Origin of the sequence: Ruegeria sp. SCP10 (assembly GCF_040329495.1) — a bacterium.
In the GTDB taxonomy this organism is placed as follows: Bacteria; Pseudomonadota; Alphaproteobacteria; order Rhodobacterales; family Rhodobacteraceae; genus Ruegeria.
Genome location: NZ_JBDZYF010000001.1, coordinates 845,678 through 902,097 on the forward strand (window position 1 = coordinate 845,678; position 56,420 = coordinate 902,097).

Annotated in this window: 58 protein-coding genes and 1 tRNA gene (2 of these 59 running past the window's edge); 31 read left to right on the plus strand and 28 right to left on the minus strand. The window is 55.8% G+C overall.

The genetic code is table 11. The features are described from left to right. Both rpoH and ABLN87_RS04295 read right to left on the minus strand, forming a co-directional pair. A protein-coding gene (rpoH, locus tag ABLN87_RS04290; RefSeq protein ID WP_353007844.1) for an RNA polymerase sigma factor RpoH crosses the window boundary here: on the minus strand, positions 1–340 show its 5' portion. 557 nt of this gene lie to the left of the window's left edge; only the first 340 of its 897 coding nucleotides appear in the window; its start codon is at positions 338–340; its stop codon lies beyond the left edge, outside the window. 146 nt (positions 341–486) lie between these two features. Further along, positions 487–1,521: an RluA family pseudouridine synthase gene (locus ABLN87_RS04295; RefSeq protein WP_353007845.1), complete on the minus strand. Its 1,035-nt coding sequence runs from the start codon at positions 1,519–1,521 to the stop codon at positions 487–489. Here ABLN87_RS04295 and ABLN87_RS04300 point away from each other — a divergent pair. Then, on the plus strand, positions 1,520–1,825 hold the full coding sequence (locus tag ABLN87_RS04300; RefSeq protein WP_353007846.1) for a DUF6476 family protein: 306 nt from the start codon (positions 1,520–1,522) through the stop codon (positions 1,823–1,825). The genes ABLN87_RS04295 and ABLN87_RS04300 overlap by 2 nt on opposite strands. Positions 1,826–1,836: 11 nt before the next feature. Here ABLN87_RS04300 and ABLN87_RS04305 read toward each other — a convergent pair whose 3' ends face one another. From ABLN87_RS04305 to ABLN87_RS04320, 4 genes are all read right to left on the minus strand, one after another. After that, positions 1,837–3,741, minus strand: a complete 1,905-nt coding sequence (locus ABLN87_RS04305; protein ID WP_353007847.1) for an ATP-grasp fold amidoligase family protein — start codon at positions 3,739–3,741, stop codon at positions 1,837–1,839. A gap of 25 nt (positions 3,742–3,766) precedes the next feature. Next, the gene (locus ABLN87_RS04310; RefSeq protein WP_353007849.1) at positions 3,767–4,822 is read right to left on the minus strand and encodes a glycosyltransferase family 2 protein; all 1,056 of its coding nucleotides are present in this window, start codon (positions 4,820–4,822) and stop codon (positions 3,767–3,769) included. A gap of 31 nt (positions 4,823–4,853) precedes the next feature. Next, positions 4,854–5,516, minus strand: a complete 663-nt coding sequence (locus tag ABLN87_RS04315) for a class I SAM-dependent methyltransferase (RefSeq protein WP_353007850.1) — start codon at positions 5,514–5,516, stop codon at positions 4,854–4,856. Positions 5,517–5,612: 96 nt separating this feature from the next. Beyond that, positions 5,613–7,496 (minus strand): glycosyltransferase family 2 protein, encoded by a 1,884-nt coding sequence (locus ABLN87_RS04320; RefSeq protein ID WP_353007852.1) that lies wholly within the window; start codon positions 7,494–7,496, stop codon positions 5,613–5,615. A 353-nt stretch (positions 7,497–7,849) separates the two neighbouring features. Between ABLN87_RS04320 and ABLN87_RS04325 the strand changes: the two genes are divergently transcribed. The 15 genes from ABLN87_RS04325 (at position 7,850) to ABLN87_RS04395 (ending at position 19,450) form a co-directional block, all read left to right on the plus strand. Then, on the plus strand, positions 7,850–8,959 hold the full coding sequence (locus ABLN87_RS04325) for a glycosyltransferase (protein ID WP_353007853.1): 1,110 nt from the start codon (positions 7,850–7,852) through the stop codon (positions 8,957–8,959). After that, on the plus strand, positions 8,946–9,728 hold the full coding sequence (locus tag ABLN87_RS04330) for an FkbM family methyltransferase (RefSeq protein ID WP_353007855.1): 783 nt from the start codon (positions 8,946–8,948) through the stop codon (positions 9,726–9,728). Before ABLN87_RS04325 ends, ABLN87_RS04330 begins: the two co-directional genes overlap by 14 nt. Positions 9,729–9,839: 111 nt before the next feature. Beyond that, complete coding sequence (locus tag ABLN87_RS04335; protein WP_353007857.1) at positions 9,840–10,640, plus strand: hypothetical protein; 801 nt, start codon at positions 9,840–9,842, stop codon at positions 10,638–10,640. Between the two features lie 172 nt (positions 10,641–10,812). Further along, positions 10,813–11,577, plus strand: coding sequence for a hypothetical protein (locus ABLN87_RS04340; protein ID WP_353007858.1), 765 nt, complete (start codon positions 10,813–10,815; stop codon positions 11,575–11,577). 349 nt (positions 11,578–11,926) lie between these two features. Then, positions 11,927–13,105, plus strand: a complete 1,179-nt coding sequence (locus tag ABLN87_RS04345) for a tyrosine-type recombinase/integrase (RefSeq protein ID WP_353007860.1) — start codon at positions 11,927–11,929, stop codon at positions 13,103–13,105. After that, a complete protein-coding gene (locus ABLN87_RS04350; protein WP_353007861.1) occupies positions 13,102–13,728 on the plus strand; it encodes a hypothetical protein in 627 nt (208 codons plus the stop codon). Before ABLN87_RS04345 ends, ABLN87_RS04350 begins: the two co-directional genes overlap by 4 nt. Before the next feature lie 83 nt (positions 13,729–13,811). Continuing rightward, positions 13,812–14,003: a helix-turn-helix transcriptional regulator gene (locus ABLN87_RS04355; RefSeq protein ID WP_353007863.1), complete on the plus strand. Its 192-nt coding sequence runs from the start codon at positions 13,812–13,814 to the stop codon at positions 14,001–14,003. An 89-nt stretch (positions 14,004–14,092) separates the two neighbouring features. Beyond that, positions 14,093–14,434: a hypothetical protein gene (locus tag ABLN87_RS04360; RefSeq protein ID WP_353007864.1), complete on the plus strand. Its 342-nt coding sequence runs from the start codon at positions 14,093–14,095 to the stop codon at positions 14,432–14,434. A 103-nt stretch (positions 14,435–14,537) separates the two neighbouring features. Next, complete coding sequence (locus ABLN87_RS04365) at positions 14,538–15,065, plus strand: hypothetical protein (protein ID WP_353007865.1); 528 nt, start codon at positions 14,538–14,540, stop codon at positions 15,063–15,065. A 177-nt stretch (positions 15,066–15,242) separates the two neighbouring features. Next, positions 15,243–15,662, plus strand: a complete 420-nt coding sequence (locus ABLN87_RS04370) for a hypothetical protein (RefSeq protein ID WP_353007867.1) — start codon at positions 15,243–15,245, stop codon at positions 15,660–15,662. Further along, complete coding sequence (locus ABLN87_RS04375) at positions 15,649–15,924, plus strand: hypothetical protein (RefSeq protein WP_353007869.1); 276 nt, start codon at positions 15,649–15,651, stop codon at positions 15,922–15,924. Before ABLN87_RS04370 ends, ABLN87_RS04375 begins: the two co-directional genes overlap by 14 nt. A gap of 346 nt (positions 15,925–16,270) precedes the next feature. Continuing rightward, entirely contained in the window at positions 16,271–17,248 is a 978-nt protein-coding gene (locus ABLN87_RS04380; protein ID WP_353007870.1) for a cell envelope integrity protein TolA, read from the plus strand. A 290-nt stretch (positions 17,249–17,538) separates the two neighbouring features. After that, positions 17,539–18,633, plus strand: a complete 1,095-nt coding sequence (locus ABLN87_RS04385) for a hypothetical protein (protein WP_353007871.1) — start codon at positions 17,539–17,541, stop codon at positions 18,631–18,633. After that, complete coding sequence (locus tag ABLN87_RS04390) at positions 18,626–18,967, plus strand: STAS-like domain-containing protein (protein WP_353007872.1); 342 nt, start codon at positions 18,626–18,628, stop codon at positions 18,965–18,967. Before ABLN87_RS04385 ends, ABLN87_RS04390 begins: the two co-directional genes overlap by 8 nt. Before the next feature lie 3 nt (positions 18,968–18,970). Beyond that, positions 18,971–19,450, plus strand: a complete 480-nt coding sequence (locus ABLN87_RS04395; RefSeq protein ID WP_353007873.1) for a hypothetical protein — start codon at positions 18,971–18,973, stop codon at positions 19,448–19,450. A gap of 164 nt (positions 19,451–19,614) precedes the next feature. Here the strand turns inward: ABLN87_RS04395 and ABLN87_RS04400 are convergent. After that, positions 19,615–19,701 (minus strand) — tRNA-Leu (locus ABLN87_RS04400). Between the two features lie 141 nt (positions 19,702–19,842). Between ABLN87_RS04400 and ABLN87_RS04405 the strand changes: the two genes are divergently transcribed. Continuing rightward, positions 19,843–20,502 (plus strand): DsbA family oxidoreductase, encoded by a 660-nt coding sequence (locus ABLN87_RS04405; RefSeq protein WP_353007875.1) that lies wholly within the window; start codon positions 19,843–19,845, stop codon positions 20,500–20,502. A 39-nt stretch (positions 20,503–20,541) separates the two neighbouring features. After that, positions 20,542–21,198: a lipoyl(octanoyl) transferase LipB gene (gene lipB / locus ABLN87_RS04410; RefSeq protein ID WP_353007877.1), complete on the plus strand. Its 657-nt coding sequence runs from the start codon at positions 20,542–20,544 to the stop codon at positions 21,196–21,198. Between the two features lie 481 nt (positions 21,199–21,679). Here lipB and ABLN87_RS04415 read toward each other — a convergent pair whose 3' ends face one another. Both ABLN87_RS04415 and ABLN87_RS04420 read right to left on the minus strand, forming a co-directional pair. After that, a complete protein-coding gene (locus ABLN87_RS04415; RefSeq protein ID WP_353007879.1) occupies positions 21,680–22,099 on the minus strand; it encodes an HIT family protein in 420 nt (139 codons plus the stop codon). Positions 22,100–22,182: 83 nt separating this feature from the next. Further along, on the minus strand, positions 22,183–22,938 hold the full coding sequence (locus tag ABLN87_RS04420; protein WP_353007881.1) for a hypothetical protein: 756 nt from the start codon (positions 22,936–22,938) through the stop codon (positions 22,183–22,185). A gap of 190 nt (positions 22,939–23,128) precedes the next feature. Here ABLN87_RS04420 and ctaD point away from each other — a divergent pair, with 190 nt between their 5' ends. Next, complete coding sequence (gene ctaD, locus ABLN87_RS04425; RefSeq protein ID WP_353007882.1) at positions 23,129–24,787, plus strand: cytochrome c oxidase subunit I; 1,659 nt, start codon at positions 23,129–23,131, stop codon at positions 24,785–24,787. Positions 24,788–24,906: 119 nt separating this feature from the next. Here the strand turns inward: ctaD and ABLN87_RS04430 are convergent, their stop codons facing one another. Beyond that, positions 24,907–26,058, minus strand: coding sequence for a peptidase S41 (locus ABLN87_RS04430; RefSeq protein WP_353007884.1), 1,152 nt, complete (start codon positions 26,056–26,058; stop codon positions 24,907–24,909). Between the two features lie 224 nt (positions 26,059–26,282). Between ABLN87_RS04430 and ABLN87_RS04435 the strand changes: the two genes are divergently transcribed. Both ABLN87_RS04435 and ABLN87_RS04440 read left to right on the plus strand, forming a co-directional pair. Further along, a complete protein-coding gene (locus ABLN87_RS04435; protein WP_170532651.1) occupies positions 26,283–26,882 on the plus strand; it encodes a 2-hydroxychromene-2-carboxylate isomerase in 600 nt (199 codons plus the stop codon). Positions 26,883–26,925: 43 nt separating this feature from the next. Next, positions 26,926–27,417 (plus strand): DUF2244 domain-containing protein, encoded by a 492-nt coding sequence (locus ABLN87_RS04440; protein ID WP_353007886.1) that lies wholly within the window; start codon positions 26,926–26,928, stop codon positions 27,415–27,417. A gap of 24 nt (positions 27,418–27,441) precedes the next feature. Here the strand turns inward: ABLN87_RS04440 and ABLN87_RS04445 are convergent, their stop codons facing one another. After that, positions 27,442–27,927, minus strand: a complete 486-nt coding sequence (locus ABLN87_RS04445; RefSeq protein ID WP_170532647.1) for a GatB/YqeY domain-containing protein — start codon at positions 27,925–27,927, stop codon at positions 27,442–27,444. A gap of 183 nt (positions 27,928–28,110) precedes the next feature. On the opposite strand from ABLN87_RS04445, the gene carA reads away from it, so the two are divergent. Further along, a complete protein-coding gene (carA, locus tag ABLN87_RS04450; RefSeq protein WP_353007887.1) occupies positions 28,111–29,277 on the plus strand; it encodes a glutamine-hydrolyzing carbamoyl-phosphate synthase small subunit in 1,167 nt (388 codons plus the stop codon). An 81-nt stretch (positions 29,278–29,358) separates the two neighbouring features. Further along, entirely contained in the window at positions 29,359–31,239 is a 1,881-nt protein-coding gene (locus tag ABLN87_RS04455) for a glycosyltransferase (protein WP_353007888.1), read from the plus strand. A gap of 3 nt (positions 31,240–31,242) precedes the next feature. On the opposite strand, the gene ABLN87_RS04460 is transcribed toward ABLN87_RS04455, so the two are convergent. Further along, on the minus strand, positions 31,243–31,890 hold the full coding sequence (locus ABLN87_RS04460; protein WP_170532641.1) for a GntR family transcriptional regulator: 648 nt from the start codon (positions 31,888–31,890) through the stop codon (positions 31,243–31,245). Positions 31,891–31,989: 99 nt separating this feature from the next. Between ABLN87_RS04460 and ABLN87_RS04465 the strand changes: the two genes are divergently transcribed. From ABLN87_RS04465 to ABLN87_RS04475, 3 genes are all read left to right on the plus strand, one after another. Next, on the plus strand, positions 31,990–32,634 hold the full coding sequence (locus ABLN87_RS04465) for a pyrimidine 5'-nucleotidase (protein ID WP_353007889.1): 645 nt from the start codon (positions 31,990–31,992) through the stop codon (positions 32,632–32,634). A gap of 86 nt (positions 32,635–32,720) precedes the next feature. Beyond that, a complete protein-coding gene (locus ABLN87_RS04470) occupies positions 32,721–32,969 on the plus strand; it encodes a hypothetical protein (protein ID WP_353007890.1) in 249 nt (82 codons plus the stop codon). A 73-nt stretch (positions 32,970–33,042) separates the two neighbouring features. Further along, positions 33,043–34,239, plus strand: a complete 1,197-nt coding sequence (locus ABLN87_RS04475; RefSeq protein WP_353007891.1) for a UbiH/UbiF family hydroxylase — start codon at positions 33,043–33,045, stop codon at positions 34,237–34,239. 12 nt (positions 34,240–34,251) lie between these two features. Here ABLN87_RS04475 and ABLN87_RS04480 read toward each other — a convergent pair whose 3' ends face one another. Further along, entirely contained in the window at positions 34,252–35,379 is a 1,128-nt protein-coding gene (locus ABLN87_RS04480) for an aminotransferase class V-fold PLP-dependent enzyme (RefSeq protein WP_353007893.1), read from the minus strand. A 234-nt stretch (positions 35,380–35,613) separates the two neighbouring features. Between ABLN87_RS04480 and ABLN87_RS04485 the strand changes: the two genes are divergently transcribed. After that, positions 35,614–36,315, plus strand: a complete 702-nt coding sequence (locus tag ABLN87_RS04485) for a GntR family transcriptional regulator (protein ID WP_353007894.1) — start codon at positions 35,614–35,616, stop codon at positions 36,313–36,315. 6 nt (positions 36,316–36,321) lie between these two features. Here ABLN87_RS04485 and ABLN87_RS04490 read toward each other — a convergent pair whose 3' ends face one another. Together ABLN87_RS04490 and ABLN87_RS04495 are read right to left on the minus strand one after the other, a co-directional pair. Then, positions 36,322–36,780 (minus strand): Lrp/AsnC family transcriptional regulator, encoded by a 459-nt coding sequence (locus ABLN87_RS04490; RefSeq protein WP_170532632.1) that lies wholly within the window; start codon positions 36,778–36,780, stop codon positions 36,322–36,324. Beyond that, the gene (locus ABLN87_RS04495) at positions 36,777–37,232 is read right to left on the minus strand and encodes an Lrp/AsnC family transcriptional regulator (protein ID WP_170532630.1); all 456 of its coding nucleotides are present in this window, start codon (positions 37,230–37,232) and stop codon (positions 36,777–36,779) included. The genes ABLN87_RS04490 and ABLN87_RS04495 overlap by 4 nt, the downstream gene beginning before the upstream one ends. Before the next feature lie 131 nt (positions 37,233–37,363). Between ABLN87_RS04495 and ilvC the strand changes: the two genes are divergently transcribed. Then, positions 37,364–38,386, plus strand: coding sequence for a ketol-acid reductoisomerase (ilvC, locus tag ABLN87_RS04500; RefSeq protein WP_170689671.1), 1,023 nt, complete (start codon positions 37,364–37,366; stop codon positions 38,384–38,386). A gap of 45 nt (positions 38,387–38,431) precedes the next feature. On the opposite strand, the gene ABLN87_RS04505 is transcribed toward ilvC, so the two are convergent. Continuing rightward, a complete protein-coding gene (locus tag ABLN87_RS04505) occupies positions 38,432–38,887 on the minus strand; it encodes an SRPBCC domain-containing protein (protein WP_353007896.1) in 456 nt (151 codons plus the stop codon). Continuing rightward, positions 38,884–39,195 (minus strand): ArsR/SmtB family transcription factor, encoded by a 312-nt coding sequence (locus tag ABLN87_RS04510; protein ID WP_353007898.1) that lies wholly within the window; start codon positions 39,193–39,195, stop codon positions 38,884–38,886. The genes ABLN87_RS04505 and ABLN87_RS04510 overlap by 4 nt, the downstream gene beginning before the upstream one ends. Positions 39,196–39,274: 79 nt before the next feature. Between ABLN87_RS04510 and ABLN87_RS04515 the strand changes: the two genes are divergently transcribed. Further along, complete coding sequence (locus tag ABLN87_RS04515; RefSeq protein ID WP_353007899.1) at positions 39,275–40,177, plus strand: DMT family transporter; 903 nt, start codon at positions 39,275–39,277, stop codon at positions 40,175–40,177. Here the strand turns inward: ABLN87_RS04515 and glmM are convergent. The 9 genes from glmM to ABLN87_RS04560 all read right to left on the minus strand — a co-directional run bounded on the left by glmM (position 40,174) and on the right by ABLN87_RS04560 (position 52,563). Continuing rightward, positions 40,174–41,517: a phosphoglucosamine mutase gene (gene glmM, locus ABLN87_RS04520; RefSeq protein ID WP_353007901.1), complete on the minus strand. Its 1,344-nt coding sequence runs from the start codon at positions 41,515–41,517 to the stop codon at positions 40,174–40,176. The genes ABLN87_RS04515 and glmM overlap by 4 nt on opposite strands. Before the next feature lie 33 nt (positions 41,518–41,550). Then, positions 41,551–42,549, minus strand: coding sequence for a dihydropteroate synthase (gene folP / locus ABLN87_RS04525; RefSeq protein ID WP_353007902.1), 999 nt, complete (start codon positions 42,547–42,549; stop codon positions 41,551–41,553). Continuing rightward, positions 42,546–43,466 carry a dihydroneopterin aldolase gene (locus ABLN87_RS04530; protein WP_353007903.1) on the minus strand — a complete coding sequence of 307 codons (921 nt, stop codon included), beginning with the start codon at positions 43,464–43,466 and terminating at the stop codon, positions 42,546–42,548. Before ABLN87_RS04530 ends, folP begins: the two co-directional genes overlap by 4 nt. A gap of 101 nt (positions 43,467–43,567) precedes the next feature. Then, positions 43,568–44,938, minus strand: a complete 1,371-nt coding sequence (locus tag ABLN87_RS04535) for a multicopper oxidase family protein (RefSeq protein WP_353007904.1) — start codon at positions 44,936–44,938, stop codon at positions 43,568–43,570. Positions 44,939–45,011: 73 nt separating this feature from the next. After that, positions 45,012–45,653 carry a cell wall hydrolase gene (locus tag ABLN87_RS04540; RefSeq protein WP_353007905.1) on the minus strand — a complete coding sequence of 214 codons (642 nt, stop codon included), beginning with the start codon at positions 45,651–45,653 and terminating at the stop codon, positions 45,012–45,014. 186 nt (positions 45,654–45,839) lie between these two features. After that, on the minus strand, positions 45,840–48,380 hold the full coding sequence (locus ABLN87_RS04545; RefSeq protein WP_353007907.1) for a putative PEP-binding protein: 2,541 nt from the start codon (positions 48,378–48,380) through the stop codon (positions 45,840–45,842). A 64-nt stretch (positions 48,381–48,444) separates the two neighbouring features. Beyond that, entirely contained in the window at positions 48,445–50,811 is a 2,367-nt protein-coding gene (glyS, locus tag ABLN87_RS04550; RefSeq protein WP_353007908.1) for a glycine--tRNA ligase subunit beta, read from the minus strand. A gap of 9 nt (positions 50,812–50,820) precedes the next feature. Beyond that, complete coding sequence (gene gltS, locus ABLN87_RS04555) at positions 50,821–52,032, minus strand: sodium/glutamate symporter (RefSeq protein WP_353007909.1); 1,212 nt, start codon at positions 52,030–52,032, stop codon at positions 50,821–50,823. A gap of 9 nt (positions 52,033–52,041) precedes the next feature. Then, positions 52,042–52,563 carry a DUF6446 family protein gene (locus ABLN87_RS04560; protein WP_353007910.1) on the minus strand — a complete coding sequence of 174 codons (522 nt, stop codon included), beginning with the start codon at positions 52,561–52,563 and terminating at the stop codon, positions 52,042–52,044. Between the two features lie 75 nt (positions 52,564–52,638). On the opposite strand from ABLN87_RS04560, the gene ABLN87_RS04565 reads away from it, so the two are divergent. Next, on the plus strand, positions 52,639–53,271 hold the full coding sequence (locus tag ABLN87_RS04565) for a MarC family protein (RefSeq protein ID WP_353007911.1): 633 nt from the start codon (positions 52,639–52,641) through the stop codon (positions 53,269–53,271). 8 nt (positions 53,272–53,279) lie between these two features. On the opposite strand, the gene ABLN87_RS04570 is transcribed toward ABLN87_RS04565, so the two are convergent. Beyond that, positions 53,280–54,209 (minus strand): glycine--tRNA ligase subunit alpha, encoded by a 930-nt coding sequence (locus ABLN87_RS04570; protein ID WP_353007912.1) that lies wholly within the window; start codon positions 54,207–54,209, stop codon positions 53,280–53,282. A 207-nt stretch (positions 54,210–54,416) separates the two neighbouring features. Here ABLN87_RS04570 and ABLN87_RS04575 point away from each other — a divergent pair, with 207 nt between their 5' ends. Beyond that, positions 54,417–56,156, plus strand: a complete 1,740-nt coding sequence (locus tag ABLN87_RS04575) for a serine protease (RefSeq protein ID WP_353007913.1) — start codon at positions 54,417–54,419, stop codon at positions 56,154–56,156. Positions 56,157–56,211: 55 nt separating this feature from the next. On the opposite strand, the gene ABLN87_RS04580 is transcribed toward ABLN87_RS04575, so the two are convergent. Next, positions 56,212–56,420, minus strand: partial view of a 5-guanidino-2-oxopentanoate decarboxylase gene (locus ABLN87_RS04580; RefSeq protein WP_353007914.1) — the final stretch only. Its footprint extends 1,366 nt past the window's final position; the window shows 209 of its 1,575 coding nt (coding positions 1,367–1,575); its start codon lies off the right edge, out of view — the gene reads right to left on this strand; its stop codon occupies positions 56,212–56,214.

The window sequence follows — 56,420 nt, forward strand, 5'->3', positions numbered from 1 at the left end:
GGATCGAAGCGCGAATCCACCACATCGCATAGGTCGCCAGCCGGAATCCTTTTTCGGGATCGAACTTTTTCACGGCCTGCATCAGGCCCACATTTGCTTCGGAAATCACTTCGGCCTGCGGCAGACCATAGCCGCGATAACCCATAGCGATCTTGGCCGCCAGACGCAGATGCGACGTGACCATTTTATGTGCGGCTTCAGTATCTTGCTCTTCCACCCAACGCTTGGCGAGCATGTATTCTTCTTCCGGCTCCAGCAGGGGAAATTTGCGGATTTCCTGCATATAGCGGTTCAGGCCGCCCTCGGGCGTCGGTGCGGGGAGATTTGCGTAATTTGCCATATATGATGTCCCTCCGACAAATGTTTACTTCTTTAACATAGGAGATAGGTAAGGAACCCACCCCTTTCAAGAGGTACCGTTAACAGTTTGGAATTAAGCTTTGGTAAAGGAAAGATAAGAAAGCCTTACTCACAACAGTTTGCGGATTATGTCAGTGGAGCGCGCAGAGTGTCGATCAGGGTTTGCATATCTTCTGGCAACTCGGCCTCAAACCGCAGGTTTTCGCCGGTTACCGGATGTTCAAAGCCCAAAACAGCTGCATGGAGCGCTTGTCTTGGAAAGGCGCGCACGGCCTCGGCAGTCTTGGCACTGAAGGCTTTCGCCGCAAGTTTGCGCTTGCCGCCATAGACCGGGTCGCCAACCAGCCCGTGCCCGGCATGTGCCATATGCACCCTGATCTGATGCGTGCGCCCGGTTTCCAGCCAGCATTCGATCAACGCCAGCCCCGCCGCGTTGCCAAAGCTTTCGACGACTCGTGCACGGGTGACGGCATGACGCCCGCCATGGAACAGCACGGCCTGCCTTTGTCGATCCGTCCTGTGCCGCGCAAGTTGCGTGGTCAGACGCATGATGTTGCCCGGTTCGAAACTAACACCCTTCACCCCACGCAAACGCGGATCGTTGGCATCGGGCACCCCGTAGCAGATGGCGCGGTAATAGCGTTCGACACTATGCGCCTCGAATTGGGCGGCCAACCCGTGATGCGCGGAATCTGATTTAGCTACGACCAGCAAGCCGCTGGTTTCTTTATCTATTCTGTGAACGATACCAGGGCGCTTGACGCCACCAACACCTGAAAGATCGTCGCCGCAATGATGCAGCAGCGCATTCACCAGCGTGCCATTGGGTGAACCCGGTGCCGGGTGAACCACCATGCCCGCCGGTTTGTTGATCACGATCAGGTCGGGGTCTTCAAAGACAACCTCCAGCGGAATATCCTCGGGGCCGATATGGCTGTCTTCGGCTTCGGCGACCCTGATGGTCACCGCAGCCCCCTCGGGCACTTTGTATTTCGGATCGAGGATGACGGTACCGTCAATTGACACAGCACCTTCTTCGATCAGTCGCGCCAGACGCGTGCGCGACAGGTTCTCATCGGCTGGCACATCCCGCGAAAGCGCCTTATCAAGACGAGGCGGCGGATCGGCCGCGATTTGAAACTCTATCTGGCGGGTGCCCATGACTGTTCCTTCCGACCCCCAAGACCAACCGCAAGAGACGCCGCAATTGAGATTGCTGCGGCGCATGGTCATGCTACTGACCGCGGTGATGATTGGCGGGGTTCTAGTGACATTCGCACTGATTGTCATCCGCCTATCGGACCGCACGCCCACCCTGCCCGATCAGGTCGAGTTGCCCGATGGGGCACGCGCACAGGCGGTGACGATTGGCAGCAACTGGTATGCCGTGGTGACCGACGACAACCGCATTCTGATCTTCGACAAGACGACCGGCAACCTGCGGCAAGAGATATCCCTAGACTAAACCAGTGTTGTTTAGTTCGGGAACAGTCGCGTGCCCGTCCACGCATCGCCCAACTGAGTGTCCAGCTCTGGCGTGCGCATCTGGCGTTTCCCGCCAAACGGACAGAGCGTGATTTCACCAAGGTAAATCTTGTCGCCAATCGCATAAAGATCGACCCGTGCGAACTCGACCCGCTGGCCAATCGCTTCGGCGATCCGCACCATGTCGTCATACCGTTCTGGCTTCGGCTCGGTATCTTCGCTGGTCTTGAAGTACAGCTCTTTGGGAATAAAGCTGAAATCCCGGTCGTGGATCATCTGCACATGCCCGCGTGAACGGTCCCGGTCCACCTGAACCAGCTGAACCCGCCCGGCGACAACCCAGAATTTCCAGTCGATGATATCTTCACCTTCAGCGGCGAGGTCTTCTTCTATAAAATACCGCGTGTCGATGGTTGAATACCACCATTCGGCCGCCCAGTAGCCATGCGGAACCGGGCTCTTGCTCCAAATTTCAAGGTTCCGGTTCGCGTGGCGCAATACCTCTCCGGTTAGAGGCCATGTTAGTCGAAGATTTTTTCCCTGAGCATTATTGCACTTAAGCCAATAACTTCCCGCACTAAGGTCAAGTTCGGACAGGATCGGATCAGATGAGACCCAATATCTCTGAACCGGCGTCAGCAAAGCTCTTGCCTCATCAGGCACAAACTCCTCTACGGTCAGCTTGTCAGCCGCACTGACAACAGGAAACTCGGCAAAAAGCTTCATAACCAACAGCTTCTCAGTCAACGTGGCAGGCGCTGACAGGTCAGGCAAGTAGCGATGATTTTTGGCAAACCGAAACAGCGACAGCATCAAAGCATTCAGTCGCGCGGGGTCGCTATTGTAGTGATCCCAACCGCGCAGATGGCCAGGGCGCGGTTTTTCGTGCACTTGGTAGAGACCTTGATCTTTTATTCTGTCCAACTCGCGTTGAGCAAACCTTAGGTAGTCTCGGCGGTCCGACAAAAGTGCAACGGGCATCTTTCCTTCAGTTGCCGCACTAATTTGTTCGTCGGTCACGCGCAGATCAGGAAGCATATCTGGGAACTGAATAGCCTTAGGAGCGCCCCTGCCCTTAATTGGTAAAGGCGCATCAGCGGGCCGAATACCCAATCCACGCAGGCGCCGATCCAAGAAAGAATGCCGCTTTATGCCTTTGGCAATCCACCACCGCATGCGGCGCCCCCAAAGATGCACGGCCAGTGTTTCATCTTTGATGTAGGTGTTGCGAAATTCTCGGACAGAAATGTCATTTGCTTGCCCCGTCTGACGAAACGGCAAAGGGTAAAAGACCGGTGGCGGGCTGGCGTGCTCTATCTCTCCGTGATGCCTGAGAAACCAGGTCATGACGTCAGGCCCGTAAACGCTGTGATCTTGATCCGATGCGTGTGGCAGTTCCCCAGCCTGTTTCATCTTTTCAAGCCGCTGTCTCTCCTCGCCTTCAACCCAAGGCCGGATGGGAAATGAATCCAAACTGTATTCGGTGTAGGCTTTCAAAGCAGGACTGTCTGACGGCAAACGCATCACAGCGTTGCAAATTGTGGTTTTGTTGAAAAAACCAAAGATGTGATCCGCTTTTGGTATCGGTGCCAATGCGATCACATCCGTATCGCACCAGAGGAAATCGGTTTTCTTCATCAACTGAAGTCTGAAGATATCAGACTGAGGCACCGGTGTATTGAACGTATTGCTCATGATGAACTGTTTGGGCTCGTGAATCTCATTCGCCGATACCAGTTCAATGCCTTCAGGGACGTTTTCGACCTCGCCATAGTGGAACAGAACTACTTTGTGTCCATTCGCAACGAAAGACAGCAGACACATCTGCTCAAGAAAGCTCAGCGAGCCTTCTAACCAGAGCATTCCAATCGTCGGGAGCTTGGGGTCGACAACCATTGCGTTGATACTCCGGGGTCTTAGGTCACATTTCCGGTTGATTTTGGCTGGATGAGCGCGGCACATCTTGGCTGGTGACGCGATCGCGCACACCGCGATCCTGCTTCACAAAGCTTGCGGCGGGTTTCTCCACAAGTCGTTGATATAGCTGCTCATACTCTGGGATCTGCATCAGGTTCGAGATCAGCTCTTTATGCCAGCGGAACGCCTTACGATGCAAACGCTGAAGGGTTTCGTCTGATTTGAACTGCTCCAATATCTCGGCCGTTTCGTCCTGATAACGCAGGATAGTTTCGTCCTTGGAGCCGCCTCGGTTCCAGCGATCCCAATAGTCAGTTCCAAGTGTTTGAGACGAATGATTTGCCCGTCCACGGCTACGCTTGGCCAGATACGCCTGCGTCGAGCGTACGGCATAGTGGTTGATCTGTGCAATCTCAAACCCAAATGGCGGCGAAACATGGTTGCCGAAAGGTGCGGGCTCTCTGGCATGCCCACCCGCCACGGACCGGAAGACGCTGGACTGGAATTCGGGTTTAGGATGTGGGTTGTGTAAACCGAAACGATTATAAAACTCGCCTTGCCGGAAAATCGACTTCACGAAACGCCGCCCGGCTCCGCCCTGCTCAAAATCCAGTTCGCCGTCATCGAATTGAGCCGTAATCGGTGCATCACGCAACACATGTCGACTATTGTTTGAGAATATCTTCCAGGGGACCGAGATCACATCCACGTCGGGCGTCGCCTCGATCAGATCGTCAACCTTGCGGTTGCCAACGTGAATATTCAGAAACTCGTCCGCGTCGCAAACATAAATCCACTTTGCGTCTTTCACGATCGGCAATCGACGCGCCTGCCTGAGGGCTGATCGGTGAATTCCTCCGGCCCCGACCCGGTTGCGTCGAAATTCGACATGCCCAAGCTCTTGCAACCGTCGCAGGATACGGTTTGTCCCGTCCGAACAATCGTTGGTGTAGACGATGATGTTGTCAAAGCCGAGCACCTTATGATGGGCCACCCATTCAAGGATGTAAGGCCCTTCATTTTTCATGGCCGAGATGACGATTTTCTCAGGGTTTTGCATCTGATGCGCTCGGTCTCAATACGTGGCCAGATCAGTCCTTACTATCGACCTGAGGTTCGATTTTCTCGATCGCAATTTGCGCACCCGCAATGGCTCTGATGCGCAGATGCCTTGGATACTGACCCAGGAATTCGTTCACGGCGCGTATGACCCCATCCCCCCACCAGCCGCGGCGATGGTAGTCGTCGAATGCCATGATGCCGCCAATCTTCATCTTGGGAAACAGCGCAGCCAGATCCGCCGAAACACCTTCGTAAGAATGATCCCCGTCGACATAGGCAAAGGATATGCTTTCATCATCGAACAGGTTCAGAGCCGGGACTGAGAAGTCGCGTATAATGCCAACCTTTCCGTCTTCGATCTCTTTCTCAAAAGATTTTTTGACCTTCTGAAAGATGGCCTCCATCTTTTCGTCTTCGGTCCGGCCGACAAAGGCAGTTGTGTGCGACTCTTCCCCGATATGTTTCCAGGGGTCGATCAGGAACAACTGACTGGGTTCCAGCAGCTTCAGTATGGTCGGAGAAAACTCCCCCTGCCAGACACCGATCTCAACCGCGACCCCACCTTTGGGCAAGCGGGACAGAAAGGTCCGCCGGATGGCCTCTTTCGAGTTCTTGCGCTTGGTCGCCTTGTCCGCCTTGGGTTTAGGCTGGCTTCCCGGCGCTACGCCAATCACCTTTGGTTCTTCTGACATCTCGACCTCACTTCGCAGACGGGTTTCAGCCTTGCACAGAACCCGTTTTTGTTCGTTGAGCCATCGTTATCACGCCAGCCGGTTAAGAACCAGAAGCTAAGTCTCTTCTGCGTTAAGTGGTGGTAACTTGTCGATCCCAAGCCACGGTGGTTGCAGGCTGGTTATCCTGTATCGGCTGGCATTCTGCCCCAGAAATGTGTTGATCGCCGCATTCATCCCGCCATATGAACCACCCCCGCGACGGCGATAGGTGGTGAAGGCGATGCTGCCCCCAGGAGCCAGCACACGGTCAATCCTGCGCAGCAAACCATTCATAACCCGCTCGGATCGGACGCCTCTGATTACTGCCACTCCTACGGATTCAACCGGAAACAGCTTGAGCATCAAGGGCGGCATCGCCCGATAGACGCGCAATCGACCAGACAGAATGGGTTCGCGAAAATACTCCAGAAATGCATAGAACGCGCGATCCAACGCCTGCAGTTCGGGGTTTTGCGTTGTATCGGCACAGGCGAAACCGTTCCACGTCAGCCCCCATGGCGCCAGTATCGAAAGTTTGGAGACAGATGGCAGCGCCAATATTTCCTCGACAATTTCGGTTTCAACCTGCCCGATCAGGACCCAGGATTTCTTGCCACTGATTGATTTGAGAAAACTGCGTCGCTGCTTGGCGGTCCTTTCAATCTCGGGCGAAACAGCCGGGAGATGGCTTGTATCCTTTGGATCAAAGGGCACGGAAACCTGCGTTGGTTCAGTGATCTGTGCATGCAATGTAGCTGCTTGTTCATGCACGAAAGGCGTGTCCAATGCGTCCAGCCGCACGAACCAGGGATAGTTGTTCGGCTTGGAATTCTGGGCAACCGCCATCTGCCCTATGCGGTTCCACTTGGCGACCTGTGCAAAGGTAACATTTGGGTCTCTGTAGGTCTCGGGATCGAAGGAAATGTTGGCCTCTTCAATCACCCCCAGATCCAAGGCTTTTACATTTTGCCCGCCTTTAAAGCTTCTGTATTTTTTGACAAAAACACTCGCAGCCTCGGTTTCACGAATGGCGGCGATCCGGTTCTTGTGAAACGCAACAGATTGCTTGTGTAGTGTATTCAAAACATCGTCCGAACGCAGTTTATCATGGGTTACACGCAGGCGCGCTACCTTGGACAGGATCGACGTTTCTTCGACTTCATTATAGCAATGCAGATGCCAGTAAGCCTGTCCGGTGGTCTCCATCTTTGGGTGAAAGGCCGTTGTATTCACATCGCCGCGGACACGCTTCATCAAATAGCTTTCGATGGATCGCACAGCATAGTGGTTCATGCGAAACAAGCTGCGACCAAACCCTGCTCCGGTCGCAGAAAAGGCCCACCCTCTGCGACGCATCGCTGGCGGCAAGGGATCCCCATCCCCATCAATCCAGGCGAAACTCTCTGCTTTATTCGCTACCGGCCCACGCGGACGGTGTGTGTTTAGAGAATGATAAGACCCATTGTTTCGGATCAGGGACTTAAACGCACGCAGGTTCTGCGGCAGAACCGCGCCCAAATCGCAAGCTTTGGTGAATTGTTCGATCACAAAACGATCTTCGAAATCGACAACCCCGTTGTGCCCAAACAACTGCCATAGCGCTGCAAACCCGTCGGCATTGGGCTGAGCCTGGAACAAGTCATCGAGAGTTCCGTCACCGATGCGAATGTCAAAAAACTCATCCACATCGCAGACCATGATCCACTCGGCTTCTTTGTACCAGGGATGCTTCATCGCGTTTGTGTAGGCAGAGGCCTGCGGGCCGTGTTCCCAAGGCCCCGGATTATCGATATGAGCCAGAAACCCAAGCTCTTCGCAGCGTTTGAGGATGGCATCGGTTCCATCCGAACAATCGTTCGAATTGACAATGAAATGCGTGAACCCGATCGAAAGATAATAGGCGATCCACTCAAGAATAAACGGCCCTTCGTCTTTCATCGTGGATACGACAAGTCTCATCTATTCTCACCCTTGGACCGCGTTCAGAGCTTCAAGACCGCAAGTAAAACCATGGCTTAGGTGGCCTGCGCAACAGTCTTGGCTGTTCAGCTTTGTTACGGGTCCATATTGTGCTTTGCAAGCGCACGCACGTGATCGCATAGACACGATAGGTCAACAAATCCGCCCCGCCCCTCAAGATGCAACTTGCCACTTGGTCCGTGCATCGTGCACCACCAACAAAGGCACTAAGCAGGCTGCTTGTTGGCCGTATGGATGTCGCAGGCCGCGCGTCAGAAGCGGTTCCACAAGACAGGCGGGCGCAGCAGATACATTGCACTGCGTTGAAACGCCTGAAACAAGAGGTCGAGCACATGCCAACGATTTTTTCCAACGCACCGCTGGGAAACAATCCGTATCAGCGCATGATCTACAGCAGCTTCACTGACTATGACGTCCGGGTTGTTCGGTTAAATGCCTTCTACACAGATGGATTACCCCCGATGCAGGCCGGTGATATCTACTGGATTCATTGGGAAACCGTCGAGTTTGGCAGCAGGAATGACATTCCCGCTGAGGAGCGTTTTGCCAAGATCGAAGCCGGTCTTGCCTCGCTTCGGGACAAGGGTGTGAAAATCATCTGGACGGTTCACAACTTCCACCCGCATAACTCTGGCAGGGATATGGACGCGATCCACAAAGGTCGCGCCGTACTGGTGCGTCAGGCAGACAGAATTCACCTGCACACACCCCACGCGGTCACCTTGATGGCTCAGACTTATCGCATCCCACAGCATATGATCCTGCGCGTCGCCCATCCTAGTTACCTAGGGGTTTATGAGCCCGCCGAAAACACGTTGGCTCGGCGCGACACCCTGCCGCCCGCAGAACACCGCCGTTTCGTGCATATCGGAAAAGTACAGGAAAACCGCGGCGGTCGGTTTATGTGGCAGGCTCTGAAAGCACTCAATATCCGCGAGCAAGCCTGGGAATTGGACATCGCAGGCGCTGTCATCGCAGGCGAGCGTCGGGGACAGCAGCCGATCAGAGCGATGCCCAATGTCCGGTTTCATGACCGGTATCTGCCGGATGAGGAACTGCGCGATATACTCGCCCATAGTCATGTGTGCGTTGCGCCCTTTAGCCGTATTCTCACATCGGGTTCGGTCAATCTGGCGCTGACCTTCGGCCTTCCAGTCATTGGGCCAAATGTCGAGGCACTTAGGGACCATCTGCCCGAAGCCGCACACCAGGCATTGTACACCGATGGCAAGGTCCGGGGTATGATGTTCCAGATGCGAAAACTTATTGATATGGACACAGAAGAACTGTTGGCACTGCGCGCGGCCTGCATGGATCATGCCGTTTCAATTCGACCAGAAGTTCAAAGCCAGGCTTTGCGCGAGGCAGTGTTACAAGACACGCCCGCTGCTGTCACACAATCCCGCTCTGCCCCCGAGGGTGTCAAACATGCCGAAGATTGATGCATTCTCTTTTCGCCGACTGCTGCGATCCGTTGGCCTGAAAGTCGTCGACTTCGAAAGCGGTGAGTTTGTTGGCCCGCGCCCGGTCATGCGCCGGCTCAACTCTGCTGGCCTTTCTGTCATTCAAGGCGGTGTAACATCGGCAAACCTTGGGAGTTTTGAATTCCAGGTCGACACAATCCTTGACGTCGGCGTCGATGCCGGTACGCCCTTCTTGTACGAAGCATTTCCCGACAAAAAGTTCGTCCTTTTCGATCCCATCGAAGAAACAGCCCAACGGGTCGCATCTTGGCGCGGTCGTATCGACTATGACCTTCATATTGTCGCGCTGGACGCGGATGAAGGTGAGGTCGAACTGATCATTCCCACAACGGATCGCAAACGACGGTCATTGGCGACGGTTGCGGGTTTTTCAGCGGAATATGAAAACCGTATCGTGAACACAGAAAAGCGCATTGTCCCAAAACAGCGCCTCGACAGCTATACCACTAACATCCCCGGCCGATTTGGTTTGAAAATCGATACCGAAGGCAATGAGCTGGCCGTGATCCGAGGGGCTAGGGAAACCCTGAAACGCACGGAGTTCGTTCTTGCAGAGGTTTCGGTGAAACGGCGTTTCAAAGATGGCTACCGCTTCAGCGAGTTTGTCGCCGAGATGGGCAAACACGGCTTTGAACTGATCGAGGCCCCGCGCCCGGTAGACAGGGACGCTCCTGATTGCGATCTGCTGTTCGTGCCGTGGGACTCAAAATGGTTCGATCTGACGTAACTGTTAGGCCTCTATGTTGCTGTATTGCTGAGCATATGTTGGTTGACGCGCAAGTCTGATAATCACTAGTCACATCTGAACCCAATCTCGCCATAAGTAAGGATTATAACTTTGGATTTTGAAGTCGCCAGCTTTTGGTCCGGTTCCGCTTTGTCATGTGTGGAGAGAGTATGCATCCAGTCTTTTCTGGACCACGGGTACACCTTTCACCTGTATGTTCTTGACTTGAACCTCGATGTGCCCACCGGCGTTATTCTACATGACGCCAGAGAGATATATTCAGACGAAAACACGGAAAACCTGGCAGGTGGCCGCCGGCGCATGGCAGTCTATTCAGACATCTTCCGTATCTACATGCTAAAAGAGACCGACTACGTTTGGGTCGACCTAGATATCTATTGTGTTAACCCGCTAGATATCAAATCCGACTATCTGTTCGGGGTCGTAAGAAGAAAAAGCGCGATAAACAATTGCGTTTTGCGCCTTCCCAAAAACTCTCTGGCCTTGAAACTGGTTTTGAACTTCTTGGAGTCCGAAGTTCCGATCCCTTTCTGGTTGGGGCGTGACCATTTGGATAAACTGGTGAGCAAATATGAAGCAGGAGAAACGATAACTTTGTACGACCTGCCCTGGACGACGACCGGACCCAGTGTCACACGCTGGGCACTAAGCGTCACCGGTGAAATCAACCGTGGTCAGCATTGGCATCTGTACTGGCCCAGAAGAGGCTTCCTGGATCCGACCCGTGAAATTGAAGACTACGAACCTGATTGGGCTCGGTTCCATCACTTCTTAGGTGAAACTCGAAGCAACATCCGCTCTCAGTTTGGAGGTATTCCGCCCAAAGGAAGCTACATCGATTTTGTTTGTCAGAGGCACGGGGTAAATCCTGAAAAATACCCAGTCGTTTAGGCGGTCGAAACAGATGCCTGTAGAATTGTCGGACAAACGAAAACGCTTCTGCACAGGTTCTTGCTTCGGCTGAATTCTTAGACAATCAAATTAGCCATGGGTGAATGACTGATTTGAGCCTTTGAAACTTAACGCAGACCTTTCCGTTTGGGTGAACACAGAAGGTAGAAGAATGCACTTTCCAAAGAGGCGTTTTCGACACGTCAAAAGTGTCGTACGAAAATTCCGCAGCGAGTTTTCACAATATGTGTTGGAACAGAGCCGTTCGCAGGTTTTATGTGGACCTCTGGCGGGGTTTCGCTTCGCCGAGAACGCTTTCTGGGGTCAGCATTCTGATACAGCCACGAAGATCTTTGGCCTGTACGAGCAGCAAAACCTGGAAATCTTGAGCCGGTCAAAGAAGCGAGTTCTGGTGGATATCGGAGCCGCAGACGGCTTTTGGGGCGTCGGCCTTGTAGCTGTCGGTAAGTTCGAAAAGAGCGCTTGCTTTGAAATCTCGGAAAAGGGTCGTGAGGTAATCCTGGAAACAGCCAAACACAATGAGGTTGAAGAGCGGGTTAGCATTTTTGGCAATGCCCTAGACAATGCAGTTGACAAAATCTCGACCGTGTCCCCCCGTCCTGACGACATTTTCTTTTTGATTGACATCGAAGGCGTTGAATTCGACCTCTTAACTGAGGAATTTCTACACCACTTTCGCAGGTCAGAATTTCTGGTCGAGCTTCATCCACAAATGGTTGAAGATGGAGATGCAAAGCTAAAGGCAATAGAAGAGTTCTGCGGTCCATATTTTGCTATCGAATATATCGATGGTAGCATCCGAGATACCTCAGAAATGGACAAAATCATAAAACTCGGTGACGATTTCAAATGGGCGCTACTGTCAGAAGGCCGCGGGTTTCCAATGCAATGGCTGCACTTGATGCCTCGGAATTAGGTTGTGATATCGACGACCTGAGACGCGCAAAATGGTTAGGGTCTGCCTCGCACACGAAACTTACGACTCTGGGCTTTTGGCGGGCATCACCCAAAAGAACGCACTAGTCAGCGAAAAGTTACCTATCAGTTACTCTCCAAAAACAAAAGGTTACGCTGAAAGGAAGTAACCCTTTGTTTTTACTGGTGCGGTCGAGATGCATTGAAGACTTGAACACGCATATTTCTGACCGTTTCAGGTTGCCTCAAAAATTCCACTAAACCACTGCAAAACATAAAAATATGGTTTCCATTCGCTTCAGGATGGTTCACTGTGTCTCACAGTAAAAGGTGGACCATAGGGTGGACCAATGCCAGCACTCAACAAGCTATCATCATTGCAGGTAAAGAATGCCCAACCCGGCAAATACTCGGACGGCGGAGGCCTCTGGTTGCACAAAAAAGATGGTGATGGTGGCAAGTGGTTCCTTCGGGTTCATGTACACGGGCGTCGTAGAGAGATGGGTTTGGGGGCTTTGTCCGCCGTCTCACTGAAAGAAGCCCGCGAGGAGGCTGAAAAATGGAGAGCCGTCGCCCGTCAGGGAAAAGACCCAATCAAAGAACGCGAACGGATACGTAGGGAAGCCGCCAAGGCTGACCACACACTAACGGTAGTTGCAAAAGAAGCCTTCGCCGCACGTCAGGCCGAACTAAAAGGTGACGGCAAGGCCGGGCGTTGGTTCTCGCCACTGGAATTACATGTCCTTCCCAAACTTGGGAATGTGCCGATTGAAGAGATTGATCAACAGGACATCAAAAACACCCTCGCCCCTATCTGGCATTCGAAGGGTGAGACCGCAAAGAAGGCTATGGACCGGCTAGGCATCGTCTTCCGGCATGGTGCCGCGATGGGATTAGATGTGGACCTGCAAGCCACCATGAAGGCGAAAGCCCTGCTCGGAAAATCCCGTCAGGTTAGAAAGCACATTCCTGCTATGCCTTGGATTGATGTACCCGTATTTTATGAAAGCCTTGATGATGGATCGGTCACACATCTCGCATTTCGGCTGCTAATCCTTACTGCGGTACGGTCCAAGCCGCTTCGGTTTATTCATCTGGACGAACTGCGCGGCGACACATGGGTTGTCCCAGCAGACAAGATGAAGACCGGCAAAGAATTCCATGTGCCCCTGTCCAGTGAAGCCCAGCGCATCATTGAACAAGCCTCGGCTTTCGAAAAAGACGGCTACCTGTTTCCCAATGTTCGTAAGGGTGTCATCTCCGATGCCACTATGTCCCGGCTGATGGAAAGAAAGGAACTGGCGGCACGTCCCCATGGGTTCCGGTCCAGTTTCCGGACATGGTGCGCGGAAGCTACCGGTACACCCCGAGAAGTGGCTGAGATGGCACTTGCCCACGAAACTGGTAGCAAGGTCGAACGCACCTACCGGCGGACTGATTTCCTTGAACAGCGGCGTGTTCTTATGGAGCGCTGGGCAAGACATGTGACCGGGCAGAATGCGGAGATAGTGGAGTTGGTGGCGAAATGACAGACGATCTCAGACCCAATACACCTATTGCCAACATTGCGTTCGAAGAACACGACGCGATGAGCACCACAACCATCATCACGATCAGCGGGCTGGATGAAACCGGTGAAATCCCGCCGGAAATTCTGGCCAAGGTGGTGGCTGCGTCACTAAACGCAGCACCTCATTCGCTGGCCACGGCACGGCGGAGGCTGCGCCATCGCAAAGAGAAGGGCGAACCAACACAATCGCAGGAAAAAATTCTTGCCGATGCTGACGATGCTATCGCTGAAATTGACGGGTTTCTTCAATCCTTGCCGCCAGAACAACTACCACAATTCTCGAAAGTTCTAGACCAATGTATATTGGTCGGCAGTTTGTTAACCGCCGACTTTTTTCGCAACGAACACTTGATTGATTTGACACGGGAACGTGCACAACAACGAAGCAGGTCGAACGGTGGAAAGCAAAAGGCAGGAAAGTTTAAACCAGATACCCCTGAGATTGTTCAACAAATGCGAGAGCTAATCAACAAAGGGAAGACAAACAGAAATGCCGCCGAAATCGTCTTCAAGCGCGGGCTTGGTACATCTAGAGGCGCAAACGAAAAAACTTACGAGCGCTGGGCTAACAAATTTGACTAAGAACGTGTGACAAACCTCTGCATCTGTCACACTTGACCTGTCATCTCTCGAACAGACAGAAACAAATGGAGTTTGAGAGAAGAATGCAGACACAAAAACGATACAACACCCTCAGACAACTCACGGCAACTTATCCGCTCAGCGGTCCTACCATTTACCGGATGATCAAAAAGGGTATTTTTCCGCCCCCCGTGAAGATCGGCAGCCGTTCCTATTGGATTGCGGATGAGGTTGAAGCCGCGATGCAGGCATTGGCGGATGCTCGTGAAGGCTAATTTTTAACGGGTTTGGAAACGCATTGCAGTCGTTGCGTACCCACCCTGCCTTTCGCACCAATGATCAAACACTAATCTGAGATTTTTCAATGAAAGAAAAAGCCAATCCCGTGGCTCACCACGGGACACCCTACACTCGTGCCGAAAAGACCTCCAAACGGCCCGACAATCGTGAATGCTCCGATACTTACTCGGAAATTGTATGCGCTACTGACAAATACCGCGTGGTTGTCTGCAAGGATACTATCCAGTGGATTATCCAGCGCCGGAGACCGGCAAAACAGCCCGCTGGACGAGCGTGGAACGCTATAGGTTACTGCGCGACCCGCCACGCCCTTTTGCGCCTGTGGCGCAAGCACATGGGTTCTGTTCCGACTGAACTTGCTGCCCTGCCGGATAACCTCATCTTCCATGCAAAAGGGGTGAGTTGAGAAATGGCTAAGCTTAGCACACCGACCACCCAGCCAATATTGGTGCAACCAGTTGCACGTCCGGACAACAGGATAGGTTGGCCTCAAAATCGGGGGGTGGCGAATGGGACGTGACACCAAAAACGAAACCCGTGAAACGCAGTTCGCAAAATGGGTGAAATGGGAGACAGAGCTTCCAGCTTGGAAAGCACTCAGCGGTAACGCGAAGGCCGCATACATGCATTTCAAAATTCGCTGCCGGACCGAAGGGAAAAGGCTGAAGTACAACAACAATGGAAAGGTAGCTCTGTCGTCGCGAACTCTTGCGGCTGAGATGGGCTGTAATCCTCGTACGGCAATGACGGCGATGGCTGCATTGCAGGCCAAAGGGTGGATCGTCTGCATGAAGCGCGGTCACTTAGGTGTTCATGGGCAAGCTGCCGCACCTGAGTGGCGGCTGACCATGTTGGCGACTGAAACCAATGGAAAGTCACGCTTGCCAACTTATGAGCCGAAGTATTGGGAACACGGCCACGACTATCCCATTCGTGAATACAAGAGCAGTCAGAAAAGCGGCCCTTCACGCGGAGATGCATCCCGGTTTCGTGCCAAAGATAACCATGGCCCAACGATTGTCCGGCTTAAGCGTTGAAGGAAAGCAAAATCCCTATGCAGAAACTGCATCAATCTTGCTGCAAAGCTTGCATCAATCACGGTCGATTTGGCTTCGAGTTGTTGCAGACTTTGCAGCCGAACACGTCCGAAAATTAGGCCTGCCTGCTGCAATTTCTGCATCACATCTAATCACCATATACCGAAAGGAAGAACCATGACCGACCACGCAGACAATCCCGATGACTGGATGGCGAACTACACCCAGCGCTCCACACCTGACCCACTGGTTGAAAGTGACGATGTTGAAACAGGGTGGGCCTTTTTGAAGGATGCGCTGTACGAAGAGGCACCGGCAGGTCAAGAGATAGAACGTAAGTTGAAGCGCTTGCGAGAAGAGCGCGATGACCGCCAACTTAAACGTATGGTGGAAATGGATGCTGTGCGGCTTTCGGCGGCGTCTGCTGAACAGAAAGAACAGCGGATTCGTGAAATTCGTCGAGATGCAACGGAGGACAAGGACCTCTTCCTCGAACTACGTGAGCCCTTAGAACGCGAAAAAGAGCGTCTTTACGCAAGTTTGAAAGCGAACTACTTCAACAGCCGTGGCAAGGGTTCTGATAATGGTCCTGACTGAGTTTCTCTTCGCTGCGGCCTATTGTGCAATCGGTAGCATCCTCTGGCGATTGATTGCTCTGCCCCGGTCATCTGCCCCTCACATCACTCGATTGGATGCGGCCACGCAAATCGAATTGGAGATGATGCGCTGGGAAGAACGTGAAACGACTGAAGAAATGCTGCTGGTAAAGGGAACATTCATTCTGTTTTGGCCTGTTGCCTTGGCTCTCGGAGCCGCTAAGGCGTTCTGGGAAAGCTACGGTGCAACTGGTTGCAGCTAACGTTGAACTTCGCGCCGGGCGTTGCAACTAGTTGCAGCGCCCACGTTTTAACCAATCTTAACTTCCCGGAAATCGTCTTAGCTAAACATCCAACAAAATATGGGGTTCTACTTGCGCCTGTAGACACACATCACGCCTGTTCGGTCGCAATTTATAGTTGAAAGCCAAACTTGTGCCTCAATTGAATTTTAGGCACCACTTGCCAGAGGCGATGTGGCTCAAAGTGACACTAATGGACGTCAAGTTATTGTTTGATAATGCATTCAATCCCGAAACTTGAAACTGAGTGTGGCCGAGATCAATCGCTTCCTCCCCTTTGTATTTTTAGGCTTTCGCAGGAGAAAACGTGCAAAATTTGAATTCCAGTTTGGTCGCCAACGGTAACGAAAACCAAACCGAGACCGCCACCCCATCGGCGGGAAAGAAAAGGTCAGTCACAAGTTCTTTTGTGTCATGGTTAAAGCTAGTCGCAGTTTCTATAATTTTGGCACCGATAGCGGCAGCAATTATTGCCGTCATTTCAACTTTCAGCGCGCTTGTCAGTTACGCTCTGGCGGCGCTTTTTTCCGCCTCAATGTTCTTTGTGATCGTGCGCCCGCTCCGGGGCACTCTCCTTGCTTCAAGAACAGCTAACATCATCTACCTTGTTCATGCGCTTGTTTCCTTCGTCTTGATTGCTCAATTTTCTGAACGCAATCAATTGCGGCAGGCTCTGCTGGAGGAGGTCGCACAATCAACCGAAGTTACAGATGCCAAAATCGAAGAATGGCTTGTAAGGGCAGTTGAAATCGATGGAGGACAGGAAAGTGATACCTATCAAGCAGTTTTTCGGGTGACCCGGCCTGACGAATATCTAGACGATCTGCTCGAACGATCTGGTTTGTCTGAGTTCTACCTCAAAGAGGTCTCGGCTCTTGCTCCTGAAAAGTGGTTTGCCGAAAAGGAGCGTTTTGACAAGGCGCAGGCTGAAAAAGAAGCAGCACGACAAAGAGCGCTCGAAGTTGAAGCCCAAGCTAAGGAAGCGGAGAAGCAAAGAGAGGCCGCTGCCAAGCAAGCAACGGAAGCGGAAGAGCGCCGTAAAGGGTTCCATTGCCTTAGTTCTTGGGATGGCAGTCACCGTGAGTTGAAGAAAGCCGTTAAAGCAGCATTGCGAAATCCTGATAGCTTTGAGCACATCCAAACCCTAATCACGCCGCGTACCGCTAATGGGCAGCACCGCGTGACAATGGAATACCGAGCTCAGAATGGGTTTGGGGGAATGAACGTGGAGTACCAAGTCGCAATGATATCAGGTGATACATGCGGGATTGTCAGCTTTCACTAGCACGTAACCCGAGATCGAATAATAACTTGACTGTGGAGGGCGTTGCAACTGGTTGCAGCGCCTTCGTTTAACCAAGCTTGACTGGGCCGAAGCTCTTTTTTTTGCCTATAACCCAACAAAACATGGCAAGCAGCCTCTCCCTGTAGAAGTTATGTATGTCGGCTCCGCATCAGAAACATCAATGCTGGCAAATGTTCTTTCCGGCTATCACGATTGAAGTCCGAGCGGTCTGGTCACTCAATGGTAGATACAGTACTGCTTTTTTGAATTTGGAATCATTAGTTGCCTAAATGAAAAAGACTTCGAGCCAGCAGAAGGCACGTAACGTTCGGCTTGGCGTAAAACGATTTGCTAAACGCCTTCGACGCAGCGGCTTCAAGTATGCCCCAGATGAACGAAAAACCATTGTTTTCCCTGAAACATTTAGTTTCTCGGGCAACTATGAGGAGACTGTCGCAGCACTTGATGAACTCAAGATCACCGGGCACCGGTTCTCTATCAAGCAAAAGCATGTGCGTTTGGATTTGAGAGACGTTAAGGAGATTTCTATTGCTGCAATTTTGGTTCTGGCCTCAGAAATTGATCGAATACTGACCCTTTCGGCAGGCACCGATAGCATACGGTTCTCCGCCTTCCGTCTCGGTGATTGGCGGGCAGCTATTGTCGCACGCCTTGATGACCTCGGCTTCTTTCGGTTGCTCGATGTTAACATCGGCGTGAAATGGCCCGAAGAGATGTTTGGCGACGGGTTTTCTGTTGTCCAGATGATTGGATGCAGCAAATTTTTGCCCGAAAGGGTGGATCGGCTCACGTCGCAACTTTTGCAAGTAGCCGATTTTTTCGAGCAAAAGCCCCTCGTTTATGAGGCGGTAGTCGAAGCCATTCACAACACTGGTCAACATGCCTATCCTGAAAACGGCGAGTTCAAATACACTCCCCTTGTGGGTTCTTGGTGGGTCACTGCTGGGTTTACCCCTGCTGACCACGAAATTCGCGTAGTCGCGTTCGATCAGGGCGTCGGCATCCCAAACACACTTCCGAGGTGGGGCCTTTTTGAACAAGTTGTGACCATGTTGTCCGATTTGAGTTCGGAGGTGTCAGAATTGCTTAAAGAGGACGCGCGCATGATTGCAGCAGCCCTAGCGGTATCCAGAACTTCAAAAAGTAAGATCATGGGGCGCGGTCAGGGCTTGTCAGATGTGGTTGCACCTATTGACGAGTTGGGTGTAGGGCGCGTGAGGATATTGAGTGGCGGCGGTGGTATACTATATAAAAACGAGGGAGACATAGAGTTGTTATCCCTTGGTAAACACATCGGTGGCACACTGATTGAGTGGTGTATACCGGTTGGCAATGATCAAGTTAGCGAGAGCCAAAATGCATGATGTTGTGAAAATCGTGTCGGACTTTCACCCGTATCCAGCGGGACGATATCCTGATGACGGGGAAGGAAACGGCACAACATTTCGCGAAGAGTTCTTGGTCCCTGCTATCAAAGACGGCAAACATATTGTGGTCGATTTAGATGGTGCGCCGGGATATCCTTCGTCGTTTTTGGAAGAAGCATTCGGCGGTCTTGTTCGCGAAGACTTCAAACCAGAATTGATTCGAAAACTTCTTGAACTTAGGGCGTCCCAACCCGGTTACGACCGGTATATCCGCCGAATTTGGGAACATATTGATCGCGCTTACAAGCTAAAACTGGCCAGCGGACACTAAAAATTGCTTAACTTTCTGTCGACGGTCGCTGCCTCGGCAGTAGGGTTCGTTATCGCAAAATTTGCCACAGCTTGGTTCGATGCCCACGTCTCCAAGGCTAGCTACTTGGAGGCCGAACGGAACCAAGATAGTGAGATCGTCCGCGAAACAATCGCGGACATCTCACTAAAGGCAATGGACTATTGGTCTCGGGATCATCAACCCACAGACCAAATTGAGGAAGCCAAAATTACGGCAGGTATACGTCGAGTTGCGATACTAATTGACGAACTTTTCGAACACGATAGAGCGCTTCACGGGGCATGTAGCATAGAACTAGACCGTTTCGAAGATAAGGTCACTGTCGGAGATTTTGGCTCCGCCAAACGAAAAGCTGAGAGCCAAAGAACTCAAGACATCTTACTCGCGGCTGAAACTGTATCTTCAAAGGTCAAGCAATCTCGGCGCAAACTCAAGCCCAAATGGTTTGGTAACGGAGCCTAAATTCTTCCGCCTCAGATCGGTTCAAGTTTCATTTGTTCATAAAATGGAACAACACCTGCATATTTTATCGCCTTAAACGCACGCCCAAAGGTGGACCAAAAGGTGGTCCGTGAACAGGATAAAACTGTCAAGTTGTTTATTTTATTGGACTTATAGAGATATAATGGTGCGGTCGAGAAGACTCGAACTTCCACGGGTGTTACCCCACAGCGACCTCAACGCTGCGCGTCTACCAATTCCGCCACGACCGCACTGCCAGTGACTTGGTAGAGGGGCGTATAGACGCAGATGGGGGCGATGTGAAGAGGCAAAACAGCGTCGGTTTAAATTCCATCTGAACCGTCATATCTGTTGGGTCATGTGAAACAAAAACAGACTGACTGGACCTTATCATGAGCACCTCTGACCCACGGCCCGTCCTTCAGGTGGATATCGTCTCGGATGTTGTCTGCCCCTGGTGTATTGTCGGATTTCGGCAGCTCGATCTGGCTTTGCAACAGCAACAGGTTTTGGCCCGTCTCAGGTGGCATCCTTTTGAATTGAATCGGACCATGCCTCCGGAAGGTCAGAACCTACGCGCGCATATTGCGGAAAAATATGGCTCGACGGATGAACAGAGCCAACAAGCCCGCGACAGGTTGACCGCTTTGGGGTCGGAGCTTGGATTTACTTTTAGTTTCAATGACGAAAGCCGCATTGTTAATACGTTCGCAGCGCATCAGCTATTGGATTGGGCCGAAACACAAGGGCGGCAGCACCCGCTGAAACTGGCCTTGTTCGAAGTGTATTTCACCCAACAAAAGGATGTCTCGGATACCGCTGTACTGATCGAGGCTGTTTCTGCAGCGGGGCTCAACCTCGATGATGCCCTTGCGGCGCTTGAATCTGGGGCCCATGCCGCTTCGGTGCGCGAGAAACAGCAGTTCTGGACCAGCCGTGGTATTTCGAGTGTTCCATCCATGGTATTCGGGGGCAAATACCTGCTGACCGGGGCGCAGGGCACCGAGACCTACGCGCAGGTATTGCAGCGCTGCCTGGCCGAGGCGGCCTAACCCCTTCCCCCTACCCCGCATGCGCGATATGAGGCCGGCATGGAATGGAAAGTCACCGATGGTTTGACCCGGTATGAAGATGCCGTTGCCTTTATGGAGGCGCGCGTGGCTGCGATTGCGGCGGGCGATGCAGAGGAATGCGTCTGGCTGCTGGAACATCCCCCGCTTTATACTGCCGGAACCTCGGCCAAAATCGCGGACCTGAAGGACCCAGACCGCTTCCCCGTGTACGAAAGCAAGCGTGGCGGGGAATATACCTATCACGGCCCGGGGCAGCGCGTGGCTTATGTAATGCTGAACTTGAACACACGTGGCCGGGATGTGCGCCAGTTTGTGAAACAGCTGGAAACCTGGGTGATCGCGGCTCTGAGTGAGTTCAACGTTCATGGCGAAATCCGGGACGGCCGAGTTGGCGTTTGGGTCCAGCGAGACGATAAGCCGCTGACCATCACGGGCCAGCCCGCCGAAGACAAAATCGCCGCTATTGGTCTGCGCCTGCGCAAATGGGTTAGCTTTCACGGCATCTCGATCAATGTCGAACCGGAACTGGATCATTTCACCGGGATCGTACCCTGCGGCATCACCGAACACGGGGTCACTTCGCTGGTTGATTTGGGCTTGCCCGTGACGATGGCGGATGTGGATGCAGCGCTGCAGAAGACCTTCTACAAGGTTTTCGAAAGCCCAGCTAAGTAGTCACTTCGAGTGATTCGAATCGCAATTTGATAGCTTGCAGACACAATCCCATGAGCTCAGATCGCTCTGTTTCCCAATTTTCTAGGTCTTGCATAATTTTGCAACGATATTAACTCTCATTTTAACCAACGTTCACTTCTGTGAATACAATGCCAACGTTTACGAGTAGCATGGAACAGCCAATCTAGAGTGAGTGGTATGTTAAACCGGTGATCTAGGGCTTGCCCTGTGAAATCCGATCAGTGTTTGGTTACGAGTCTGCCGTTCCGACCCCAAATCGGAACGGCAATTCTCTTTCTAAGCATTCGACTGTCTGGATCACCCTTTCAGAACCAAACCATCCCTATTGGAAGATCATGGCGCTATCGTTCGTCGCGGCAGGCTAAGCATCGTATGCAAAGGCTTTGAGCGCTCAAAAGTTGGCGTTTGCACTAAACTCTAAATCATACCCGCCTTAGACAGCACGTTTCCGTCGCCTCACTCAGTTCAGCGCCTTCCTGATCTTTTCCGCATGCTCGGCAATCAGATCAAAATCCCCCATATTGCCCGGCGGGCGCATTGAAATACCTTCGTGTCGGGGAAGAACATGGAAATGAAGGTGAAATACCTCTTGCCCACCGGCTGCTTCGTTGAACTGCTGGATGGTGACCCCGTCGGCCTCAAACGCATGTTTCACCGCGTGGGACAGCTTCTGCACCGTCGCCATCACTGCAGATAGTTGTTCGGGCGTAGCATCCAGCATGTTTCGGCACGGGCTTTTGGGGATGACAAGCAAATGGCCGTCTGATCGCGGCATGATATCCATAAAGGCCAGCGTGTCTTCATCCTCGTAAACACGGGTCGACGGGATTTCGCCGCGCAGGATCTTGGCGAAGATGTTGTCGGGGTCATAGCTAGGCATATGCAGGCTCCGGTTGGATGCTGGTTTCCTACCTGCGTTTGTGCGAGGCCCCATCGATGCGGTCAAGCCGCAAAAAACGGGTGTTACAGTGACAAGGGCGTCGCCAACCAGTCCTGATACATCCTGTCCCGGTGCGCCAACAAACCAGATGACAAGACTTCCCTCGTTTCATCCGAGACATGCGCAAACACAGCTCGGGTGCTGGGCCGCATGGCACAGAGCACATCTGGCAAGGGTGAAAACAGGGCCATAAAGGCAGCGCAGTAGATATCTGCGGCGGTCAGACGATTGCTGAACAGAAAATCTCCCCCGGTTTCAAGCCGAGCGCTGACGTTTTTTAGGATCGTATTTGCACGCCCTTCGGCCAAAGCGCCTGCCTCTGGGTCATACCCGTATTTTGCGCCCAGATAGGCGGCGATTTTGGGGTGAAATCCACCATCGTGCCCCTCAAGCCCCGCATGGATCTGCTGCAACCGCCTGTGCCAGCCCAGCCCGTCGGGGGCCGCCAGTAAGTTTATGAACTCCATGATCTCAGAGGCTGCCGCCTCAGGAACCAAATCTGGGTCAGGCGCGATGCGCTGAGCCAGCGAAACGATCTGAGACGCGTCCGAAACCGGGTTTTCGTCTTCCCAGAATACAACCGGCGCGCTGTCAGATCGGGCCCAATCCATCTGCGCGCGGTCCTGTTGATCCAGATAAACGGGCATCCAGGGTATGTTCTTGACGTGGAGTAATCCTTTGGCCGCCTCGCTCCAGGGGCTGGGCACGCCGCCGACCACGATCATACGCAGCCCTGACGCCGCTTTTGCCTGATCTGTCGTCGCGTATTTCAGCATCATTCAGAGTCCCTCCAGCAAAGACATGTGTGCCCTTTTGCCGAGCGCTGCAAGCGCTACCCGCGACAATTAATCTTGATCCATATCAAACTCGACCATTGAAGGTGCCCTCTTCGCATTCTAAAACCAGCAGGAATCCCGCGCGTTGGAGAGGTCCGACTGCGCGGTGCAGTTGCAACAGGAGGCACCTATAATGGCAGACGCAGCCATTCATGGTCACGATCATGAAGACCAGCGCAGTTTCTTTGTGCGTTGGTTCATGTCGACCAACCACAAAGACATCGGGATTCTCTACCTGATCTTCTCGGCTCTGGCCGGTCTGATCTCGGTGGCGATGACCGTTTACATGCGGCTTGAACTGATGCACCCCGGTGTGCAGTACATGTGCCTCGAAGGGTTCATGGCCGATCCGTGTACCCCCAACGGGCACCTGTGGAACGTCATGATCACCTATCACGGTGTTCTGATGATGTTCTTCGTTGTCATCCCAGCCCTCTTTGGTGGATTTGGCAACTATTTCATGCCCTTGCAGATCGGCGCGCCGGATATGGCGTTCCCGCGGATGAACAACCTGTCCTTCTGGCTGTACGTCGCTGGTACCTCGCTGGGTATCGCTTCGCTGCTGAGCCCGGGCGGGAATGACCAGCTTGGCTCGGGCGTGGGTTGGGTTCTGTATCCGCCGCTGTCGACGACCGAAGGCGGCATGTCCATGGACCTTGCGATTTTCGCCGTGCACGTATCGGGCGCCTCCTCGATCCTCGGCGCGATCAACATGATCACCACCTTCCTGAACATGCGTGCCCCAGGCATGACCCTGTTCAAGGTGCCGCTGTTCAGCTGGTCGATCTTCATCACCTCGTGGCTGATTCTTCTGTCGCTGCCGGTTCTGGCGGGCGCGATCACCATGCTGCTGATGGACCGCAACTTTGGCTTCACCTTCTTTGATCCTGCCGGTGGCGGTGATCCGATCCTGTATCAGCACATCCTGTGGTTCTTCGGCCACCCGGAAGTGTATATCGTGATCCTACCCGGTTTTGGCATCATCAGCCACGTGATCGCCACCTTCTCGCGCAAGCCAATCTTCGGTTACCTGCCGATGGTCTGGGCGATTATCGCGATTGGTGTTCTGGGCTTTGTCGTGTGGGCGCACCACATGTACACCGTTGGCATGTCGCTGCGTCAGCAGGCGTACTTCATGCTGGCCACGATGGTCATCGCGGTTCCGACCGGTGTTAAGGTCTTCTCGTGGATTGCGACGATGTGGGGCGGCTCCATCGAGTTCAAGACGCCGATGCTGTTTGCCTTCGGCTTCCTGTTCCTGTTCACCGTAGGTGGTGTGACCGGTGTGGTTCTGTCGCAGGCCGGTATCGACCGTGCCTATCACGACACCTACTACGTTGTGGCGCACTTCCACTATGTGATGAGCCTGGGTGCCGTCTTTGCGATCTTCGCGGGTGTGTATTTCTACTTCTCGAAGATGACGGGTCGTCAGTACTCGGAGTTCTGGGGCAAGGTTCATTTCTGGCTGTTCTTCATCGGCGCCAACCTGACCTTCTTCCCGCAGCACTTCCTGGGCCGTCAGGGCATGCCGCGCCGCTATATCGACTATCCCGAAGCGTTCGCGCAGTGGAACTATGTCTCGTCGATTGGCGCGTTCATCTCGTTTGCCTCATTCATCCTGTTCTTCGGCATCGTGTTCTACGCCCTGTTCCGTGGCGCGAAAGAGACACTTCCGAACCCGTGGAACGAATACGCAGACACGCTGGAATGGACCCTGCCCACCCCGCCGCCTGAACATACGTTCGAGCAGCTGCCAAAGCAGGAAGACTGGGATAAGGGCCACGCGCACTGATCCGGTCAGAAACCACAGAAAACCCCGCCCGAACCGGCGGGTTTTTTTCTTTGTGCAGCAAGCGCCTAAATGCGGTAGTTGCCTGAGAAATCATATCCGCTGAGACAGCGCATATGGGGTCAGATGTTCATTCCTCTGAGGATGTCGCGATAGACGCCATCTGCGGGGTCCGCATTCAGCGCCCCGGCGACCCAGGACCTGTCCAGCTTTAGTGTTCCAACCGGTACGATTTGCTTGGCGATTTCGGCTGGTGTCGTTTCATCGATCCGACCGGTGGCCCAATCGTGATATGCGGTCGAGTATCGAACACTTGCCCCGCTTGCGGGCAGATCGAGCAAACCTCCTTCTGCATAGAACGTGAGCCCATCGCCCATTTCCTCACCTATGATTTGGCATCTGGCTCCTAAACGGAATTTGGTGATCGCCACAAACACGATCGCTGCAGAAAACGTAAACTTATCGACGAGCAATCCGACGTTTCGATCTGTTGCACCCTCCGATATCGCATCGATAAGAGGCATTGTTTTAAGAAAATCGCCGCCGGTATTTCCTCTGACATCAATAAGAAGAGGTGTGCTCGCGCGCGACCTTACGTGTTCGGCGGCCGAACATATCGCATCAGGCAGCTTCTTTTCACTCAGGTCAAAGAAACTCGGAAACGCAAGCAAGAGCCCGTCTTCGAGAAAATCTCGAACGTTCAGAAACTCCGTTGGGACCCATGCCGCATCGGATTTTCCGTGTTCGTTTCTTGGACACCAGATTGATCCTGAAACCGTGTCGTCGGTGTGCATTCTCAGATAGGTTGTTTGTCCCACATCCGTCCTGAGTTTGTATTCGATCAAACCGACCTCTTTACAAACACCCAAGCGTTTCAAGGCGTGCGGCCATGCGAATAGCATCGGGCCAACTACACGTTCACGCTGACGTGTTCCCGCCAAATAGTCGGCAGCGCGCGCCTCGATGTCTTTCACGCAGACACCGTTCACAGCGATCAATTGCGCACCCTGTGCGGCACCAAGGCCTGGCGCACTTCCCACCAGGTTCACTTGGCTACCGATGGCAACGAACCGCAAGGGCAACACTGAAATTGCATTGTTCGGAATCAGTCGGGTATGCCCATTCCCCGGAAGGGCGAGCAAGCGCATCAAGGACATTAAAAAGTCGTCCTTTGCATCGGCAAGCGCGACCTGTCGAGCGTCAGCAATGTGCTGATCCAAAACCTCTCGCGTGACCTTGTTGAAACTGGGATCGGTCGACAATACCGTCGTCACTACATGCTCTAGATCGCTCAACAAAGACATGCGCAGAGACTATAGGGACATACCGAGATGTCCACTTCCCATACGATGAAGCACGGCGCCACGTCGTTTTGAAACAAAAAGCTCGCCCGCTCCGAACCGCTTGCCAAAAACCCCGCCGCCCGTTCAATTCGCCAAATACTCGAAAATAAGCTATTCTCGTCCGGGCAACTGTTCCGGCAACCCGGAGGGTTCATTTGCCTGAAATCGACTTTTGGTATTCGATCGGCAGCACCTACAGCTTTCTGACCGTCATGAGGTTGGATGACTGGTGCGCTGAAACCGATGCAACCGTGCATTGGCGCCCCTTTAATGTGCGTACGGTCATGATGGCGCAGCAGAACACGCCGTTTGCAGGTAAACCCGAAAAGACCGCCTATATGTGGCGGGATATTGAGCGTCGGGCTGCCAAGTATCACATCCACGCAAAACTGCCTGCACCCTACCCCATCTCGGACCTGGGACTTGCCAATCAGGTCGCGTTTCTGGGGATGCAGGACGGTTGGGGGCAGGATTTCACTCAGAACCTCTATCGGATCTGGTTTGAAGAGGGCGTTGAAGCTGGTAGCGAATCCGCCTTATCCGAAGCCTTGTTGCGCTGTCAGCAGGACCCGCGCCTGACACTTGCACGTGCCCGCAACGCAGACTGTATTGCCGGGCTTGAGGCCGAAACCGAACGCGCGACCAAACTCGGCGTTTTCGGTGCACCCAGCTTTGTTGTGCGCGATGAAGTGTTCTGGGGCGATGATAGGTTGGACGACGCTTTGTCCTGGGCGCGCGTTGGGCATGTCGTCTAAACTTTGCCATCGACACAGCAGGCTCATACGCTAGGTTTCAGCCATGCCCTACCAATGGACCCAAACCTCGGACACGGAACAAGAGCTACGCTTGTGGCCACACAATTCGTTGCCACCACGTGGGGCAATGATCGTCATATTTTCGGTATTTCTGTTTGGGCTGATCCCGATCCTGGCGATGCTGGGGTCGATCGTTCTTTGGGGTCTGCTGCCCTTCTTACTGCTGACAGTTCTGGGCCTGTGGCTGGCAATCCAAACGAACTATAAGGCGCGCAGCGTCTTTGAGGTGCTCACACTGGATGGGACCCGCGCACAGCTGATCCATCTCACACCGGGTAGGCAACAGCAGGAATGGTCCTGCAACCGCTATTGGGCGCGTCCAGAGATGCACAGGAAAGGCGGACCGGTTCCATACTACGTCACCCTTGTCGGTGACGGGCGCGAAGTAGAGATTGGCGCGTTCCTGTCTGAAGAGGAACGTATCAGCCTCTATGATGAGCTGGTGGAACGACTGCGTGGTCCTGCCACGCAGTAGCTAAGTTCACATCTGGTTGGATGCTCAGCAGCCGTCGCTTGATGCGGCACAGAGGTGGTCTTTGACCATGGGGCCGACCCTGCCAAAATCCATCTGGCCGGTATAGCGCGTCTTAAGCTCACCCATCACCTTGCCCATATCCCGGATCGAACCGGCCCCAGTGGAAGTGATCGCCGATTGGATCGCCTGTGTGACCTCATCGTCATCCAGCTGCTTGGGCAGGAATTCCTCGATGATCGCAACCTCGCGCATTTCACGTTCGGCCAGGTCCAGGCGTCCGCCCTCTTCATAAGCGCGCGCGCTTTCCTTGCGCTGCTTGGTCATTTTACCAAGAATTTCAAGAACCTCGGCATCACCGCACCCTTTCGCCTCTTCATTGTCAGAAGCGCGTGAGGCGATATCCCGATCCTTGATTGCGGCGTTGATCAGACGCAGCGTCGACAGACGTTCGACCGCTTTGTCTTTCATTGCTTGCTTCAGGGCGGTGTTCACCCTTGATCGCATGTCCATTTGGTTTGTCCATCCCCATGACAAAGGAACCCCGAACATATCCAAACAAAAAGCATGATACAACAGGGTGCGAAACCACTTAACCTATTGATAAATAACGATAGCCAAAAATTTGAACACACTTGACCCGAAGGCATAACACCCTTAGTTATGCGCCGATTTACCCTTTAGGAGAGTTGCGCCATGGTCCAGAATGCCCCGTCCAAGCCCACCGCATGTCTGGCTCTGGCCGACGGAACCCTGTTTTATGGCGTAGGCTTCGGCGCAACAGGCCAAACTGTGGCCGAACTGTGCTTTAACACCGCGATGACAGGGTATCAGGAAATCATGACTGATCCCTCCTACGCTGGGCAGATCGTCACCTTCACCTTCCCGCATATCGGCAACGTCGGTGTGAACCCCGAAGATGACGAAACCATCGATCCGGTGGCCGCGGGTATGGTGGTCAAGTGGGATCCGACTGAACCCTCGAACTGGCGTTCCGCCGAAGAGTTGAAGGATTGGCTTGCGCGCCGCGGCCGGATCGCAATCGGCGGCGTCGATACCCGCCGCCTGACCCGCGCGATCCGTCAGCAAGGCGCGCCGCATGTGGCACTGGCCCATGACCCGGAAGGGAAGTTCGATATCGAAGCGCTGATCGCGGCGGCGCGTGGGTTTGCCGGTCTGGAAGGCATGGACCTGGCCAAAGAAGTTACCTGCGCCCAAAGCTATCGCTGGGATGAAATGCGGTGGGCCTGGCCCGAGGGCTATGCCCGTCAGGAAGCGCCCGTTCATAAGGTTGTTGCAATCGACTATGGCGCCAAGCGCAACATTTTGCGCTGTCTTGCCTCGGCGGGCTGCGATGTGACCGTGCTGCCGGCAACCGCCACTGCCGCCGAGGTTCTGGCTCACAATCCCGACGGAGTGTTCCTGTCAAACGGTCCGGGCGATCCGGCCGCGACTGGTGAGTATGCCGTGCCGATGATCAAAGAAATTCTTGAGACAACAGAACTGCCGGTTTTCGGCATCTGCCTGGGTCACCAGATGTTGGCTCTGGCACTTGGCGGGCAGACCATCAAGATGAACCACGGCCACCACGGTGCGAACCACCCGGTCAAGGACCTGGAGACCGGCAAGGTCGAGATCACCTCGATGAACCATGGCTTTGCGGTAGACGCCGAGACCCTACCCGAGGGCATTGTGGAAACCCATCGATCCTTGTTTGACGGATCGAACTGCGGCATCCGCATGACAGATCGCCCGGTCTATTCGGTTCAATACCACCCAGAAGCCTCGCCGGGACCGCAGGACAGTTTCTACCTGTTTGAACGTTTCGCAGACGCCATGGCAGGCCGTAAAGCGCAGGTATAATCGCCTACTGCCCAAGGTTAACCCGCTATTAACCTAAATGGATCAACCCTGACGACAGGTCGCTGCGTCAGGGTTTTTTTAATGGTTGAATTGAATCTTCAGAATTTCACCTCTGCAGCGCCGATCCCGCCGCAAGCTTTGCGCAAACCCCTTGGGGCTTGTCTGATTGAACAAGGCGCAATCACGGCGGATCAATTGAGGCAAGCGCTGGACCTACAAACGCGACAGAAAGCCTCTTTGGGCGAAATTCTGGTTGGCGAGGGCTGGGTCAGTCGCGCTGATGTTCTGACGGCTCTGTCCACACAAAGCGGCTGGCAAATTGCCGACCTTGAAGAAATCCCGCCCGCCCCGGGCTTGTCCGAGTTCAAGCCGGTGGAATTCTGGCTGGCGCACAATGTCATCCCGTGGATGCGCATCGGCCCCCTTCTTCTGGTCGCGACTGCCCGGCCCGACCGGTTTCCAACCGTCACAGCTGAAATGCAGGACTGCCCCTATGCCATCATCCCGGTTCTGGCCGCGCCAGACCAGATTGACCGGGTGATATCGCAGCAGTTTGCGATGCCTTTGGCCCAAGCCGCCGAAGCACGCGTCGATGAGGCGCAAAGCTGCCGCACCTGGACACCGGTCTCGCGCGCTGTTCCGGTTTTGGGTGCAATTGGGCTGATCGCACCCTGCGCGCTGATGCCGAAATTTGGGCTTTCCGTTCTTCTGATTGCGGCTGTTACCACGTTGATCCTGTTCATGATCTTGCGAGTGGCAGGCGCGTTGGCCTTTCTGGTATCGCGGATCGGACCACGAGAGGTTGATCCCAAATCCGCCCCGATTTCCCTGCGACAACCCTGTGTCTCTATCATGGTCCCGCTGTACAAAGAACGCGAGATTGCAAGCGCTTTGATCCAGCGCTTGCAACGGTTGACCTACCCCAAGGCGCTGCTGGATGTGATCCTGGTACTGGAAGAAAGTGACGATGTCACGCGCGAGACTGTTGCCAAGGTCGACCTGCCCAGTTGGATCAGAACCGTCGAAGTTCCCGAGTTGAACGGCCTGACCACCAAACCACGCGCGATGAACTATGCACTGGATTTCTGCCGGGGCGACATTCTGGGCGTTTGGGATGCGGAAGATGCGCCTCAACCGGATCAGATCGAACGCGTTGTCGAACACTTCACCCAAGCCGCACCGGATGTGGTTTGCCTGCAAGGGGTTCTGGACTATTACAACCCTCGCACCAATTGGCGCTCGCGCTGTTTTACGATTGAGTACAACAGCTGGTTTCGCGTTATTTTACAGGGGATTGCACGGTTGGGCCTGGTAGTGCCATTGGGTGGAACCACGTTTTTCTTTCGCCGTGACAAACTGGTCGAACTGGGCGGCTGGGATGCCCATAACGTGACCGAAGATGCAGACTTAGGCGTGCGCCTCAGCCGTGCCGGATACCGCACCGAGATGGTTGATACCACAACCTATGAAGAGGCCAACTTCCGCGCCTGGCCCTGGGTCAAACAGCGTTCGCGCTGGCTCAAGGGATTTATGGTCACCTATCTGGTGCATATGCGCAGCCCCTTGAAACTGTATCGCGATCTTGGACCGATGAAGTTTGTCGGGGTTCAGGCTTTCTTTCTGGGCACTCTGGGACAGTTCCTTCTGGCTCCGGTGCTATGGGTCTTCTGGTTATCGACACTGGGTGTGTCGAACCCGATGCAAACCATCTTGCCACCTTCTCTCATCACGCCTTTGCTGATGCTGTTCATTGTAACTGAAGCGATCAACATTGCGGTTGGGATGCTGGCCGTCGCTGCGCGCGAGCGGCGGTTCCTTCTGCCCTGGGTGCCGACGATGGGGCTGTATTTTCCCTTGGGCGTCGTTGCGGCCTACAAGGCGTTGTGGGAGTTGGTGTTCAACCCGTTCTTCTGGGATAAAACCCAACACGGCCAAGCAAACGAGGACCTGCAAAAGGTCTAAGCATCAGTTCTCCCGCCGCACAGCATCCTGTTTAAGGCGTGTCATAAACGCGACGGAGATATGCTCTTTCAGGGCGCGGCCTGCGGCTTCTTCATCCCGTGCGGCAATGGCATCGACAATGGCTTTGTGTTCGCTCTGCGCAATCTCACCCCGCCCCTGGACCGCCAATGATGTCGTGGCCATCAGGGCCATCGTGCGATGCACCAGATCCAGTTGTTGCACTAAATACCGGTTGTGCGAGGCCAAATGTATCTGCTCATGAAACCGACGGTTTGCCCGCGCCAAGGCGGTTGGGTCATCGACCAAAGCATCATCCTCGGCCACCATTTCCTGCAGCACTCTGATCTCTTCTTCGGTCGCATGCTTGGCGGCCAGACGGGCGGCCAAACCTTCTAACTCGCGCCGCACCACATATAACTCGGCCATCTGGTTGTGATCCAAAGACGCCACGATCAGCGACCGTCCGTCCCGTTCCAACAAAGACTGCGTCTCAAGCCGCTGCAGCGCCTCGCGGATCGGAGTACGCGAGACACCAAACCGCTCGGCCAACTCACTTTCGACCAGACGATTGCCGGGTTTGTAGACACCCACATCAATCGCTTCGAGAATAAGGCTGTAGGCATCCTTGTTGGATTGTCGGGATTGGGGCATGTGTCTTACGTCTCCTCGTTCGGACATGTCTATCCGTGTCCGGGCCGTGCAATCAAGCCCGGCATTGAAAAGCACCAGATTGCAGCCTAAACCCGCATCATGGTCAAACCTGCTTTTAGCCACGTTACCCAATGGGTGTTCGATCTGGACAACACTCTTTATCCGCCGCATATGCGCCTGTTCGACCAGATCGAGGTGTTGATGACGGATTACGTCGTGCAGGCCATAGGTGTGAACCGGGCTGAGGCTGACCGGCTGCGCAGCCATTACTGGCGTGAATACGGCACCACACTGGCAGGGTTGATGGCTGAACACGATCTGGACCCTGATCCCTACCTGCATGCGGTCCATCAGGTCGATATGAGCCATATGGACGCCGATGCCGAACTCGCGGCCCATATCCGCGCCCTGCCCGGTCGGCGCATCGTTTATACCAATGGCAGCGCGCCCTATGCCGAACGCGTGCTTGAGGCGCGTGGACTGACAGGACTGTTTGATGCGATCTACGGCGTCGAACATGCAGGCTATCGCCCGAAACCGGAGAAGGCAGCTTTCGAGACGATCTTTGCGCAGGATGGCATTCAGGCCGATAAGGCTGCCATGTTCGAGGATGACCCCCGCAATCTGGCCGCCCCGCACGAGATGGGAATGCGCACCGTTCACGTCGCGCCGGACCCGCACGAGGCCGACCATATCCACCATCACACGGATGATCTGACCGCCTTTCTGGCACGCCTGCGATAGGCTGTCACACTGCGACGATCTGCACATTCTGCACCTGCAGCATCAGTCCTATATCCCGTTTTGCGACGAACAGAACGGAGACCCAGATGACCGCGATCGAGATGCCTCGGCGCCTGCCGATTTGGCAGCGCTTGTTTTATGGAATTCCCCTGCTTGGATGGCTGGCACGAGACGCCGCAGAGGGCGAACCTGAGGACCTTGTGTACACTGCGGCGGCGATCTTCAGCATGTGGGGGTGCTCGGCTTTGCTATTCGGTCTGCCGGGTCTTTACATCCCAGCGGTACTGATGGTCCCAATCATGTTCCTGATCCTCATCCTGATTTCGCGCGGATAGGGCACGAGACAGGATGTCACTTGGCGCAGGCGGCGGAACCGCACTAGGGTCTGCCGTGAGCGGAGTGAGTGCCATGACCAACAGCTGTGACATCCTGATTTCCGGCGGCGGCATCGCCGGCCTGACCGCAGCGGCGGCCTTTGGCGCAGCTGGGTTCAATGTGGTCTGCGTTGATCCAACGCCACCGATCACTGAACGCGATGTTGATGGGTCGGACCTGCGGACCACGGCCTTTCTTCAGCCCGCGCAGGCGCTGTTGGAACAGTGTGGATTGTGGGGCCGGTTGCAAGCGCACGCAGCTCCCCTGCAGATCATGCGTATCGTTGATGCCGGCGGTGATATCCCTGAACCGCGCGTGGTGCGGGATTTCAACGCCTCGGACATCTCGGATCTGCCCTTTGGCTGGAATCTACCCAACTGGCTGTTACGGCGCGAGATGGTGGCGCGGCTGGCCGAATTGCCCAATGTCGATTTCCGCCCCGGAACAGGTACCGCCAGCCTGTTCACCCGCACCGCCGAGGCGCGTGTCGGCCTGAGTGATGGCAGCCGCCTCCGGTGCAAAATGGTCATCGCTGCAGACGGTCGGAACTCGCCCATGCGCGAGGCGGCGGGGATTTCCGTTCACACCACGCGCTATGGTCAGAAAGCGCTTGCCTTTGCCGTCACACATCCGATCGCGCACGAAAATGTCTCGACCGAGATTCACCGGTCCGGTGGCCCCTTCACGCTGGTGCCTTTGCCCGATTGGCAGGGTCAACCTTCATCCGCCATCGTCTGGATGGAACGCGGGCCACGTGCGGTTGAGTTGCTGAACCTGGATACCGATGCATTCGAAACCGCGATGACCGAGCGGTCCTGCGGTTTGTTCGGGCCGTTGAAACTGGCCTCGCGCCGGACGATCTGGCCAATCATCAGCCAATCTGCTGCGCGCCTATCTGGCGAGCGCATCGCGCTGATGGCTGAGGCCGCCCATGTGGTGCCCCCTATCGGTGCGCAAGGCCTGAACATGTCGCTGGGTGATCTGCGGTCGCTGCTGGATCTGGCGCAAGCCCGACCCGAGGGTTTGGGCGACGCGCAAATGCTGGATGCCTATCACAAGGCGCGGCACGCCGAGATTGACCTGCGGGTTAAAGGCATTGATCTGCTGAACCGCGCCTCGATGATCGAAGCGCGCCCGTTGCGCGATGCCCGCGCCATGGGACTGAACGCTTTGTATTCGATGGCACCGGTACGCAAGACGCTGATGCAAATGGGCCTAGGCGTTCGCTAAGGCCCAACAAGTTTACAGAACCTGATCCAGAACGCGTTTCAAACGGGCGATGGTGCCATCGACATCATAGAGCTTGTCAAGCCCGAACAGACCAAGCCGAAAGGTACTGAACCCAGCCGGTTCATCACATTGCAGCGGCACACCGGCGGCAATCTGCATGCCCAACGCGGCGAATTTCTTGCCATTCTGAACGTCCGGATCAGCCGTATAGCTGACAACAACTCCCGGCGCGCCAAAGCCATCCGCGGCCACCGAAACAGCACCTTTTTCCTTTAACAGCGTCCGCACGCCATTGCCCAATGCCCATTGCGCTTTCCGCAGCTTCTCGAACCCGTAATCTTGCGTCTCAAGCATCGTATCGCGAAAGGCAGTCAACGCATCAGTGGGCATGGTGGCGTGATAGGCATGTCCCCCATTTTCATAGGCCTGCATAATCTGACGCCACTTTTTGAGATCCACTGCAAAACTGTCGGACTCGGTCTCTTGCAACCGCGCTTCGGCCCGTTCGGACAGCATGACAAGACCGGCACAGGGCGATGCGCTCCAGCCCTTTTGTGGGGCCGAGATCAGGACGTCCACTCCGGTTGCTTTCATATCGATCCAGGCACAGCCAGAGGCGATACAATCCAGGACCATCAAGGCCCCGACCTCATGCGCCGCCGAGGCCAAGGCGGTTACATAGTCATCTGGCAGGATCACCCCGGCTGAGGTTTCCACATGCGGCGCGAAGACCACATCCGGGCGGGTCTTGCGAATGGTGGCGACCACATCCTCGACAGGCGCAGGTGCAAAAGGCGATGGGCTGGAATTCCCCGTTTCCCGGGCTTTCAGGACAGTCACCGCTTTGCTCAAAGCAGCGCTTTCGATGATCTGGCTCCACCGGTAAGAGAACCAGCCATTTCTCACCACCAGAACGTCCGCGTTGCGGGCGAATTGACGGGCAACAGCCTCCATTCCATAGGTGCCACCACCGGGAATGAGGGCAACGCCATCGGCGTTGTAAACCTCGCTCAGCATGACAGAGATATCTCGCATGACCTGCTGAAACTTTATTGACATGTGGTTCAATGATCGATCGGTAAAGACAACCGAGAACTCTTCAAGACCGTCTGGATCCACGGTTTCCAGCAATGCAGGCATTTCGAATCCTTCCCTTCAGCATTTGGTTGAAAGACTGGCGGGATTACATGGGCGGGTAAAGTCAAAACGGCGCGACAAAACTGACCCAAGGTCAAGTGAAACAATCCCTGAGATTCCGCACTAAAGGCTTCAATTACAGCAAAAATGACGCCAATTAGTGTCAGATCCCCTTTACACTTTTACTTGCTTCTGACCAGATACATACACTTTTTGCTTGAAGGGATAGTTTCACAGGTGAATGTTCAAAAGCGGATCAGCTTCCAGGTCGTTCGTGACGAAGTCAAACGCCGTATCGAAAGCCGCATCTGGCCTCAGGGCTCGCTTTTACCGACAGAAACGCAACTGGCTGAAGAGTTCAACTGCGCCCGTGCAACTGTAAATCGGGCGCTGCGCGAACTCGCCGATCAGGGCTTTGTCGAACGCAAGCGCAAAAGCGGGACGCGGGTTAAAAAGGAACCAACCCGTAATGCAAAGCTAGAGCTTTTGCTGGCCCGGCAGATGGTGCAAAATCAAAACGCTGACTATCGGTATGCGCTGGTCGAGCGGAATGTAGAATTCAGCCCGAGATGGCTGGCTTCACAGCTCGGCGTTGCGTGCGACGCACGTGTTCTGAACCTGACCTGCATGCACTATGCCGACAACCGCCCCTTTCAGTTGGAAGAGCGCTGGATCAATATCGAAGCTGTTCCCGAGATCGAAGACGCCAATTTGTCCGATAGTGGTCCGCATGAATGGCTTTTGAACGCCGCGCCGTTTAACGAAGCTGAAGTTTCGTTCAGCGCAGTCTCGGCTGACAGTCGCCTTACAGAGTTCATGGGTACGACAGCCGGGACCTCGATGATCCAGATGGAAAAGACGACGTGGAAAGATGACACCCCGTTGAGTTTTGCGCGGATCACGCATCACCCGAGCTACCGCATCCGGACAAAGTATTAGACGCCGTCACCCAATCGGCCCGGGCAGCCGTTCCTCGCTGAGTAGGACATTCGCCTCAACATCTCCTGCACCCGGCAAAGTCATGATTCGGCGGCGCAGCACCCGCTCGAAATCGGACAAGTCCCGCGCCACAACGCGCAACCGGTAGTCATACAGCCCCAACACATGTTCGACAGTTTGCACTTCGGGGATAGCGCTGACGGCGCGTTCGAAATCTTCCAGACTGACCTGACCTTTGCGGGCCAGTTTAACGCCCAGGAAAACCGTAACGCCGAACCCCAAAGCCTCGGCATTCAGGCGCAACCGGCGGCCCTTGATGACGCCGGCCTCTTCGAGCCTGCGAATACGCCGCCACGTGGCGGGCTGCGACAATCCCAGTTTGCGACCTAACGCACCCGCGCTTTGCGTTGCGTCCTGACATAGGGCGCGCAGGATCTGTCGATCAGTTTCGTCAAGTTCGATCATACCGGCAGCACCTCGTCCCGCTTGACCCGCGCGATATGCATCAAAGCTTCGATATCAGCGATATGCGGCAGGGTCAGGATGCGATCCCGATACAGCCGCTGATAGTGCGCCATATCCTTTGCCAAAATGGACAGGCGCACATCCACCCTGCCCAGAAAGGTCTGTATCTCGATCACTTCCGGTACCTGTCGGGCTGCGGCGGTGAATTCGTCAAATGCGCGCGGCTGTGTTTTGTCCAGTGTCACACGCAATGACACCTCGACCGCGTAACCCAAAGCGGTCCAGTCAATCACTGCCTCTTGGCCTTCGACAATTCCTGCGGCCTGCATCTTTTCGATGCGTCGCCAACATATGCCTTGCGTGATCCGACACCGTTCGGCCAATTCAGCGGTCGAAAGGCTGGGCTCAGCCTGAAAATGGCGCAAGATACGTCGATCAATCTCATCGAGCATGAATTTTCCATAATCCTTCGCCAACACGAATACTTCTTCTTGTTTTTTGTGAATATCTGATATCAACGCGCTCGCCAATCGAAAAAACTCCGGGTAAAAGCACAGCAATCGAAACTGAAAGGACCGACGAAATGCGCGTCTACTACGATCGCGATTGCGACATCAACCTGATCAAGGACAAGAAAGTGGCTATCCTGGGCTATGGCAGCCAAGGCCACGCTCACGCGCTGAACCTGCGTGACTCGGGCGCCAAGAACCTGGTCATCGCTTTGCGCGAAGGCTCACCCTCGGCCAAGAAAGCCGAAGGTGAAGGCCTACAGGTGATGGGTATTGCAGAGGCAGCCGCATGGTGTGACGTCATCATGTTCACCATGCCCGACGAATTGCAGGCCGAAACCTACAAGAAATACGTGCATGACAACATCAAGCCGGGTGCTGCTATCGCGTTTGCCCACGGCCTGAACGTCCACTTCGGCCTGATCGAGCCGAAAGAGGGCGTCGACGTCATCATGATGGCCCCCAAAGGCCCCGGCCACACCGTGCGTGGCGAATACACCAAAGGCGGCGGCGTGCCTTGCCTTGTGGCCGTTGACAATGACGCGACCGGCAAAGCGCTGGAAATCGGTCTGTCCTACTGCTCGGCCATCGGTGGCGGCCGTTCGGGCATCATCGAAACCAACTTCCGCGAAGAATGCGAAACCGACCTGTTCGGCGAACAGGCCGTTCTGTGCGGTGGCCTGGTTGAGCTGATCCGCTGCGGTTTCGAAACTCTGGTAGAAGCGGGCTACGCGCCCGAAATGGCCTATTTCGAGTGTCTGCACGAAGTGAAACTGATCGTTGACCTGATCTATGAAGGCGGCATCGCCAACATGGATTACTCGATCTCGAACACGGCTGAGTACGGCCAGTACGTGACCGGCCCGCGTATCCTGAAATACGACGAGACCAAAGCACGCATGAAAGCGGTTCTAGACGACATCCAGCAGGGTAAATTCGTTCGCGACTTCATGCTGGAGAACGCCGTTGGTCAGCCGACCATCAAAGCGTCGCGCCGTGCCAATGACGAGCACATGATCGAGGAAACCGGTGCGAAGCTGCGTGCCATGATGCCCTGGATTTCAGCCGGTAAAATGGTCGACAAAGAAAAGAACTAAGCCTGACAGATGTCAGAGTTAGGGCGACCAAAGTGGTCGCCCTTTCTATTTTGTGAATGCGTTGGCGTAACACTCGCCTAGAACAAAATCCCAGCCTGTATCGTATCCGCCCCGTTTCTCCGGCGCCTCTGCAGCCCAGACTTCCCACCCCGAATGGGTCAGTGTTACAAGGGTTTTGCCGGGATCCCTCTCTTCAAAAAGCACTTCAACCTGCGTGGGAAAGTCTTTGTTCGTACCAGGATGCCAAGTGAAGGCCACGCGCCGCCCGTCTTCATAGATCAGCACCTCGCCCCAGTCAGCCCTTTCGCCATCGCACATCGTTTCATACACCGCACCACCAACCCAAGGCTCGATCATGACCGCCAGCGCTGGTTTTCCCTTGGAGGCCGACACAGCATGACCATCCAGCGGCCACCAGTTTGCAACGCGATGAACAAAAACATCGAAAGCCCTATTCGGCGCTGCGTTCACGGTAATAGATTTGACAATTGGATTGGTCATACATCGCGCCTTTCCCGATTTATTTCTTCTGCAAAACTGCCCAGCACGTCTGACCAGTATCGTTCCAACCATGCCCGAATGCTGTCCAACCCGTCTTGACGTGCAAAGTAAATACGACGCGTCCCTTCTGACCGGCATTCGACCAATCCGGCGTCAGACAAGACCTTCAGATGCTGCGATACCGCTGGGCGGCTGACGGGTAGCGTCTCCGCCAAGGCCCCAACCGCAGAAGGCCGGGCTGCTACCGCTTCGAAAACCTTAAGGCGCGTTGGATCACCTAGGGCTGAAAACGCATCATGGTAAGTCATAACTTACCGTAAGTTATGACTTACGTATTGTCAAATTCAGGCACGTGACATCTATAAAATCAAAGGATAAGGGGGAGTTATGGTTCAAGACCCCAACTACCGCGATTGGATTGGTGTGATTTCACTCGGCCTCATCTGGGGCGGTACGTTCATGGTGGTCGCCATGGCGCTAGAGGGATATGGACCCGTGACCGTCGCAACGGCACGGACGACGCTGGGTGCGATCACCTTGCTGTGTTTGATGGCTGTCACTGGTCGTCGGATGCCCGGACCGGATCGCCGCCTTTGGGGAGCGATTGTTATCATCGGGCTGCTGTCGACCGCGCTGCCCTTCATGCTGCTCAGCTGGGGTCAACAATATGTTCCATCGGCTTTCGCAGGCCTTTCCATGGCAGCGATCCCGCTGATGGTTCTGCCATTGGCCCATTTCTTTTCCGACGAACCGCTGAATGCGCGCAGAATGCTGGGTGTCTCTCTGGGGTTTGCCGGCGCTTTGGTACTCATAGGTCCGGGGCTTGCCCAGATCGGACAAGGTGCCGAGCCTTTGGCCCAGCTTGCCTGCATCACAGCTGCGCTGTGCTATTCTGTGGCCTCGATCTTCACCCGGCGCTGCCCGCCCATCGACCCGGTGACTCTGGCCGCGCTAACGCTTGTGGTCGGCGCAGTTTGCTTGTTGCCGCTTATGCTGGTCATAGAAGGGCTACCGGAATGGGAAGGCGCGCGCTCCGGTCTTGCCATCATCATCCTGGGGCTGGTTCCGACCGCCTTTGCAACGCTTCTGCGGGTCTCGATCATTCGCAGTGCGGGGTCAGTCTTTCTGACTCTGGTGAACTATCAGGTTCCGATCTGGTCGATGGTGTTCGGGGCATGGGTTCTGTCCGAGGCTCTGCCACTGCGGTTCTTCATCGCTCTGGCGATGATCCTGACCGGGCTGGCGATCAGCCAATGGTTCAGCCTGCGTCAATTGCTGATCGGCCGCTAGCCGGCAGCCGCTTCGACCTCGGCCACGATGCCATCGACCACCTGAGACAGAAGCGCATCATCCTCGCATTCTGCCATCACGCGGATCAATGGTTCTGTGCCTGATTTGCGGATCAACAGGCGCCCCTGCCCGTTCAGGCGGGCCTCGGCATCGGCAATAGCCGCCTTGACGTTTTGCGCCTCGAGCGGGGCCTGATCGGCAGCATAGCGGACATTCTTAAGCAGCTGCGGCACAGTCTCGAATTGCTGTGCCAGATCCGAAGCCGTGCGGCTCGACAGAACCATTTCGGCCAGAAAATGCAGACCCGCCATAAGCCCGTCACCGGTGGTGGCATAGTCGCTCATCACGATATGGCCGGATTGTTCCCCACCCAGATTGAAGCCGCCTTCGCGCATGCGTTCTACAACATATCGGTCGCCAACCGCGGTGCGTTCCAGCTGCAAACCCTGCGAGTGCAAATGCCGTTCTAGCCCAAGGTTAGACATAACGGTGGCGACCAAAGCGCCGCCTTTCAACTGGCCAGACTTGGCCCAGGCCGAGGCCAGCAAGGCCATCAACTGATCGCCGTCCGCTACTTTTCCAGTCTCATCGATAACGACGACCCGATCCGCGTCGCCATCCAAGCAAATCCCCACATGCGCACCATGCGCCACCACCGTCTCTGCGGCCAATTGCGGCTGTGTCGATCCGCAGTTGAGGTTAATGTTCTTGCCGTTCGGCGCAACGCCAACCGGGATCACCTCTGCTCCCAACTCCCATAGCACCTCAGGTGCGGTTCGGTGCGCGGCCCCGTTGGCGCAGTCGATCACTACCTTCAGGCCATCCAGCCGCACGTCACGCGGCAGTGAGGATTTGATCCGCTCACCATAGCGAAAACGCGCATCGTCGACGCGGCGGGCGCGGCCGATATTCTGTGCTTGGGCCGGGCTGACGCCCTCTTCAATCAAGCGCTCAATCTCAATCTCGGCCTTATCGGACAGTTTGAACCCATCAGGCCCAAAGAACTTGATCCCATTGTCGATGGCCGGGTTGTGGCTGGCCGAAATCATGACCCCCAGATCGGCGCGCATTGACCGGGTCATCAGACCCACTGCGGGTGTCGGCACAGGGCCCAGCAGCAGCACGTTCATCCCAGTTGAGGTCAAACCTGCTGTCAGCGCGTTTTCCAGCATATAGCCGGACAGACGCGTATCTTTACCGATAACCACACGGTGCACGCCCGAGGCGTCACGGCGGAAATACCGTCCAACCGCGGCCCCGATACGCAAGGCCATTTCGGCTGTCATCGGATGGGTATTGGCCGTGCCCCGCACACCATCTGTTCCGAACAACTTGCGCATCAATTACCCCTCACCAAAATCGTTGAAACCGGATTACCGGACCGCAGCCCATAGACGCAAGGCCTGTGCCGTTTCTGCCACGTCATGCACCCGGATGATCTGCACGCCTTGGGACAATCCGTCCAGAGCGAGGGCGATTGATCCCGGCGCGCGGGCGGTTTTTTGCGGCGCTTTCCCGATAGAGCCGATGAACCCCTTGCGCGACACACCCAGCAGGATCGGGCAGCCCAACCCGTGAAACACGCTGAGATTGCGCAGAAGCTCCAGATTGTGCTGTTCGGTTTTGCCAAAACCGATGCCGGGATCAACGATGATCAGGTCGCGGCTCAGGCCCAAAGCCTCAAGACGAGCGATCTGGCTTTCCAGAAAATCATAAACATCCAGCACGACGTCATCGTATTGCGGATCGTCCTGCATCGTGGCCGGATCGCCCTGCATATGCATCACGCAAACCGGCGCGCCGAGTCCGGCGCAGAACGGAGCAAGCTTTGGGTCGAAGGTAAAGCCCGAAACATCGTTGACCAAACCCGCCCCGGCGGCGCAGGCTGCTTTGGCCACCGCCGCCTTGCGAGTGTCGATTGAAATCAGAGCATCTGTTTCGGCCCGGATCGCTTCAATCAGCGGGCGCGTGCGAGCTATTTCTTCGTCTTCAGGGATAAAATCTGCGCCGGGTCGCGTAGATTCGCCGCCGATGTCCAGAATGGTTGCGCCAAGAGCGACCATTTCAGCCGCGCCTGCCCGCGCCGCGTCGACGGTGCTATGTACACCCCCATCCGAGAAACTGTCTGGCGTGGCGTTCAGAATGCCCATGATCTGAGGTTGTGCCATGTCGAGGCCCGCAATAGCTGCGCGCGGACGGCTGAGGCGGTCCAACTGATCAGCCGGGAGCTCCGCCGCCACGACGACACTTGGCTCGCGACCCCGCGACAGAACCTCGACATGCGTAAACCAAAGCGCCTGACCCGCTAACGGCACAGCGTCCTCGGGCCGGGCCGCGCCATGTTGAACGAGCGGGCGGTAGTAATCCCTCACAATTGTGCCTGATCGACAGCAACCGCGCGCAGCGGCGTCTTGGGTTCTTTCGGCAGCTCTCCTCCGATGACCATCATCTCGCTGGCCTCGAATGTCGCGGCAAACCACGCGGCCAGGGCAACCGCGTCCGAAGGCGCAGCTGATGGACCGTCAACCGCATCCAACACGATCTTGGACGGGGCCCAAACGCAGATTTGGCCGTTTTTCATCGCCCAATCCAACTCGGTTCGAGTTGAAACAACCACGCAGCGGTGATCCCGTGCAGCCAAAACCCATGCGTTTTGCTCGATGGACAGCAGGTCGATCCGGCGCTGAGTCATGGCGTGGCCGGTCTGCGGCATCACCAGATCAGAGGCGCCAACACACAGGATCAGCGGGCGCTGACGATTTTCCAATTGGTCGATCCAGCCTTTCAGGTTGCCAGATGCAATGGCGTCATTGGACAGGAAAACCAGACGCGGATGCGGACGTTCCTCTTCTACAACGTCGTGATGCACGGCATCCTTGCCGCGCACGATCTCGACGCCCAATGCACCGGGGCCGCGATCCAGTTTCTCGATCCGCACAAACACACGCACAGCCTGAGGTTCCAGCAAAATACGCTCGGCTACTCGTTCGGCCAGCGTTTCCAGAAGGTTCAGACGCTCTGCCGCCAATTCATAGGCAATCGCTTCGGTCACGCGGTCATACGACAGGATACGATCCACATCATCGTCAATATCCGCCGTCAACGGGCGGACTTCGACAACGATGTTAAAGCAGATGCGCTGGGTCGTGCCGCGCTCGGCCTGAAAAGCTCCGATCTCAACTTCGACGGTGTGATCGCGAAGCGAAATGCGATCCAGCGGCCCTCGGGGCGAGGTCGCCTCGGATCGTTCAGACGGGTGCGCAAAGGCAAGGCGGATTTCAGAACTCATGGATCAGGCCTTTTCCGGCTCGTAAAAAAGTTCGCCCAGTCTAGACGTTTCGAGGGCCTATAACATTCATACAAGCGCCATTCCAACCACTGATTGCGGCGTCAGGTAACGCGGAACCAGCTCATCATCCCAGCGGCGGCGTGCCCCAGCATGTGGCAATGCAACAGCCAATCACCCGGATTATCCGCGACCAGTACCACCTGGCGAGTCTGCCCACGTTCAACCAATACCGTATCACGCCAGGGACCCAGCGACCCATCCTCCAATACCAGACGGAAATGATGTCCATGCAGATGCATGGCATGTGGGAAAGCGGTTTCGTTTACGAATGCAATCCGGTGAATGCTGCCCCGCGCAGCATCCAGAAACGGATCAGATGGGCGCTCGGCGATACCGTTCAACGCCCAGAACCGCCCAAGCTGCGCCAGTTCACGCCCTGACAAGTCCGCACCGCCAAGTTGCGCGCTTTGTAACCAACGCATCGCCCCGCCCTGCAAAACCATCTGGTGCAACGGGGCGGTGCTGATCTGCGTCACCTCGGACACGGGATTGGGTGGAAGGGAAGCTATGCCATCGCGCGGGACACGGGCCGCACTTTCATTCACATCGAACCGCACCAGACCAAAGGTGCCGTCTCGCTCGACGCTGACCAGACTTGCTGTGGTCTCGGCAAGAACATCGACAATCAAATCAATCCTTTGCGCGGGGGCCAACGAGAAAGTATCGGTGACCCTCAACGGGGATTCCAGAGGCATCCCATCCAGCGCCACAATCCATCCGGCCAGGCCGTCGAGGTCTAGATCGTATATCCGGGCGTTTGATGCATTGATCAAGCGGAGCCTGAGGCGCTGGTTTCGGCCCACCGAGAAGGCCGGATCAAATACGCCATTGACGGTGACGATATTCCCAAGTCGGCCCGCATGGCTCAGATCATGGCCATTGTTGAAATCATCGGTAATCTGCGCCGTTTCCGGGTCCAGACGCCAGTCATCCAGCATCAGGGTCAAGTCCTGATCTACGTCGGGGGCCGCGACTTCCTCGACGATCAGGGGCCCATAGAGCCCACGCGCAACCTGTTCGACCGAGCGATTATGCGCATGATACCAATAGGTGCCAGCGTCAGGGACGACAAAGTCATAGTCAAAGGTTCCATCGGGCGCGACAGCCTCTTGCGTCAAGCCCGGAACCCCGTCCATCGCGTTGTCTATACGAACACCATGCCAATGGATCGACGCCGGCTGAGGAAGCTTGTTTACAAAGCGGCGTTGAACACGATCCCCTTGCCGAAACTTCAGCGTCTGGCCCGGAACCATACCCTCAAAGCCCCAGATTTCCGTTTCAGGAAACCCCTCTGGCGCAAGACGCTGACGGGCAACGCGCGCCTCAAGCTGCGGGAACTCGGCCCTCGCCGCACCCGGTAGCAACGAAGCTGCTGCCGCAGCTTGCAGGAATTGTCTTCGATTGAATGGCATTGCGGGCCTCCTGACCCGCAATATAGACCGCAACCCGCCCCGCGCCATCAAGCTTCCAGCGCGGGTGCGTCAATCAGTTGCTCGCCGTCCGGTAGTTGTGGCGATAGAAGATATGCACACCGATCTTGGCCGTCTGTTTGTAGACCCGTGCCCAGGACGGACGCACAGCTGTTGTGTGATAATGGGTCGCCCCTTCGGTCAGTTCCTTCGAAATCCCGTCAATCGCAGCGCGCGCCACTTTTGATACGCGTTCGAACGCTTTCTGTTCGTGGATCACCTCTTTGCGGCCATCACAGGTATAGGTGAACTGACACTGATATTTCTTGCCCGTGCCCTGACGGATTACTCCGCATAGGCTGTCAGGAAAACGGCTGCTTTCGACCCGGTTCAGGATCACTTCGGCCACGGCAAATTGGCCCTTGACACTTTCACCGCGGGCTTCGAAATACAGCGCCTCAGCAAGGCATTTCCAGTTTTCGTCTCCGATCGCTTTCGGCTGTTGGTCCAGCCAGTCTTTGGAGTAGGAGACTTGAATAGGTTCGGCCGACTTGCGCGGCTTGAACAATTTGAAATAGTCACGGAAACTCTGCGCCGGCAATTCATTGCGGGCGACAAGTTCTTGCTTAGCAGAATCGGTTGCTTCCCTCTCGGCGAAGGAAGCACTTGGCAGCATGGTTGCTGCCAATGTGGCAACAGCCATTATGTAACGTAGCATCAGATAACCTCGCACAGGCACTTAACGCGCCAAACCCTCCCCCGGCGGGCGCGACGAGGCATTTAGCGCAGTCTGGCGCAAACGTCCAGATCAGAAGAAAAAGCAAGTGGAAAATCGCTCGTGGAGAAGAAAAAATTCTCCACAAGAGTGCCTGTGACCCACCATTTCTTGGGTTTCAGCCCGCTGTCAACCCCCAAGTCTAGACGAAATCGCCAGTTGAGCGGCAGCCAGCCGAGCGACGGGCACCCGGAACGGAGAGCACGAGACATAGTCAAACCCAAGATCACGGCAAATGGCGATTGATTCGGGGTTACCCCCATGTTCACCGCAGACCGACAGAGTGACATCAGGCTTGGCCAGACGCCCGCGTTCAGCGCCAAGTTTCAGCAACTCTCCTACCCCATCCGGGTCCAGTACGTGGAACGGATCTTCGGTGAACACCCCCTGCCGAACATAGGCCGACATAAACCGGCCCGCATCATCGCGCGATAGGCCATAGGTCATCTGGGTCAGGTCATTGGTTCCGAAGCTCAGGAAAGACGTATGTGGCGCAATCTCTTCCGCCCGCAAACAGGCGCGCGGCGTTTCAACCATCACCCCAAGCCGATACTCAAACTCCTGCCCTTGCTCGGACGCGACTGCCGCAGCCACCGAGTCGATGCGGGACTTGACCAGCTCAACCTCGCGCTTTGCCGATACCAGCGGGATCATCACCTCGGGCACCACCGGCGCGCCGTTTTTGCTGGCCTCTAAAGTGGCTTCAAAGATCGCGCGAGCCTGCATGTCATATATCTCGGGTACGGTCACCCCAAGCCGCACACCGCGCATGCCCAACATCGGATTGTATTCCGACATCGCCTCAACCCTGCGTTCAACATCAGAGACCGGCAAATCCAGCGCCTCGGCCAATTCGCGTTGGCCGCTGCGGGTGGTCGGCAGAAACTCGTGCAACGGAGGGTCAAACAAGCGGATGCACACCGGCTGGCCTTCCATAATCCGGAACAGCTGGATGAAATCCTCGCGCTGCATGGGCAGCAGTCGTTCCAGCACCGCAGACCGCCCCGATGGGGTTTGCGCAAAGATCATCTCGCGCATGACGATCAGGCGGCCGGGATCAAAGAACATATGCTCGGTCCGGCACAGTCCGATGCCTTGCGCCTCGAAATTGCGCGCGGTCTGGGCGTCTGCCGGTGTATCCGCATTGGCCCGAATCGCAATATCCCGCTCGGCGTCTGCCCAGCCCATAAGCGTCTGAAAACAATCGTCCAAAGCCGCTTCCAGCATCGCGGGCTGCCCTGCCAGAACCTGTCCTGACGTCCCGTCGATGGTTAAAACATCCCCGGTTTTGAAAACCCGCCCATCCGGCGCAGTCAGAAGCTTTTTCTTGGTTTGGAACCGCATCCCCGACGCCCCGACGATACAAGGCAGGCCCAGCCCGCGTCCGATCACCGCCGCGTGGCTAGTCATACCACCCTTTTCCGTCAGAACCGCGACTGCCGCGTGCATCCCCCGCACATCCTCGGGCGAGGTTTCACGGCGGACGAGAATACAAGCCTCGCCCCGCGCAGCGCTGGCCTGTGCCTCAGCCGCCGTGAACACAATCTTGCCCGTTGACGCTCCGGGGCTGGCCGCGATTCCGGTGGTCAGGATATCGCGCTTTGCATCTGGGTGGACCTGACGGTGCAACAGCTCGTTCAACGCGTGCGGATCGACGCGCATCACCGCCTCTTGCGGTGGGATGATCCCGTCTTCGGCCAGCCTTACAGCAATACGCATCGCAGCGCGGGCAGACCGCTGCACGCGTACCCCATCCAGAATATGCACATGGCCGTTTTCAATCACGAACTCGACCTGCATTTCCTCGCGCAGTTTCTCGCGCATCAGGGCGGCCTGCGCTTTCAAGTCGGCAAAGGCTTTGGGCGCCAGTTCTTCTAACGACTGCCCGCGCGGGTCTTTTTCCAAGTACAGCGCCGCAACACCTTCGCCCAACGCATCACGCCCCTGGCTCTGGCTCAGATACCGCCCCGTGATCTGTGGCATTCCGGTTGTGATATCAACCAGTTGCAGCACGCCCGAGCCGCATTCGCCCTGACCGACACCGGGGATCATTTCCTGAATGACCAGCCCAAGCCCCGCATCCGCCGGGGCCCCTTTGGCCTGACGCAGCAACCGGGCCGACGTGCCATCCCACGCCCGCGCCATGGATCGCAAGACACCGACCAACTGCTCTCCGCGATCCTGTGGAAAGGCCTCGTCGGTCTCATCCTCATAGGCGCGCAGAGACAGCTTCAACCCTTCACTGCCATCAGCTTCGATGTCATCAAACACATCCGCATCCAGCCGCGCGACGTGGATGGCGTAGCTTTGCACAAATCTCAGATACAGCGCGGCGGCAGCCTCGGCCCCCATCTGGTCAGACAGGTCCACATAGCGCGCGTCGTTCATTCCGATGTTCAGAACCGCACCCGGACCACCCCAATCGGGGTCTTCGGAACTCGGCCGCACGCACAGCAAGGCCGTGTCGTCAAACTGTTCCAAGATCGCGGTAATGTCCGGCACCTGACCATCGGCAATCTGCTGCACTAGGTCAAAGGACAGCGCCACAGTACGCGGCACCGGCATGTCCAGTCGAACCAGACGTTGCAGACACTTGGCCCGCCCGCCATGGGTATTGGCGGCAACGGGCGCTTTGGGCGTGATGAGCGTGGTATGCGGGTTATTCTGCACTGCGGCACCTTTTAGCTTCGGCGCAGCATAAGCCCTTGCACCAATGGCGCAAGGGCGATCTGGCTTATCCTTCGATCTTGGTCAGATCGGCAACGCTGGAACAGATCGTGCGGATTTGGCTCAGCAGGTTCAGACGGTTGCGGCGCAGGATGTCGTTGTCGGTGTTGACCTGAACATCTTCAAAGTACGCATCCACCGGCCCACGCAAGGCGGCCATAGCGGCCATGGCGGTCGGAAAATCCTCGGCTTTCAACGCCGGATCGATCTGCTTTTGCACCTGATCCAGGGCCGCAAACAGCGCTTTTTCGCTGTCCGTTTCAGCAAATTTGACATCTGCGCCGTAGGAATATTCGACGCCGTCCTTCTCCTCGGCCTGCGTCAGGATGTTGTTGGCGCGCTTGAACCCCTGCACAAGGTTTTCGCCATCCTCAGTCGCAATTACCGCGTTCAGAGCACGGGCGCGTTTGACGAGCAGGTTAAGGTCATCATTGCCGTCCATCGCGATACAGGCGTCGATAATGTCGTGGCGGATACCTTCATCGCGGAGGAAGACCTTGAGGCGGTCGTGGAAGAAGGAGAGGAGGTCGGCCTGCTTGTCCACAAATCCTTTGGGCATCGTCGCGGACCAAGGCATGTAAGATGTTTCAGCCCGAGCACGTGCATCACCGCTAAAGGATGAATAAGGCCAGCCGAACTCGTCTTTGTAGATACCTGCGACCCGATCCGCATCTGGCATAGCTTGCGTGTTGACTGTTTCATCCTCCGGCCGCCAGTTCAGCGACAAAGGCCGCCATCCTACAGCGCGCGAGAACGCAAATTCGAAAGCTGCGCTCACATCCCGTTTGTTCGCATTCTCGTCAACATAAGCCTGCATTGCTCGGACATAGGCCAGTTCTGGTTCTTGTCCGATTTCGATGGCCTTGTTGACAATATCTGCAATCGACAGACCCAGCTTGTTCTCCAGAACCAACCGAATAACCCCCAGCGCCGCGCGCCGCAGGGCAAACGGGTCTTTCGATCCGGTGGGCTTCTCATCAATCGCCCAGAAGCCGGTCAGCGTATCCAACTTGTCGGCCAGCGCCACAGTCACCGAGAGCGGCGCAGTCGGCACGTCATCTGACGGACCCAGCGGCGAATAGTGCTCCTGCGCCACAGCGGCCACGGCAGCGTCTTCGCCTGCGGCTTCGATATAATAGCGCCCCATAAGCCCCTGAAGTTCAGGGAATTCATAGACCATCTCGGAACTCAGATCGGCCTTGGCCAAACGCGCGGCTTTTTCGGCCTGATCGGCATCCGCGCCGGTCACCGGGGCCAATTCGCGGGCCAGTGCGGCGATGCGGTCGATGCGCTCGGCCTGCGTACCCAGCTTGTTGTGGAAGGTCACATTCTCCAGCGCGCGGGTCCATTGGGTGATGTCCGATCTGGCGACGCGCAGGTCGTTCTCCCAGAAGAATTTCGCATCAGCCAGACGGGCCGAGAGCACCTTTTGGTTCCCCGCCAAAATGGTCGCGCCGTTGTCAGCGGTCTCGCGGTTAGCAACGGTAATGAAGCGTTCGATCCGGCCCGTTTTCGGGTTCTTCACGGAAAAGAACTTCTGATGTTCTTTCATCGAGGTCTGCAGCACCTCGGGCGGTAGGCCGAGGAACTCCTCATCGATCTGCCCCATCAGCACCACGGGCCATTCGACCAGACCGGCAACCTCAGCCAGCAGACCCTTATCCTCGACCACCTCAAGACCGGCGGCAAAACCCATGTTCTGGGCGTCGTTCCAGATATGCTCGGCGCGTTCCTCGGGTGACAGCATCACGAAGGCGCGTTTCAGCTGGGCTGCGTAGTCCTCGAATGATGTGACCGAGAACCGGTTCGACGCCATGAAACGGTGGCCTTCGGTGGTATCTCCGGCTTTGATCCCTTCAATCTCCAATGGCACAACCTGCGCGCCCGTCTCATCGCTGAGGATGCACAGGATCGAGTGCAACGGCCGTACCCAGCGCATCGGGCCACTGCCCCAGCGCATCGATTTAGGCCAAGGGAAGTTGCGGATGGTTGCGTCCAGCACTTCGGCCACGATCTGGGCGGCAGGTCGCCCGGCTTTCTCAATCGTGGCGAAATAAACAGCGCCTTTGGGCGTGTCGCGTTCTTCCAACTGATCCCGCGTCAGGCCCGCGCCACGCAGGAAGCCTTCGATGGCTTTGTCAGGGGCGCCAACCTTGGGGCCTTTGCGTTCCTCACGGATCGTCGGGCTTTCTGCCAAAACCCCTTCGACCGCCAACGTCAGACGGCGCGGCGTCGTCAGGGCAGCGGCCCCAGCATAGGTCAGACCGGCCTCGACCAAACCATCGGTGATCCGCTTTTTCAGCTCATCTCCGGCGCGGGTCTGCATGCGCGCGGGGATCTCTTCAGAGAACAGTTCGATCAACAGGTCGGGCATTGTCGGTCCTTAGAAATTCACAATCGTCTGAATGACGATGGCATTGGCGATATCCACAAAGAAGGCGGATACAAGGGGCAGCACGATAAAGGCAATAGGCGACGGACCATATCGCTTGGTTACGGCTGTCATATTTGCAATTGCGGTGGGGGTTGCGCCCAGGGCGAAGCCACCGAACCCAGCGGCCAGAACGGCGGCGCGGTAGTTCGAGCCCATGACGGGGAACAGAACCCAAAGCACGAAGATAACCGCAAACAGGGTCTGGGCGGTCATGATCACCGCAATGGCAAGCCCGAGTTCAGCAATAGTCCACAACTGCAAGCTCATGAGCGACATGGCCAGAAAGGCCCCCAGCGCAAATTCCGAGATTAGCGCCAAGGATGGGGTCCGTGACACTTTGGGCGCACCCGGAAAGACGGCCGTGCGCAGATTAGCAATGACAATGCCCATGATCAGGCAGGGCACGAACAGAGGTAGTTTCAGGCCCGCAGCGCTGATCACCTGATCCAGCCCATATCCCGTGATGATTGCCAGGTTCAGATACAGCAACACCCGCATGATCGTCAGGTGGTTGATCTGGGTTTTTGCCTCCGTGGCGTCATCGGGCAGGCCGACGCTGTGTTCTTCTTCTGGCCTGCTTGGGCTGAGGTTTCGCCCTTCGATCAGAAGGCGCGCAATGGGGCCGCCTACAAGGGCGGCCAGAACCAGACCCAAAGTCGCAACGGCAACGCCCAGTTCGGTCGCACCGTCCAGCCCCGTCGCCTCGGCCACTTCGGGGGCCCAAGCAATCGCGGTTCCGTGCCCCCCGATCAGCGCGGCAGACCCAAACAGAACCCCCGCCTGTGCAGGATAACCAAACAGCACCGCACCTGCCGCGCCGATGACGTTCTGGAACACGATGGTCGCCAAGGTCAGGATCAACAACAAAAACAGAGGCTTGCCGCCAGCGATCAGATCCGACAGGCGGGCGTTCAGTCCAATCCCGGCAAAGAACAGAACCAGAAGGAAATCACGGGCTGTCAGGCCAAATGACAGCTCAATGCCAAACAGCAGGTAGAGCAGCAGAACGACAATTGATGCCAGCAGCCCCCCAGTTACCGGCTCGGGGATGTTGAAGCTGCGCAACGCAGAAACCCGGGCGTTGATCTCAGCCCCGATCAGATAGACTGCAAAGCCCAGCGTGGCCGTCAGAAAATCGGGGATTTCGACGACATGGCTCACAGCGTTTCCCTATTCCTGCGGTCTGGGCGGGCATTCTTCACCCACCACGGTACCGTCATAGGCCTTTTCACCGCAATTGTTGAGCGCGTGCCAGACATAGCCTTTGCCGTCTTGCGTCACGGCCACGATGCGATCAACGCCATAGTGGATATTCTTAGTGCCAATGAACGCTTGCGCCTGCCCATCCTTCAGCGCATCCGCCAAGGCGGGCGCGTCGTAGCAATCGAACCAACCCGGCGCGGTCAGGGGTTCAGGGTTTTGTGCAGGAGTGAAAGCGGTCATCTGATCTGGCGTCAGGTCCGTCTCGAAACACGCCCGGTAGCGAATCGGAGAGCTATCGGCATCGATTGCCTGAAACGCGGTATAGGCAATCGCTTGGGGCTGATCCGCCCCCGTCGCCAGCAAAAGCACATCCTGACCGGGCTGCGGTTCGACCTCGTAATAGAAACCATAGACCTGCAGATAGTACATTCCTCCGCCCGCCAAAGCGGCCGACAACAACAGGATCAGAGCGAGCAATTTTCCGGTCATCTATGACGCCTCTTTCATATTGGCAGAAAATAGGACAGGGTCCGCAGCCGTACAGGATGAAACGAGGCAATACGCATGGATACCACCCTTGCCGTCGGTTTTTTTGGTGCGCTGTTTGCGATCATGAACCCGGTCACAAACCTGCCGGTGTTTCTGAGTGTCACACAGGATCTTCCCGTAGCGGACCAGCGCAAAGTTGCCGCGAAAACAGCGACCTACTGCCTGATCCTGGGATCGGCCTTTGCCCTGATCGGCAATCAGGCGCTGGGACTGTTTGGCATCAGTGTCGATGACCTGCGCGTGGCCGGTGGTCTGGTCGTTCTGATGATCGGGCTGAACATGCTGAACGGGAACGAAAGCAGCTCGCATCATGGAACCGAAGGAGAGAAGAAATCTTACCCGGCACCCGACACGGTGGCGTTTTATCCGCTGGCCTTTCCAATTCTGGTCGGCCCCGGCACGATCACCACATTGATCTTGTATGCAAGTCACATCAAGAAGCCCATTGAAGCCATTGCTTACGCAGGTGTTTTTCTGGTCGTCGTCGCGATGCTGTTCGTCACATTCTGGAACGCCTCGGCCTTGGCCAAGCGCCTGTCCGAAAATGCCCGCGTGATCATGAGCCGCTTTATGGGCATGATCCTGTCGGCCATCGCCATTAGCATGATCGCCGACGGCCTTAAGGTGTTGCTGCCCGGATTGGCCTGAGCCGCGCATCAGGCCCCGAACCCGGCGGCCTCGGTCTGAACAAACGCATCGGCACATTGCTTGGCCAGGGTTCGAACGCGGCCGATATAGGCCTGCCGTTCGGTGACCGAGATCACCCCGCGCGCGTCCAGCAGGTTGAAAATATGTGACGCCTTGATGCACTGATCGTAAGCGGGATGTGCCATGACGATGCGCTTGCCGGTCTTGGGATCATCATGATCCTGCGCCAGAATGGTGGCGCATTCCGCTTCGGCCTCTTCAAAATGGCGCAGCAAGACCTCGGTATTGGCCACGTCAAAGTTCCAGCGTGCGTATTCTTCTTCGGTTTGCTTGAAGATATCGCCATAGGTCAGCGGGCTGGGCGACTGAGGGTCATTGAACGGCATGTCCATCACATGGTCGATGCCCAGCACGTACATCGCCAAACGTTCCAGACCATAGGTCAGCTCGCCTGAGACCGGCGCGCAGTCATGGCCACCCACCTGTTGGAAATAGGTGAACTGGCTGACTTCCATACCGTCGCACCAGACCTCCCACCCAAGGCCCCAGGCGCCAAGGGTCGGGCTTTCCCAGTCGTCCTCGACAAAACGGATGTCATGCAGCTCCATGTCGATGCCGATGGCCTCGAGGCTGCCCAGATAGAGCTCCTGCAAGTCCGGCGGGCTGGGTTTGATCAGAACCTGATACTGATAGTAATGCTGCAGCCGGTTGGGGTTTTCACCGTAACGTCCATCCGTTGGACGGCGCGACGGCTGAACATAGGCTGCAGCCCAGGGTTTGGACCCCAGCGCACGCAATGTGGTCGCAGGGTGGAACGTCCCTGCCCCGACTTCCATGTCATAAGGCTGCAGAATCGCACAGCCTTTCGAGGCCCAATAGGTCTGAAGCCGCAGGATTATTTCCTGAAAAGAACGCGGTGCGCTGGACGGTTCGGTCATGACATTCCCTTTGGGCGCTACATGCACCCGGTTCCGGTCGGTTTTGCCCTTCCTATGCAAGGGGCCAAGGGGCGTCAACGGGCCAATCGGCGCATGCTGTATCTGCACAGCCACACAGTTAAATCTGCGTATTCGCGCCATGGTATTCAGACCGCGAAATCGCGTATTCTGCGCGAAATGTTCAACACTGCATAAAACGGGCAGAATATGACACGAGTTTTGACGACATTTCTTTTGTTTCTTCTATTGGGGGTGCACACCGCCTCTGCACAGCAAGACCAAGGCGTTTGGGTACAGGTTGAAGCCCAACCATCGCTGCGTGAAGCACAGGATCGAGCGCAGGCCTATGCCAGTGCTCTGCCCGATGTAAACGGGTTCCGCCTGAACAGTGGCTGGTACGCAATTGTGATCGGCCCCTATGCCCGCAGCGACGCGGAACAGGTTCTGCGGGTCTATCGCGCCGAGGGACAAATCCCGCGCGACAGCTTCATTGCGTTCTCCAACGATCTTGGTCAGCAGTTTTGGCCGATAGGCGTGAATCTTCTGGATCGCGGGATAATTGCGCCCCCGGTTGAACCGGAACCACAGCCGGAACAGAACCTGTCAGAGCTTACCCCGCAGGACGCAGACGAAACACGCGCCGAAGCGCTACAGTCCGAACGATTGCTAACTGCACAGGAGCGCAAAGATATGCAAACCGCATTGCAGGCCGCTGGTTTCTACAACTCGTCCATCGATGGCGCATTTGGTCAGGGCACCCGCCGCTCGATGGGCGATTGGCAACGGTTCAATGGCTATGAGCCGACCGGCGTTCTAACCACCGTGCAGCGCAAGGCGCTGATTGATGACTATAATGCTCCGCTGATCAGCGTCGGGATGGCATCATATGCCGACGATCAGGCGGGCGCATCGCTGGACATGCCGCTGGGCGCTCTGGAATTTGATCGCTACGAGGCTCCGTTTGTCCATTTCAAATCAAGCTCTGATATCGGGGCTCAGGCGCTGTTGATCTCGCAGGAAGGCGACAAATCCACCTTGCGCGCGCTCTACGAAGTGATGCAGTCACTGGAAATCGTACCACTTGACGGCCCGCGCGAGCTGCGCGGTGATCGGTTCTCGTTGGAAGGTCGCGGAAACGGCATTGTTTCGTTCACACAGGCCTCGCTGAAAGACGGGCAGATCAAAGGGTTCACTCTGGTCTGGCCCGAAGGGGACGAGGCGCGTCGCCTGCGCGTTCTGGCCGCGATGGTGCAAAGCTTTGCGACCACCGATGCGGTTCTGGACTCCGCGGCAGGCGCATCGGCGGATCAGCGGATCGACCTGATCTCGGGCCTGCAAGTGCGCAAACCGCGCCTATCGCGCTCGGGCTTCTTTGCAGATATCAACGGGGCGGTTCTGACCGTATCTGAGGCGGCTGATAACTGCACCCGGATCACACTGGACGGCGATCAGGAGGTTCAGGTGGCCTGGACCGATGCCGATCTGGGTGTTTCGGTCCTGCGCCCCAGCCAGGATCTTGCACCCATAAGTGTGGCCGCGTTCAGCGCGGACACGCCGCGCATTCAATCCGAGGTCGCGGTATCCGGCTTTTCCTATCAGGGTGCGCTTGGCGCCCCGACACTAACGTATGGGCAGATCGCAGATATCCGTGGTCTAAACGGTGAAGAAGGTGTGAAACGTCTGGCCCTGAACGCCCAGCCCGGCGATGCGGGCGGCCCTGTCTTCAACGACAGTGGCAATGTGGTGGGCATGTTGCTTCCAACTCCGACCGAAGGGCGCACCCTGCCCGCCTCGGTCAGCCTGGCCGCAACCGCCGCGCGTTTGACAGATGTGTTGACCCAGGCCGGTGTGTCCGGACAGCCCAGTCAGGAAAGCACACAAATCTCACCCAACGAGTTGAACCGCCGGGCGACAGGCATGACTGTGCTAGTCCATTGCTGGGACTAAGCTTGCCACACTGGTAAATCAGAAAGCGCCGCAGTTCTCTGCGGTGCTTTTCGTTTCACAGGATATCAGGCGTGATGTAGATCAGCGTTGGGCCGTCGGCCTCGAACGCGGCGCGCACGGCATCCTGCAGCGCATCCAGCGTAGAGGGTGCTGCAGACCGCGCGCCAAATGCCTCAGCTAGTTTGCAGAAATCGGGATTGCGCGCCACAACCGCATTTGGGGCGATCTGGCCGCGGACCATACTGTCCTCGATCTCTTTCAACT

Excerpts from the sequence above, each read along its gene's own strand:
- ABLN87_RS04320 (WP_353007852.1), bottom strand. The coding sequence starts at position 7,496 with ATGAGACTTGTCGTATCCACGATGAAAGACGAAGGGCCGTTTATTCTT.
- ABLN87_RS04365 (WP_353007865.1), top strand. The coding sequence starts at position 14,538 with ATGGGACGTGACACCAAAAACGAAACCCGTGAAACGCAGTTCGCAAAA.
- ABLN87_RS04340 (WP_353007858.1), top strand. The coding sequence starts at position 10,813 with ATGCACTTTCCAAAGAGGCGTTTTCGACACGTCAAAAGTGTCGTACGA.
- ABLN87_RS04315 (WP_353007850.1), bottom strand. The coding sequence starts at position 5,516 with ATGTCAGAAGAACCAAAGGTGATTGGCGTAGCGCCGGGAAGCCAGCCT.
- ABLN87_RS04560 (WP_353007910.1), bottom strand. The coding sequence starts at position 52,563 with ATGACCGGAAAATTGCTCGCTCTGATCCTGTTGTTGTCGGCCGCTTTG.
- ABLN87_RS04565 (WP_353007911.1), top strand. The coding sequence starts at position 52,639 with ATGGATACCACCCTTGCCGTCGGTTTTTTTGGTGCGCTGTTTGCGATC.
- ABLN87_RS04445 (WP_170532647.1), bottom strand. The coding sequence starts at position 27,927 with ATGGACATGCGATCAAGGGTGAACACCGCCCTGAAGCAAGCAATGAAA.
- lipB (WP_353007877.1), top strand. The coding sequence starts at position 20,542 with ATGGAATGGAAAGTCACCGATGGTTTGACCCGGTATGAAGATGCCGTT.
- ABLN87_RS04325 (WP_353007853.1), top strand. The coding sequence starts at position 7,850 with ATGCCAACGATTTTTTCCAACGCACCGCTGGGAAACAATCCGTATCAG.
- ABLN87_RS04330 (WP_353007855.1), top strand. The coding sequence starts at position 8,946 with ATGCCGAAGATTGATGCATTCTCTTTTCGCCGACTGCTGCGATCCGTT.
- ABLN87_RS04345 (WP_353007860.1), top strand. The coding sequence starts at position 11,927 with ATGCCAGCACTCAACAAGCTATCATCATTGCAGGTAAAGAATGCCCAA.
- ABLN87_RS04480 (WP_353007893.1), bottom strand. The coding sequence starts at position 35,379 with ATGCCTGCATTGCTGGAAACCGTGGATCCAGACGGTCTTGAAGAGTTC.
- ABLN87_RS04575 (WP_353007913.1), top strand. The coding sequence starts at position 54,417 with ATGACACGAGTTTTGACGACATTTCTTTTGTTTCTTCTATTGGGGGTG.
- ABLN87_RS04505 (WP_353007896.1), bottom strand. The coding sequence starts at position 38,887 with ATGACCAATCCAATTGTCAAATCTATTACCGTGAACGCAGCGCCGAAT.
- ABLN87_RS04570 (WP_353007912.1), bottom strand. The coding sequence starts at position 54,209 with ATGACCGAACCGTCCAGCGCACCGCGTTCTTTTCAGGAAATAATCCTG.
- ABLN87_RS04465 (WP_353007889.1), top strand. The coding sequence starts at position 31,990 with ATGGTCAAACCTGCTTTTAGCCACGTTACCCAATGGGTGTTCGATCTG.
- ABLN87_RS04460 (WP_170532641.1), bottom strand. The coding sequence starts at position 31,890 with ATGCCCCAATCCCGACAATCCAACAAGGATGCCTACAGCCTTATTCTC.
- carA (WP_353007887.1), top strand. The coding sequence starts at position 28,111 with ATGGTCCAGAATGCCCCGTCCAAGCCCACCGCATGTCTGGCTCTGGCC.
- ABLN87_RS04385 (WP_353007871.1), top strand. The coding sequence starts at position 17,539 with ATGAAAAAGACTTCGAGCCAGCAGAAGGCACGTAACGTTCGGCTTGGC.
- ABLN87_RS04300 (WP_353007846.1), top strand. The coding sequence starts at position 1,520 with ATGACTGTTCCTTCCGACCCCCAAGACCAACCGCAAGAGACGCCGCAA.
- glyS (WP_353007908.1), bottom strand. The coding sequence starts at position 50,811 with ATGCCCGACCTGTTGATCGAACTGTTCTCTGAAGAGATCCCCGCGCGC.
- glmM (WP_353007901.1), bottom strand. The coding sequence starts at position 41,517 with ATGCGCAAGTTGTTCGGAACAGATGGTGTGCGGGGCACGGCCAATACC.
- ABLN87_RS04495 (WP_170532630.1), bottom strand. The coding sequence starts at position 37,232 with ATGCTCGATGAGATTGATCGACGTATCTTGCGCCATTTTCAGGCTGAG.
- ABLN87_RS04305 (WP_353007847.1), bottom strand. The coding sequence starts at position 3,741 with ATGGTTGTCGACCCCAAGCTCCCGACGATTGGAATGCTCTGGTTAGAA.
- ABLN87_RS04490 (WP_170532632.1), bottom strand. The coding sequence starts at position 36,780 with ATGATCGAACTTGACGAAACTGATCGACAGATCCTGCGCGCCCTATGT.
- ABLN87_RS04530 (WP_353007903.1), bottom strand. The coding sequence starts at position 43,466 with ATGAGTTCTGAAATCCGCCTTGCCTTTGCGCACCCGTCTGAACGATCC.
- ABLN87_RS04405 (WP_353007875.1), top strand. The coding sequence starts at position 19,843 with ATGAGCACCTCTGACCCACGGCCCGTCCTTCAGGTGGATATCGTCTCG.
- ABLN87_RS04535 (WP_353007904.1), bottom strand. The coding sequence starts at position 44,938 with ATGCCATTCAATCGAAGACAATTCCTGCAAGCTGCGGCAGCAGCTTCG.
- ABLN87_RS04355 (WP_353007863.1), top strand. The coding sequence starts at position 13,812 with ATGCAGACACAAAAACGATACAACACCCTCAGACAACTCACGGCAACT.
- ABLN87_RS04295 (WP_353007845.1), bottom strand. The coding sequence starts at position 1,521 with ATGGGCACCCGCCAGATAGAGTTTCAAATCGCGGCCGATCCGCCGCCT.
- ABLN87_RS04375 (WP_353007869.1), top strand. The coding sequence starts at position 15,649 with ATGGTCCTGACTGAGTTTCTCTTCGCTGCGGCCTATTGTGCAATCGGT.
- ctaD (WP_353007882.1), top strand. The coding sequence starts at position 23,129 with ATGGCAGACGCAGCCATTCATGGTCACGATCATGAAGACCAGCGCAGT.
- ABLN87_RS04390 (WP_353007872.1), top strand. The coding sequence starts at position 18,626 with ATGCATGATGTTGTGAAAATCGTGTCGGACTTTCACCCGTATCCAGCG.
- ABLN87_RS04310 (WP_353007849.1), bottom strand. The coding sequence starts at position 4,822 with ATGCAAAACCCTGAGAAAATCGTCATCTCGGCCATGAAAAATGAAGGG.
- ABLN87_RS04360 (WP_353007864.1), top strand. The coding sequence starts at position 14,093 with ATGAAAGAAAAAGCCAATCCCGTGGCTCACCACGGGACACCCTACACT.
- ABLN87_RS04415 (WP_353007879.1), bottom strand. The coding sequence starts at position 22,099 with ATGCCTAGCTATGACCCCGACAACATCTTCGCCAAGATCCTGCGCGGC.
- ABLN87_RS04515 (WP_353007899.1), top strand. The coding sequence starts at position 39,275 with ATGGTTCAAGACCCCAACTACCGCGATTGGATTGGTGTGATTTCACTC.
- ABLN87_RS04370 (WP_353007867.1), top strand. The coding sequence starts at position 15,243 with ATGACCGACCACGCAGACAATCCCGATGACTGGATGGCGAACTACACC.
- ABLN87_RS04540 (WP_353007905.1), bottom strand. The coding sequence starts at position 45,653 with ATGCTACGTTACATAATGGCTGTTGCCACATTGGCAGCAACCATGCTG.
- ABLN87_RS04470 (WP_353007890.1), top strand. The coding sequence starts at position 32,721 with ATGACCGCGATCGAGATGCCTCGGCGCCTGCCGATTTGGCAGCGCTTG.
- ABLN87_RS04350 (WP_353007861.1), top strand. The coding sequence starts at position 13,102 with ATGACAGACGATCTCAGACCCAATACACCTATTGCCAACATTGCGTTC.
- ABLN87_RS04455 (WP_353007888.1), top strand. The coding sequence starts at position 29,359 with ATGGTTGAATTGAATCTTCAGAATTTCACCTCTGCAGCGCCGATCCCG.
- ABLN87_RS04510 (WP_353007898.1), bottom strand. The coding sequence starts at position 39,195 with ATGACTTACCATGATGCGTTTTCAGCCCTAGGTGATCCAACGCGCCTT.
- ABLN87_RS04420 (WP_353007881.1), bottom strand. The coding sequence starts at position 22,938 with ATGATGCTGAAATACGCGACGACAGATCAGGCAAAAGCGGCGTCAGGG.
- ABLN87_RS04440 (WP_353007886.1), top strand. The coding sequence starts at position 26,926 with ATGCCCTACCAATGGACCCAAACCTCGGACACGGAACAAGAGCTACGC.
- ilvC (WP_170689671.1), top strand. The coding sequence starts at position 37,364 with ATGCGCGTCTACTACGATCGCGATTGCGACATCAACCTGATCAAGGAC.
- ABLN87_RS04475 (WP_353007891.1), top strand. The coding sequence starts at position 33,043 with ATGACCAACAGCTGTGACATCCTGATTTCCGGCGGCGGCATCGCCGGC.